Annotated in this window: 43 protein-coding genes; 21 read left to right on the forward strand and 22 right to left on the reverse strand. The window is 61.5% G+C overall.

Annotation, left to right across the window (positions count from 1 at the left end; all coding sequences use genetic code 11):
- Positions 1-87: 87 nt before the first annotated feature.
- Positions 88-1287: a tyrosine--tRNA ligase gene (gene tyrS / locus CWE01_RS10645; RefSeq protein WP_100940493.1), complete on the reverse strand. Its 1200-nt coding sequence runs from the start codon at positions 1285-1287 to the stop codon at positions 88-90.
- 209 nt (positions 1288-1496) lie between these two features.
- Here tyrS and CWE01_RS10655 point away from each other — a divergent pair, with 209 nt between their 5' ends.
- Together CWE01_RS10655 and CWE01_RS10660 are read left to right on the forward strand one after the other, a co-directional pair.
- Complete coding sequence (locus CWE01_RS10655; RefSeq protein ID WP_100940494.1) at positions 1497-2909, forward strand: peptidoglycan DD-metalloendopeptidase family protein; 1413 nt, start codon at positions 1497-1499, stop codon at positions 2907-2909.
- Between the two features lie 6 nt (positions 2910-2915).
- On the forward strand, positions 2916-4004 hold the full coding sequence (locus CWE01_RS10660; RefSeq protein WP_100940495.1) for an anhydro-N-acetylmuramic acid kinase: 1089 nt from the start codon (positions 2916-2918) through the stop codon (positions 4002-4004).
- 55 nt (positions 4005-4059) lie between these two features.
- On the opposite strand, the gene erpA is transcribed toward CWE01_RS10660, so the two are convergent.
- Together erpA and argC are read right to left on the reverse strand one after the other, a co-directional pair.
- Entirely contained in the window at positions 4060-4410 is a 351-nt protein-coding gene (gene erpA / locus CWE01_RS10665; protein WP_007906865.1) for an iron-sulfur cluster insertion protein ErpA, read from the reverse strand.
- Between the two features lie 169 nt (positions 4411-4579).
- Positions 4580-5614: an N-acetyl-gamma-glutamyl-phosphate reductase gene (argC, locus tag CWE01_RS10670; RefSeq protein WP_100940496.1), complete on the reverse strand. Its 1035-nt coding sequence runs from the start codon at positions 5612-5614 to the stop codon at positions 4580-4582.
- A gap of 134 nt (positions 5615-5748) precedes the next feature.
- Here argC and hemJ point away from each other — a divergent pair, with 134 nt between their 5' ends.
- From hemJ to coq7, 6 genes are all read left to right on the forward strand, one after another.
- A complete protein-coding gene (hemJ, locus tag CWE01_RS10675; RefSeq protein ID WP_100940497.1) occupies positions 5749-6177 on the forward strand; it encodes a protoporphyrinogen oxidase HemJ in 429 nt (142 codons plus the stop codon).
- Between the two features lie 35 nt (positions 6178-6212).
- Positions 6213-7184 carry a nitronate monooxygenase family protein gene (locus CWE01_RS10680; protein ID WP_100940498.1) on the forward strand — a complete coding sequence of 324 codons (972 nt, stop codon included), beginning with the start codon at positions 6213-6215 and terminating at the stop codon, positions 7182-7184.
- A 57-nt stretch (positions 7185-7241) separates the two neighbouring features.
- Positions 7242-8192: a DUF805 domain-containing protein gene (locus tag CWE01_RS10685; RefSeq protein WP_100940499.1), complete on the forward strand. Its 951-nt coding sequence runs from the start codon at positions 7242-7244 to the stop codon at positions 8190-8192.
- Positions 8193-8252: 60 nt separating this feature from the next.
- Positions 8253-9041, forward strand: a complete 789-nt coding sequence (locus CWE01_RS10690; RefSeq protein ID WP_100940500.1) for an SDR family oxidoreductase — start codon at positions 8253-8255, stop codon at positions 9039-9041.
- A gap of 63 nt (positions 9042-9104) precedes the next feature.
- The gene (locus CWE01_RS10695; protein ID WP_100940501.1) at positions 9105-9443 is read left to right on the forward strand and encodes a histidine triad nucleotide-binding protein; all 339 of its coding nucleotides are present in this window, start codon (positions 9105-9107) and stop codon (positions 9441-9443) included.
- 220 nt (positions 9444-9663) lie between these two features.
- Positions 9664-10311 carry a 2-polyprenyl-3-methyl-6-methoxy-1,4-benzoquinone monooxygenase gene (gene coq7, locus CWE01_RS10700; protein WP_100940502.1) on the forward strand — a complete coding sequence of 216 codons (648 nt, stop codon included), beginning with the start codon at positions 9664-9666 and terminating at the stop codon, positions 10309-10311.
- 75 nt (positions 10312-10386) lie between these two features.
- On the opposite strand, the gene speD is transcribed toward coq7, so the two are convergent.
- Both speD and CWE01_RS10710 read right to left on the reverse strand, forming a co-directional pair.
- Complete coding sequence (gene speD, locus CWE01_RS10705; RefSeq protein ID WP_100940503.1) at positions 10387-11181, reverse strand: adenosylmethionine decarboxylase; 795 nt, start codon at positions 11179-11181, stop codon at positions 10387-10389.
- A 242-nt stretch (positions 11182-11423) separates the two neighbouring features.
- Positions 11424-11846 carry an OsmC family protein gene (locus tag CWE01_RS10710; protein WP_100940504.1) on the reverse strand — a complete coding sequence of 141 codons (423 nt, stop codon included), beginning with the start codon at positions 11844-11846 and terminating at the stop codon, positions 11424-11426.
- 221 nt (positions 11847-12067) lie between these two features.
- Between CWE01_RS10710 and crp the strand changes: the two genes are divergently transcribed.
- The gene (gene crp / locus CWE01_RS10715) at positions 12068-12718 is read left to right on the forward strand and encodes a cAMP-activated global transcriptional regulator CRP (RefSeq protein ID WP_100940505.1); all 651 of its coding nucleotides are present in this window, start codon (positions 12068-12070) and stop codon (positions 12716-12718) included.
- Here the strand turns inward: crp and CWE01_RS10720 are convergent.
- From CWE01_RS10720 to CWE01_RS10785, 14 genes are all read right to left on the reverse strand, one after another.
- Positions 12715-13416 (reverse strand): lipoate--protein ligase family protein, encoded by a 702-nt coding sequence (locus tag CWE01_RS10720; protein ID WP_100940506.1) that lies wholly within the window; start codon positions 13414-13416, stop codon positions 12715-12717. The genes crp and CWE01_RS10720 overlap by 4 nt on opposite strands.
- Positions 13417-13443: 27 nt before the next feature.
- Positions 13444-14283 (reverse strand): indole-3-glycerol phosphate synthase TrpC, encoded by an 840-nt coding sequence (gene trpC / locus CWE01_RS10725; RefSeq protein WP_100940507.1) that lies wholly within the window; start codon positions 14281-14283, stop codon positions 13444-13446.
- On the reverse strand, positions 14280-15329 hold the full coding sequence (gene trpD, locus CWE01_RS10730; RefSeq protein WP_100940508.1) for an anthranilate phosphoribosyltransferase: 1050 nt from the start codon (positions 15327-15329) through the stop codon (positions 14280-14282). The genes trpC and trpD overlap by 4 nt, the downstream gene beginning before the upstream one ends.
- A 9-nt stretch (positions 15330-15338) precedes the next feature.
- A complete protein-coding gene (locus CWE01_RS10735; RefSeq protein WP_100940509.1) occupies positions 15339-15932 on the reverse strand; it encodes an aminodeoxychorismate/anthranilate synthase component II in 594 nt (197 codons plus the stop codon).
- A 13-nt stretch (positions 15933-15945) separates the two neighbouring features.
- Positions 15946-17433: an anthranilate synthase component I gene (trpE, locus tag CWE01_RS10740; RefSeq protein ID WP_100940510.1), complete on the reverse strand. Its 1488-nt coding sequence runs from the start codon at positions 17431-17433 to the stop codon at positions 15946-15948.
- A 72-nt stretch (positions 17434-17505) separates the two neighbouring features.
- Positions 17506-18324 (reverse strand): phosphoglycolate phosphatase, encoded by an 819-nt coding sequence (locus CWE01_RS10745; protein WP_100940511.1) that lies wholly within the window; start codon positions 18322-18324, stop codon positions 17506-17508.
- On the reverse strand, positions 18321-18995 hold the full coding sequence (rpe, locus tag CWE01_RS10750; protein WP_100940512.1) for a ribulose-phosphate 3-epimerase: 675 nt from the start codon (positions 18993-18995) through the stop codon (positions 18321-18323). The genes CWE01_RS10745 and rpe overlap by 4 nt, the downstream gene beginning before the upstream one ends.
- A 117-nt stretch (positions 18996-19112) precedes the next feature.
- Positions 19113-20261 (reverse strand): iron-containing alcohol dehydrogenase, encoded by a 1149-nt coding sequence (locus tag CWE01_RS10755; RefSeq protein ID WP_100940513.1) that lies wholly within the window; start codon positions 20259-20261, stop codon positions 19113-19115.
- Between the two features lie 246 nt (positions 20262-20507).
- A complete protein-coding gene (locus CWE01_RS10760; RefSeq protein ID WP_100940514.1) occupies positions 20508-21332 on the reverse strand; it encodes an ABC transporter permease in 825 nt (274 codons plus the stop codon).
- A 12-nt stretch (positions 21333-21344) separates the two neighbouring features.
- Complete coding sequence (locus CWE01_RS10765; protein WP_100940515.1) at positions 21345-22592, reverse strand: ABC transporter permease; 1248 nt, start codon at positions 22590-22592, stop codon at positions 21345-21347.
- Between the two features lie 83 nt (positions 22593-22675).
- Positions 22676-23716: an ABC transporter substrate-binding protein gene (locus CWE01_RS10770; protein WP_100940516.1), complete on the reverse strand. Its 1041-nt coding sequence runs from the start codon at positions 23714-23716 to the stop codon at positions 22676-22678.
- Between the two features lie 69 nt (positions 23717-23785).
- A complete protein-coding gene (locus CWE01_RS10775) occupies positions 23786-24910 on the reverse strand; it encodes an ABC transporter ATP-binding protein (RefSeq protein ID WP_100940517.1) in 1125 nt (374 codons plus the stop codon).
- A 251-nt stretch (positions 24911-25161) separates the two neighbouring features.
- Positions 25162-25791, reverse strand: a complete 630-nt coding sequence (locus CWE01_RS10780; protein WP_100940518.1) for a response regulator transcription factor — start codon at positions 25789-25791, stop codon at positions 25162-25164.
- Between the two features lie 40 nt (positions 25792-25831).
- Positions 25832-28225, reverse strand: a complete 2394-nt coding sequence (locus CWE01_RS10785) for a PAS domain S-box protein (RefSeq protein ID WP_100940519.1) — start codon at positions 28223-28225, stop codon at positions 25832-25834.
- A 230-nt stretch (positions 28226-28455) separates the two neighbouring features.
- Between CWE01_RS10785 and CWE01_RS10790 the strand changes: the two genes are divergently transcribed.
- Positions 28456-29445, forward strand: coding sequence for an alpha/beta hydrolase family protein (locus CWE01_RS10790; RefSeq protein ID WP_100940520.1), 990 nt, complete (start codon positions 28456-28458; stop codon positions 29443-29445).
- Between the two features lie 10 nt (positions 29446-29455).
- On the opposite strand, the gene CWE01_RS10795 is transcribed toward CWE01_RS10790, so the two are convergent.
- Genes CWE01_RS10795 through CWE01_RS10805 form a run of 3 tightly spaced genes read right to left on the reverse strand, consistent with a single transcriptional unit; the run spans position 29456 to position 31922 of the window.
- Positions 29456-30223 (reverse strand): TerB family tellurite resistance protein, encoded by a 768-nt coding sequence (locus CWE01_RS10795; protein WP_100940521.1) that lies wholly within the window; start codon positions 30221-30223, stop codon positions 29456-29458.
- 2 nt (positions 30224-30225) lie between these two features.
- Positions 30226-30900, reverse strand: a complete 675-nt coding sequence (murU, locus tag CWE01_RS10800; protein ID WP_100940522.1) for an N-acetylmuramate alpha-1-phosphate uridylyltransferase MurU — start codon at positions 30898-30900, stop codon at positions 30226-30228.
- The gene (locus tag CWE01_RS10805) at positions 30897-31922 is read right to left on the reverse strand and encodes an aminoglycoside phosphotransferase family protein (protein ID WP_100940523.1); all 1026 of its coding nucleotides are present in this window, start codon (positions 31920-31922) and stop codon (positions 30897-30899) included. The genes murU and CWE01_RS10805 overlap by 4 nt, the downstream gene beginning before the upstream one ends.
- A 130-nt stretch (positions 31923-32052) precedes the next feature.
- Here CWE01_RS10805 and CWE01_RS10810 point away from each other — a divergent pair, with 130 nt between their 5' ends.
- From CWE01_RS10810 to CWE01_RS10860, 11 genes are all read left to right on the forward strand, one after another.
- The gene (locus tag CWE01_RS10810; protein ID WP_100940524.1) at positions 32053-34863 is read left to right on the forward strand and encodes an LPS-assembly protein LptD; all 2811 of its coding nucleotides are present in this window, start codon (positions 32053-32055) and stop codon (positions 34861-34863) included.
- Entirely contained in the window at positions 34844-36160 is a 1317-nt protein-coding gene (locus CWE01_RS10815) for a peptidylprolyl isomerase (RefSeq protein ID WP_100940525.1), read from the forward strand. Before CWE01_RS10810 ends, CWE01_RS10815 begins: the two co-directional genes overlap by 20 nt.
- Positions 36157-37146, forward strand: a complete 990-nt coding sequence (gene pdxA, locus CWE01_RS10820) for a 4-hydroxythreonine-4-phosphate dehydrogenase PdxA (protein WP_100940526.1) — start codon at positions 36157-36159, stop codon at positions 37144-37146. The genes CWE01_RS10815 and pdxA overlap by 4 nt, the downstream gene beginning before the upstream one ends.
- Positions 37143-37961 (forward strand): 16S rRNA (adenine(1518)-N(6)/adenine(1519)-N(6))-dimethyltransferase RsmA, encoded by an 819-nt coding sequence (rsmA, locus tag CWE01_RS10825; protein WP_100940527.1) that lies wholly within the window; start codon positions 37143-37145, stop codon positions 37959-37961. The genes pdxA and rsmA overlap by 4 nt, the downstream gene beginning before the upstream one ends.
- A 107-nt stretch (positions 37962-38068) precedes the next feature.
- Complete coding sequence (gene apaG, locus CWE01_RS10830) at positions 38069-38449, forward strand: Co2+/Mg2+ efflux protein ApaG (protein WP_100940528.1); 381 nt, start codon at positions 38069-38071, stop codon at positions 38447-38449.
- On the forward strand, positions 38449-39324 hold the full coding sequence (locus CWE01_RS10835; protein ID WP_100940529.1) for a symmetrical bis(5'-nucleosyl)-tetraphosphatase: 876 nt from the start codon (positions 38449-38451) through the stop codon (positions 39322-39324). The genes apaG and CWE01_RS10835 overlap by 1 nt, the downstream gene beginning before the upstream one ends.
- Before the next feature lie 35 nt (positions 39325-39359).
- A complete protein-coding gene (glpE, locus tag CWE01_RS10840) occupies positions 39360-39689 on the forward strand; it encodes a thiosulfate sulfurtransferase GlpE (RefSeq protein ID WP_100940530.1) in 330 nt (109 codons plus the stop codon).
- A 301-nt stretch (positions 39690-39990) separates the two neighbouring features.
- Positions 39991-41913 carry a PrkA family serine protein kinase gene (locus CWE01_RS10845; protein WP_017128689.1) on the forward strand — a complete coding sequence of 641 codons (1923 nt, stop codon included), beginning with the start codon at positions 39991-39993 and terminating at the stop codon, positions 41911-41913.
- Between the two features lie 140 nt (positions 41914-42053).
- Positions 42054-43325, forward strand: coding sequence for a YeaH/YhbH family protein (locus CWE01_RS10850; protein ID WP_100940531.1), 1272 nt, complete (start codon positions 42054-42056; stop codon positions 43323-43325).
- A complete protein-coding gene (locus CWE01_RS10855) occupies positions 43322-44893 on the forward strand; it encodes a SpoVR family protein (protein ID WP_100940532.1) in 1572 nt (523 codons plus the stop codon). Before CWE01_RS10850 ends, CWE01_RS10855 begins: the two co-directional genes overlap by 4 nt.
- A 64-nt stretch (positions 44894-44957) precedes the next feature.
- Positions 44958-46202, forward strand: coding sequence for a multifunctional CCA addition/repair protein (locus tag CWE01_RS10860; RefSeq protein WP_100940533.1), 1245 nt, complete (start codon positions 44958-44960; stop codon positions 46200-46202).
- The last annotated feature ends 12 nt before the right edge of the window (positions 46203-46214 follow it).

A 46214-nucleotide genomic window follows, 5' to 3' on the forward strand; every position in this document is an offset into this window, starting at 1 on the left:
TTTCTGTCACAAAGGTCAAAAGCAGGGCAAAAACGACTATGGGAGCCTGCGGCTCCCATAGTGTTGGCTTCTATCTATAAAGCAGCGTTACTCGGCCTTGAGGGTGATCCGGGCGAACGCCTTCTTGCCTGCCTGGCAAACATGGGTCGCACCCAGCTTGTATATAAAGGCGCGATCAACGACCTCGCCATCTATACGCACACCACCGGAGCTCAGCAGATCGCGAGCGACCGCCGAGTTCTTCACCAGGCCAGCCTTATTAAGGACAGCGGCAATCGGCATGTCCTCAGCAGCACTGATTTCAACCTCAGGCAGATCATCCGGCAACTCGCCATCCTTCATGCGATTGCCCGCCGCACGATGAGCATTGGCCGCAGCCTCCTCGCCATGGAAACGCGCGACGATCTCTTCAGCCAACTGGATCTTGACGTCACGCGGGTTCGCACCCGCCTCGACATCCTTGCGCAGCTGATTGATCTCATCCATCGAACGGAAGCTCAGCAGCTCGAAGTAACGCCACATCAGCGCATCCGGGATCGACACCAGCTTGCCGTACATGACACCCGGCGCTTCCTGGATCCCTACATAGTTCCCCAGGGACTTGGACATCTTCTTCACACCATCCAGCCCTTCGAGCAATGGCATGGTGAGAATGCACTGAGCCTCCTGCCCATAGGCGCGCTGCAACTCACGCCCCATCAGCAGGTTGAACTTCTGGTCGGTACCACCCAGCTCCACATCCGCGCGCAGCGCAACGGAGTCATACCCCTGCACCAGAGGGTAGAGGAACTCATGGATGGCGATGGGCTGGTTACTGGTATAGCGCTTGTCGAAGTCGTCGCGCTCGAGCATGCGCGCCACGGTGTACTGCGACGTCAGGCGAATGAAGTCCGCCGGCCCCATCTGATCCATCCAGGTGGAGTTGAACGCCACCTCGGTCTTCGCCGGATCAAGGATCTTGAACACCTGGGCCTTGTAGGTCTCGGCATTCTCGAGGACCTGCTCACGGGTCAACGGTGGACGCGTGGCGCTCTTGCCGCTCGGGTCACCGATCAAGCCAGTGAAGTCGCCGATCAGAAAGATCACCTGATGCCCCAGCTCCTGGAACTGGCGCAGCTTGTTAATAAGGACTGTGTGCCCCAGGTGCAGATCCGGTGCCGTAGGGTCGAAGCCGGCCTTGATACGCAGCGGCTGGCCACGCTTGAGCTTCTCGACCAATTCGGACTCGACCAACACCTCTTCCGCACCACGCTTGATCAGCGCGAGCTGCTCTTCAACCGACTTCATAACCAACCTGCAAGGCTCAGATTCAAAGGGGACCAACCATACAAGAACGCCGCCCAAATACAAGTTTTGCCCGGCATACGGGCACGAAACAGCCGCCCACACATGACAGACTTGCTTCAGCGATGTTTTGGTTATATTTTATACAGTTATTTCATCTTCATCATGTCATTCATCTTTTCCAATTCATCTTCTTCAAAGTCAAATTACCTATGACCACAGAGCCGACTAAAGCGCCCCCGCTTTATCCGAAGACCCACCTGCTGGCCGCAAGTGGGATCGCCGCCCTTCTCAGCCTGGCGCTACTGGTATTTCCTTCCAGTGACGTAGAAGCCAAGAAGACAACGCTGAACCTGGAGCTGGAAACCCCAGCGGATCAACTGACACAAGACAAAGACGCCGTAGAACTCGATCAAGCCACAAATGAAGGCAATCCATCGCCTTTCGCCCAGATCGACAACAGCGCCGAAGAGCCCCAGGAAACCGCCAAGACCGCCCCTGCACCCGAGGAAAAGAAGGCCCCCGGCCACCGGGAAGTCACCGTAGCCCGGGGCGATACGCTTTCCACACTGTTCGAGAAGGTCGGCTTGCCGGCTGCTTCAGTACATGAGGTCCTGGCCAGCGATAAACAAGCCAAGCAGTTCTCCCAACTCAAGCATGGCCAGGTCCTGGAGTTCGAGCTGACGCCCGACGGCCAGCTGAACAACCTGCACAGCCAGGTCAGCGACCTTGAGACCATCACCCTGACCAAGGGCCCGAAAGGTTTCACCTTCCATCGAGTGGTCACCCAGCCGGTGGTCCGTTCGGCCTATGTGCACGGCGTGATCAACAGCTCGCTGTCACTCTCCGCCCAACGTGCCGGCATGCCCCACAGCCTGACCCGCGAAATGGCCCATGTATTCGGCTACGACATCGACTTCGCCCAGGACATCCGCCCCGGCGACGAATTCGAAGTGATCTACGAGCAGAAAGTGCTCAACGGCAAGACCATCGGCACCGGCAGCATCCTCTCCGCGCGCTTTACCAGCCGCGGCAAGACCTTCACCGCCGTGCGCTATACCAACAAACAAGGCATCAGCAACTACTACACCGCTGACGGCAACAGCATGCGCAAGGCCTTTATCCGCACCCCCGTGGACTTCGCCCGCATCAGCTCGCGCTTCTCCATGGGCCGCAAGCACCCGATCCTGAACAAGATCCGCGCCCACAAAGGCGTCGACTATGCCGCCCCACGCGGTACGCCGATCAAAGCCACCGGCGACGGCAAGGTGATACTGGCCGGCCGTCGCGGCGGTTACGGCAACACCGTGGTCATCCAGCACGGCAATACCTACCGGACCCTGTACGGTCATATGCAAGGTTTTGCCAAGGGCATCCAGACCGGCAGCACCGTGAAGCAGGGCCAGGTGATTGGTTATATCGGCACCACCGGCCTGTCGACCGGCCCGCATCTGCACTACGAGTTCCAGGTCAATGGCGTACACGTCGACCCACTGGGCCAGAAACTGCCCATGGCCGATCCGATCGCCAAGTCCGAACGCGCCCGCTTCCTGCAACAGAGCCAGCCGTTGATGGCGCGCATGAACCAGGAAAAATCCAGCAAAGTCGCCTCGGCCAAACGGTAAACCACGATGCTCTACATAGGCGTGATGTCCGGAACCAGTCTCGATGGGCTGGACATTGCCCTGGTAGCGCTCAACGGTTCCATCCGGCTGCTGGCCAGCCACTACATTCCCATGCCCGACGCCTTGCGCGCCGAGCTCCTTGGCCTGTGCGCCAGCGGCCCCGACGAAATTGCCCGCTCCGCCATCGCCGAGCAGAACTGGGTGACCCTGGCCGCCCAGGGCATCCATACCCTGCTGAAGCAACAAGGGCTCGCGCCGGACGCCATTCGCGCCATCGGCAGTCACGGCCAGACCATCCGCCACGAACCGGCACGCGGCTTTACCGTGCAGATCGGCAACCCAGCCTTGTTGGCGGAACTGACCGGTATCACCGTCGTCGGCGACTTCCGCCGTCGTGACGTGGCCGCCGGCGGTCAGGGCGCGCCACTGGTCCCCGCCTTCCATGAAGCACTTTTCGAAGAACGCGCAGGCCATCGCGCCGTGCTGAATGTCGGCGGTTTCAGCAATCTGAGCCTGATCGAGCCCGACAAGGCGGTCGCAGGCTTCGACTGTGGCCCCGGTAACGTGCTGCTCGACGCCTGGATTCAGGATCAACGCAACGAATCCTATGACCGTAACGGCCAATGGGCGGCCAGCGGCCAGGTCGAACCCGCGCTGCTGCAGGCACTGCTCAGCGATCCGTTCTTCCAGACCAAGGGCCCGAAAAGCACTGGGCGCGAGGTGTTCAACCTGCCCTGGCTGAAGCAGCACCTGGGTCGCCTGCCGCCCCTCGCAGCCGAAGACATCCAGGCTACCTTGCTCGAACTCAGCGCACGGACCATCGTCGAGTCGCTGACGGGCGCCCAGGAGAACACGGAAGAATTACTGGTCTGCGGCGGCGGCGCCCATAACGCGGCGCTGATGACCCGACTGGGCCAACTGCTGCCCCGCGCCCGGGTTGCCAGCACCGCCACCCACGGCGTGGACCCCGACTGGGTCGAAGCCATGGCCTTCGCCTGGCTGGCCCAATGCTGCCTCGACGGCGTCGCCGCCAATCGCCCCAGCGTCACAGGTGCCCGGGGCCTGCGGGTACTGGGCGCGATCTACCCGGCCTGACACACAGCAAAACGCCGCGAAGTTCGCGGCGTTGAGGGTAAAGCGAAAGCACTGATCAGATCGAGAACGACGACCCGCAACCACAGGTGGTGGTGGCATTCGGGTTCTTGATAACAAACCGCGAGCCTTCCAGGCCTTCCTGATAATCCACCTCTGCGCCTGCCAGGTACTGGAAGCTCATTGGATCGACCACCAGGCTGACGCCTTCGCGCTCGACGATGGTGTCGTCATCGGCCACTTCTTCATCGAAGGTGAAGCCGTACTGAAACCCTGAACAACCGCCGCCCGTAACGAATACGCGCAGCTTCAAGCGATCATTGCCCTCTTCATCGACCAGGCTCTTCACCTTGTGCGCGGCACCGTGGGTGAATTGCAAAGCCGTGGGGGTGAAGGATTCGACGCTCATGCTGACTATCTCCCGGCGTTACGCCGCCATAATGCGTGATGACGGGCATTATCCGCTTCTCCTAGAAAAGCGGTCAACTATTGTTATGGTATATCAATCAACCCGAGCGACCTCACAGAATGCAAGAAGGCCCGCTTGACGGGCCTTCCTGGCGAACGCGAGTGCGGCCTTAAGGCAGCATGCCCGCGTGGGACAGGCCCAGACGCTCGTCCAGCCCGAACAGGATGTTCAGGTTCTGCACCGCCTGGCCGGAAGCGCCCTTGACCAGGTTGTCGATCACCGACAACACCACCACCAGGTCGCCATCCTGCGGACGGTGCACGGCAATCCGGCAGACGTTGGCGCCACGCACGCTACGGGTTTCCGGATGGCTGCCGGCCGGCATGACATCGACGAACGGTTCGTTGGCATAACGCTGCTCGAACAGCGCCTGCAGATCCACCGAACGGTCGACCACGGTCGCGTACAGCGTGGAATGGATACCCCGGATCATCGGCGTGAGGTGCGGCACGAAGGTCAGGCCCACGTCATGGCCGGCCGCGCGGCGCAGCCCCTGGCGAATTTCCGGCAGGTGGCGGTGCCCCTTGACCGCATAAGCCTTCATGCTTTCGGAGGTTTCCGAGTACAGCGAACCAACACTGGCGCCGCGACCGGCACCGCTGACGCCCGACTTGCAGTCGGCGATCAGCCGCGTGGTATCCGCCAGGCCCGCCTCAAGCAGCGGCAGGAAACCCAGCTGGGTCGCGGTCGGATAGCAACCCGGCACGGCAATCAGACGGGCTTGCTTGATCTTCTCGCGGTTCACTTCCGGCAGCCCATAGACCGCCTCTTCCAGCAACGCCGGCGCACCGTGCGGCTGGCCGTACCACTTGGCCCACTCTTCGGCATCCTGCAAACGGAAGTCGGCGGACAGGTCGATGACCTTGGTGCCGGCGGACAACAGCTCACCGGCCAGGGCATGGGCCACACCATGGGGCGTGGCGAAGAACACCACGTCGCAATCGCCGAGGGTCTTGATGTCCGGCACGCTGAACGCCAGGCCGTCGTAGTGACCGCGCAGGTTCGGATACATGTCGGCCACGGCGAGGCCCGCCTCGGATCGCGAAGTGATGACTGCCACTTCTGCCTGCGGATGCTGTGCCAACAGACGCAGCAATTCGACACCGGTGTAACCCGTGCCGCCGACGATACCGACCTTGACCATGACCTGCCCTCAACGAAACCACTGGAAAGCCCACGATAATAGGGGCCGCGCGCGCCTGCGACAACCGTCAAGGTGACGTGCGGACGCTCAAGCCTCTACTATTCGGCCTACCGTGAACCTGGGAATAACCAAAAATGCTCTATCTGTGGGTCAAAGCCTTTCATATCGTCAGTGTCGTCTGCTGGTTTGCCGGCCTGTTCTATCTACCGCGCCTGTTCGTCTACCACGCCCAGAGCGAGGACAACGTCAGCAAGGAGCGCTTCAGCGTCATGGAGCGCAAGCTGTATCGCGGGATCATGGGCCCGGCGATGATCGCCACGCTGATCTTCGGCGGCTGGTTGATCGCTCTCAACCCGAGCATCTTCAGCCAGGGCGGCTGGATACACGCCAAACTGACCCTCGTGGTGCTGCTGATCGGCTACCACCACATGTGCGGCGCCCAGGTGAAACGTTTTGCCCGTGGCGAAAACACCCGCAGTCATGTCTTTTATCGCTGGTTCAATGAAGTGCCGGTTCTGCTATTGCTGGCTATTGTCATTCTGGTCGTTGTCCGACCGTTCTAGCTACAAGTCACTCATCCCTGATCGGAGCACTCTCCATGTCGCTGCCCGCCCTGCTCGAACAACGCCTGCGCTTGCCCGTGGTGGCCGCGCCGATGTTCCTGATTTCCAACCCGCAACTGGTGCTCGCCTGCTGCCGCAACGGGGTGGTGGGCAGCTTTCCAGCCCTGAACCAGCGCGAAAGCAGCGGCTTCAAGGCCTGGCTGGAGGAAATCGAAGCGGGCCTGGCGACCCTGGATAATCCGGCGCCTTATGCCGTCAACCTGATCGTGCACAACAGCAACCCACGACTACAGGCGGACCTGCAGATCTGTATCGAGCACAAGGTGCCGATCGTCATCACCAGCCTGGGCGCGGTCAAGGAACTGGTGGACGCCGTACACAGCTACGGTGGCCTGGTGTTCCACGACGTGACCACCCGCCGCCATGCCGAAAAAGCCGCCGAGGCCGGTGTCGACGGGCTGATTGCCGTGGCCGCAGGCGCCGGTGGCCATGCCGGCACCTGGAGTCCGTTTGCCCTGATCGCCGAAATCCGCCAGTTCTTCGACAAGACCCTGCTGCTGGCCGGTTGCCTGAACCATGGTCACGAGATTCTCGCCGCGCAGTTGCTCGGCGCGGATCTGGCCTACTTCGGTACGCGATTTATCGGTACTACGGAAAGCCATGCATCCGACGCCTATAAAGAGATGCTGCTCACATCCCAGGCGGTCGATATCGTGCACACTGCGGCGGTATCCGGGGTGCCCGCGAGCTTTATGCGCCAGAGCCTGGAAAACGCCGGTTTCGATCTCCCTGCGCTGCAAGGCAAGGGTGAAGTGAACTTCGGCTCCAAGCTCAAGCCGATCAGCGACGAGGCCAAGGCCTGGAAAACCGTCTGGTCGGCAGGCCAGGGGGTCGGTGGTATCGATGACTTGCCCAGTGTCGACCAACTGGTCGCCCGGCTTGATGCCGAGTACCGCAAGGCCCAGTCACTGGCAGCAGAGTTGCCTCGGCACTGGCCACGCCCGTAACATCCGTGTTGCAGGCTTACCCTGTAACGCCAATGACTTGTGACAAGGACGCCCTTCATGAGCGACAACCGCTTCAAAATCGTGTTCGACGGCGCCTTGCAGGCCGGCGTTGACAAAACCACTGCCCAGTTCAACCTGGCCGCGCTGTTCAAGACCGACGTCGCTTCGGTGGAACGTTTGTTCAGTGGCCAGCCTGTCGCCCTGAAGCGCGACCTTTCGGCCGCCGAGGCCGAGTCTTATCTGCAGGCCTTGCGCAAGACCGGCATCGAAGCCCGCCTGGAAGACGAACCGGCTACCGTCGAACTGAGCCTGGCGGATATCGATGACCTGCCGGCCAGCACGCCGCCACCGGACACCACGGCTTACCAATCACCCTACACCCCGCCACAAGCCCGGGTCGGCGACGACCTCCCGGCCTTCGGCCAACTCAAGGCCTTCACCACAAACGGGCGTATCGGCCGGCTGCGCTACCTGGCCTGGAGCATGGTCCTGATGTTCGTCACCCTCCCGGTGGCAGGCGCAATCTTCGCCTTCGCCATGGGCGCTGCGGCAGCCTCCCTGAACACGGCGATCGTCATCGGTGTCGTGCTCGGTGGTGCGGCCCTGATCGCCTTCGTGATCTTTTCCGTACAGATCGCCGTGCAGCGCCTGCACGATATCGGCTGGTCCGGCTGGCTCTGGCTACTGACCCTGGTCCCCTTCGTCGGCAGCCTGTTCCCCTTCGTGCTGATGTTCTGCCCGGGCAATAGCGGCGCCAACCAGTACGGCGCACCACCACCGCCGAACAGCACCGCGGTCAAGGTCCTGGCCGTGCTCTCGGTCGTCAGCGGGATCATCTTTGGCGTTGTTGCCCTGACCGGCGGCCTGGCCAACCTCGAGAGAGACTACAACAAGGAATCGGCCAGCTACTCCGAAAGCAGCGACGCCACCAGCACCGATGAGACCGATGATGCAGCAGCCGAATCCGCTCCGCCCGCTGTAGACTATGGCAAAGATGAAAAAGAATAACGGTTTCTGAGCCTGCGACCCTCTGTCCCAAGGCTCACAGCCGTTGTGATGGAGAACTGCATGACCCGTTACGCCCTGATCACCGGCGCTTCCAGCGGCATCGGCCTGGCACTGGCCGAAGCCCTCGCGCGCCGCGGCCGCAGCCTGATTCTGGTGGCCCGCCAGCGTGATCAGCTGGAAACCATCGCGCTCGAACTGACCCAGCGCTTTGGCGTCGAGGTGCTGTTTCGCGCCTGCGACCTGAGCGAGCCGCTGCGCCTGTCAGGCTTTCTGCTGGAACTGGAAGAAGGTGAACGGCAGATCGACCTGCTGGTCAACTGCGCCGGCCTCGGCACCTGCGGCCCGTTCCTGGCCCAGGATTGGGGGACCGAGCAGGACCTGATCGAAGTCAATATCCTCGCCCTCACCCGACTTTGTCATACCCTGGGTAATCTCATGGCAATACAGGGTGGCGGGCAGATCCTCAACGTCGCCTCCGTCGCGGCGTTTCACCCCGCGCCCTGGATGAGCAGCTATTACGCAAGCAAGGCCTACGTGCTGCATTTCTCCGAAGGCCTGCGCGAAGAGCTTAAGAAAACCGGTATCAAGGTCTCGGTGCTCTGCCCCGGCCTGACCCGGACCGCGTTCTTTCGCACAGCGCAATTGGCCGTCGAAAAGCTTTTGGACAGCAAGCTGATGATGAGCCCCGAAGAAGTGGCGCTGTATGCCGTGCGCGCGCTGGACAAGAACCGTGCGGTGATCATTCCCGGCTGGCGCAACCGCTGGCTGGCCCGAGCCCCGCGCCTGATGCCGCGCTGGATGATGCGCAAGCTCGCCGGTGTCGCGACCAAGGCCTATTGTCCGCGCTGAAACTTGAACTCACGGCCTTGTCCGTACAGACTCTGGCCCGACCCACTCAATGGAGAAACAGCTGTGGATACTCTGTTCACCAAGATCATCAACAGAGAAATACCCGCCAAGATCATTTACGAGGATGACCAGGTCCTGGCCTTCCACGATATCGCCCCACAGGCACCGGTGCATTTCCTGGTCATTCCGAAAAAACCGGTACGCACGCTCAATGACCTGACCGAAGAGGACAAGTCCCTGGCCGGGCATATTCTCTTCACCGCCCAGCGCCTGGCCCTGGAACTGGGCTGCGAGAAAGGCTTTCGTGTGGTGATGAACTGCAATGAAGAAGGTGGGCAGACCGTCTATCACATACATATGCATGTGCTGGGTCAGCGCCAGATGCACTGGCCGCCGGGCTGATACCCCCAAAACAAACGGTAGGAACCGGCTTGCTGGCGACAAAGTCCCAGAGCCTGGCGTCGACCTTTCGGCCGCTATCGCCAGCAAGCCGGCTCCTACAGGTTTCGCGGTGTCTGCAAGATTACGCGAGGCAGCACATCCGCCGGTCTGGTGACCCAACGCAAACCTTCCGCTCTCGATTGCGGTAAACTGCAGGCCGAGATTTTTCCCGGAGGTCAGCATGACTACCCAACGTCACTACTCGCCGATTGACCGTCTTCTGCTGCAAGCCGATACCGCGATGCGCACCTTGCTGCCGTTCAGCGGCCAGCCTTACCGTCCTTCGCCGGCCATCGTGCAGCCCGACGCGCCGATGAGCGAGGACGACAGCCGTCACGTCGCCGGGCTGATGCGCATCAACCATACCGGTGAAGTCTGTGCCCAGGCGCTTTATCAAGGCCAGGCCCTGACCGCCAAGCTGCCCCACGTCCGGGCCGCCATGGAAAAAGCAGCCGAAGAAGAAATCGATCACCTGGCCTGGTGCGAACAGCGCATCCGCCAGTTGGGCAGCCACCCCAGCGTACTCAACCCGCTGTTCTATGGCCTGTCCTTCGGCATCGGCGCCGCCGCCGGGCTGATCAGCGACAAAGTCAGCCTGGGGTTTGTCGCCGCCACCGAAGACCAGGTGTGCAAACACCTGAACGAACACCTGGACCAGTTGCCGGCCGAAGACGAAAAGTCCCGGGCGATCCTCGAGCAGATGCGCATCGACGAAGAACATCACGCCGAGTCCGCGCTGGACGCCGGCGGTTTCCGCTTCCCGGCACCGGTGAAGTTCGGCATGAGCCTGCTGGCCAAGGTCATGACCAAGAGCACCTACCGCATCTGACCCACCACGATTCCGCCAAGGAACCGACAAAAAGAAGGGTGCCCCAGTGGCGCCCTTCTTTTTTGGCCAAAAAACTTACGTCGGCATATTCCGCGCGTAGAAGATTTCCAGCATTTCGTGTTTCACCCGCTCGGTCACCTGGTTGCGCTGCGCCGACGAGAGGTTGCTGGTGGCGTCGCCGAACAGGTAGTTGTCCAGTTCAAAGTCCTTGAGCAGCATCTTGGTGTGGAACAGGTTCTCCTGGTACACGTTCACATCCGTCATCTGATAGCTCTTGCGGCTGTCTTCCGAAAGATAGTTCTGGATCGAGTTGATCTCGTGATCTATGAAGTGCTTCTTGCCTTCGACATCACGGGTGAAACCGCGCACGCGATAATCGACGGTGACGATGTCCGAGTCGAACTGGTGAATCAGATAGTTGAGGGCTTTGAGCGGTGAGATGACGCCGCACGTCGACACATCGATGTCCACACGGAACGTCGCGATACCGTCGACCGGATGGATCTCCGGGTAGGTATGCACCGTGATATGGCTCTTGTCGAGGTGAGCCAGAATGGTCTCGGGTAGAGGGCCCGGGGATTCTTCGATCTGACTGTCGGTTGGGGTCACCGGCTGTTCGGAGATCAGGATCGTGACACTGGCACCTTGAGGGTCGTAGTCCTGACGCGCGATGTTCAGGATATTGGCACCAATGATATCCACCACTTCCGTGAGGATCTGCGTCAGGCGTTCCGCGTCGTACTCCTGGTTGATGTACTCGACGTAGGCCTGCTGGTCCTGCGGGGTTTCCGCATAGCAGATGTCATAGATGTTGAAGCTCAAGGTCTTGGTCAGGTTATTGAACCCGTGGAGCTTGAGTTTGCTTTTCACCGTTGGAAACTCTCTATGTCGATGCGGCACCGCCGCGTGATCAAGCATGCCCGTCAGTTGTGAACGACACAGCTGCGTAGGACGGTTAACACCTCTTCGCGATGGCGATTCTGGTTATCTGTTCGGGTCCGCGGCCACAGCTCTGCTGCTGGCCTGGCGCCCTGGAAAAAGGGGCGCACTGTGCAGACCTGAACGATTGCTCGCCAGAGTCTGCATGGACTTTATGATAGTTGAATGTCGACTCAACCGAGTTCGATGATCTCGTAGTCGTGAGTGATGGCAACGCCAGCGGCACCGAGCATGATCGAAGCCGAGCAGTATTTCTCCGCCGACAGCTCGATCGCCCGCTTGACCTGGGCTTCTTTCAGGCCACGGCCCTTGACCACGAAATGCAGGTGGATCTTGGTGAACACCTTGGGATCTTCAGTCGCGCGCTCGGCCTCGAGAAAGGCTTCACAGCTTTCAACCGGCTGACGGGATTTCTTCAGGATGCTGACCACATCGAAGTTGCTGCAACCGCCCAGCCCCAACAGCAGCATTTCCATGGGACGAACGCCCAGGTTGCGACCACCGCTTTCCGGCGGACCGTCCATGACCACCACATGTCCGCTACCGGACTCTCCGAGGAACATGGCTTCGCCAGCCCATTGGATGCGTGCCTTCATCACCTAGACTCCACTGCAGAAAAAAGGGAGCCAGCTTAGCACAGCCCCCCGCTCCGACAGGAAACCGGCAAGGGGCGACGACCGGTCAGTCGACAAAGTAAATTCCTAAATTTGTACATAATGTGTCTGCTATGCTGGCGCCAAATCACTGGCGTTCTGCCAGCCTTGCAGCTATGCCTAAAAAAACAAACCACACCGCGCAGTCTTTTCGGGATACAACCATGGTTGCTCTGGCTTCCGCTTCCGCCCCCAAGATCAAGAACCTCGACAAACTGCTGATGCATTGTCAGCGCCGCCGCTACCAGGCCAAGAGCAATATCATTTGTGCCGGTGATCGTTCGCAAACCCTGTCGTTCATCATCAAGGGTTCGGTCACGATCCTGATCGAAGATGACGACGGGCGGGAAATGATCATCGCCTACCTCAATGCCGGCGATTTTTTCGGCGAACTGGGTTTGTTCGAGCAGGCCGGCCATGAACAGGAGCGCAGTGCCTGGGTACGGGCCAAGGTCGAGTGCGAAGTGGCGGAGATCAGCTACTGCAAATTCCGCGAACTGGCCCAGCAGGACCCGGATATTCTCTACGCCCTCAGCGGCCAGATTGCCCAGCGCCTGCGCAACACCACGCGCAAGGTCGGCGACCTGGCGTTCTTCGACGTCACCGGTCGTGTTGCCCGCTGCCTGCTCGAACTGTGCAAGCAACCCGATGCCATGACCCACCCCGATGGCATGCAAATCAAGATCACCCGTCAGGAAATCGGCCGGATCGTCGGTTGCTCGCGGGAAATGGTCGGACGAGTGCTCAAGGATCTGGAAGAGCAGAACCTGGTGCACGTCAAAGGCAAGACCATGGTGGTGTTCGGCACCCGTTAAGGCTGGAAGATATCCTGCAACATTTGTTGGTACAGCTCGCTGAGCCGCTCAAGGAATAGCGGCGCGGCATACACCTCATGCAAGGCAACATGGCTTTGCGCCCTGACCCGGGCATCCAGCTGACAAGCCTGATTGAAGCGATTGACCGCCTCCACCATCGAGTCGCGCTCGTTATCCATCAACATCGCCCCGTGTACCAACCCCACCGGCCGAGTGCCACCCTGGCTCTGGCGCCAGCGCTGGGCGGTGCCGACCATCTTGCGGCCATTGAGGTTGACGTTGAAGCGGCCGTCGCAAAACGCACCGTCGATTTCGCCCAGGGAGGAAACGCCACCCAACTCATCGAGTGCATCGCAGATCGGCTGGCACAGACGCCGATAACCGGTCTCGATACGATTCTGGTCACCTTCGTGACGGGGCGGGGCATACACCAGGGCAATATTGACCGTGGCGCCGGACTGCGGCACCGGCTCGCCGCCGGTTTCACGCAGCAATACCGGCCAACCAGTGGCCGCCAGGGCATCGCAGGCCGCGTCGAAACCCGGCAAGCGATTCAAACGCCGTGGCATCACCAGGGCACGGTCGCTGGGTTGCCAGAACAACAGCCCCCAATCCTGCTCACCGGCACAGACCGAGGCCAGCAGATCCTGCTCGGCGCGCAGTCCGGCTTCGACGGTGAGAGCAACAGGCAGGGGCATCGTGGTCATCCTGATAACGAGCCTCGGTCAGTCGAGGGTCGAGCCACTGATTGCCGGTGCAGCACGCTCCGGGAAAAACAGCCGCTGCAATTCATCACCCGGGCTGTCCGCGCGCATGAATGCCTCGCCCACCAGGAACGAATACACCTCGCTGATTTCCATCAGCTCGACATCCGCCCGGTTGAGAATCCCGCTCTCGGTAATCACCAGACGATCGCGTGGGATGATCGGCAGCAGGTCGAGGGTGGTTTCCAGGCTGACTTCAAAGGTATGCAGGTTACGGTTGTTGATCCCGATCAGCGGTGTATCGAGAACCTTCAACGCCCGCTCCAGTTCGGCGGCGTCATGGGACTCCACCAGCACATCGAGACCGACGCCCTTGGCCACCGCGGCCAGTTCGGCCATCAGCCCATCGTCCAGCGCCGCGACGATCAGCAGGATGCAATCGGCACCGAGGGCACGGGCTTCAACGATCTGGTACGGGTCGACCATGAAGTCCTTGCGGATCACCGGCAACTTGCACGCCCCGCGCGCCTGTTGCAGGTAAAGGTCGGAACCCTGGAAATAGTCGACGTCGGTCAACACCGACAGGCAGGTCGCCCCGCCCTTTTCGTAGCTACGGGCAATGTCGGCCGGGATGAAGTTCTCGCGGATCACACCCTTGCTCGGCGAAGCCTTCTTGATTTCGGCAATCACCGCCGGCTGCTTCTGCTTCGCCCGCTCGATCAGCGCCTGGGCGAAACCGCGTGGCGCATCGGCGGCTCGAGCCAGTGTCTCAAGCTCGGCCAGACTGACACGGGCGCGGCGCTCAGCCACTTCCTCGGCCTTGCGGGCGAGGATTTTCTCCAGAACGGTTGGCACACTCATCCTTCATTCTCCTGCTTGAATACGGCGGTGAACGCGCCCAGTTCTTCGAGTTTTTCCCGGGCGAGACCGGTGTGCAGTGCATCGTGGGCCAGCGCGACACCTTCTTTGAGGCTGCTGGCATGATCAGCGGCATACAGCGCGGCGCCGGCATTGAGCACGATCATTTCCGCGGCTTTCTGGCCGTTCTCGGTCTTGCGACGACCCAGGGCATCGCGGATCAGTTCCAGGGATGCCGCCGGGCTCTCGACCACCAAGCCAAACAGACTCTGGCTTTTTATACCCAAGTCTTCAGGCTGAACCCAGTATTCAGTTATTGCACCATCTTTCAGTTCCGCCACAAAGGTAGGGGCGGCAAGGCTGAACTCGTCCAGGCCATCCTGGGAATGCACCACCAGTACGTGCTTGCTGCCCAAACGGTGCAACACTTCGGCCAAGGGCCGGCACAGGGCCTGGGTGAACACACCGACCACCTGATGTTTCACGCCGGCCGGATTCGTAAGCGGGCCGAGCATGTTGAACAGCGTGCGCAGGCCCAGGTCGCGGCGTGGCGCGGCGGCATACTTCATCGCACTGTGATGGGTCTGGGCGAACATGAAGCCGATCCCGACATTGTCGATGCAACGCGCCACCTGGACCGGGGTCAGGTTCAGGTAGATGCCGGCAGCTTCGAGCAGGTCGGCACTGCCGCTTTTACCCGACACCGCGCGGTTGCCGTGCTTGGCCACGGTGCAACCGGCCGCCGCAACGACAAAAGCAGAGGCTGTGGATACGTTGAAAATATTCGCCCCGTCACCGCCGGTGCCGACCACGTCGACTACACCGTCAAGGGTCTTGAGCTCGACCTTGTCGGCCAACTCGCGCATCACCGAGACCGCGCCGACGATCTCGTCGATGCTTTCGCTCTTCATGCGCATGGCCATCATGAAGGCGCCGATCTGCGCCTCGGTGCATTGCCCGGTCATGATTTCGCGCATGACATCGCGCATTTCTTCGGTGCTCAGGTCCAGATGACCGACGATACGGCCCAGCGCTGTCTTGATATCCATGAAAACTCCTTAGCGCGTGCCGCCGGTCTGTTTGAGAAAGTTGGCGAACAGCTCGTGGCCCTGCTCGGAGAGAATCGACTCGGGGTGGAATTGCACCCCTTCAATGTTCAGTGTCTTGTGACGCAGGCCCATGATCTCGTCGACCGAGCCATCTTCCAGCTGGGTCCAGGCGGTCAGTTCCAGGCAGTCCGGCAAGGTTTCACGCTTGACGATCAGCGAGTGATAACGGGTAACGGTCAACGGCAGGTTCAGGCCGGCGAACACGCCTTTGCCTTCATGGAACAGCGGGCTGGTCTTGCCGTGCATCACCTGGCGGGCACGCACCACATCGCCGCCAAAGGCCTGGCCGATGGACTGATGGCCAAGGCAGACACCGAGGATCGGCAGTTTGCCGGCGAAGTGCTTGATGGCTTCGAGGGAGATGCCCGCCTCGGTCGGCGTGCACGGGCCCGGTGAGACCACGATGCGTTCCGGCTTGAGGGCTTCGATTTCGGCCACGGTCAGTTCGTCGTTACGCACGACCTTGACGTCCGCGCCCAACTCACCGAGGTATTGCACGACGTTGTAGGTAAACGAGTCGTAGTTATCGATCATCAGCAACATGACAAAAAGCTCCTCAGGCGTCGGACGCGGGGGTTTGTTCAGCGAGGGCGACAGCACGGAACATCGCGCGACGCTTGTTCAGCGTTTCTTCCCACTCCAGCGCCGGCACCGAGTCGGCGACGATGCCGCCACCGGCCTGCACATGCAGCTCGCCGTCCTTGATCACCGCGGTGCGAATGGCAATGGCGGTGTCCATGTTGCCGTTCCAGGCGTAGTAGCCGACCGCGCCGCCATACACGCCGCGCTTGACCGGCTCCAGTTCGTCGATGATTTCCATGGCGCGGATCTTCGGCGCCCCGGACAAGGTGCCCGCCGGCAGGATCGCCCGCAACGCGTCCATGGAAGTCAGGCCGCTCTTCAGTTGCCCGGTGACGTTGGACACGATGTGCATCACATTCGAGTAACGCTCGATCACCATCTTCTCGGTCAGTTTCACCGAACCGATCTCGGACACCCGACCGGTGTCGTTGCGGCCCAGGTCGATCAGCATCAGGTGCTCGGCGATCTCCTTGGCGTCGGACAGCAGATCGTCTTCCAGCGCCCGGTCGGCTTCTTCGGTAGCACCGCGTGGACGGGTACCGGCGATGGGACGGACGGTGATCAGGTTGTCTTCGACCCGCACCAGCACTTCCGGCGAACTGCCGACCACATGGAAGTCGCCGAAGTTGAAGAAGTACATGTACGGCGTCGGGTTGAAACAGCGCAACGCCCGGTACAGGTCGATGGGCGCCGCCTTGAAATCGATGGACATGCGCTGCGACGGCACGACCTGCATGCAGTCACCGGCGAGGATGTATTCCTTGATGGTATCGACGGCCCGCTCGTAGTCGCCCTGGGTGAAACTCGAACGGAACACCGGGTCGGCAGCCGGTGGCCGGTCAAGCTCCAGGCCGCGACGCGGAGTGATCGGCTGGCGCAATTGTTCCAGCAGTTCCTGCAGGCGTGCCTGGCCTTGCTCGTAGGCGTTGTCCTGGGACGGATCGGCCAGGACGATGGCGTGCATCTTGCCCGCCAGGTTGTCGAAGACCACCACGGCATCGGAGACCATCAACAGGATATCCGGCACGCCCAGCGGATCCGGGTTCGGGCACTTGCCCAGACGCTTTTCCACATAACGCACGCAGTCATAACCGAAGTAACCCACCAGCCCGCCGTTGAAACGCGGTAGCCCGGCGATGGTCGGCACGTTGTAACGCGCCTTGAAGGTCTCGACGAAATCCAGCGGATCCTCGGCTTCGCAGCGCTCGATCTCGACGCCGTCGTGGGTCACGCTGACCTGGTGGTCATGCACCCGCAGCACGGTGCGGCACGGCAGGCCGATGATCGAATAGCGGCCCCATTTCTCGCCGCCCTGCACCGACTCCAGCAGGTAGGAGTTGGGCTGGTCGGCCAGTTTCAGGTAGATCGACAACGGGGTATCGAAGTCGGCCAGGGTTTCGCAGGCAAGCGGGATGCGGTTGTAGCCGGCAGCGGCCAAACGCAGGAATTCTTCGCGGGTCATGATATGCCTCGTGGCTTGAGGGTCGAACAGTCAGGTATGCAAACGCGCCGCATGAGAGCGGCCAGGATCAAGTCAGGCGCGCCAACGCCAGCGGGCCAGGGCCTTGATGACTTTCATCCAGAGTTTGCGAGTGACCACCACGATGGCGTTTCCAGGAGGGGATTGAACAGAATCCGTCGACATTATCTCAGCGCCAGCTTCCAGGCAACCGGGAATCAGCGCGCGCAGATCGTCGATGACCAGGGCCGGCTCTTCTTCGGCGATCGGCCGACCATGGTTATAGCCATAACTGAGGGCCACGCAGGTAACCCCGGCGGCCTTGGCGGCCTGCACATCACTGCGCGAGTCGCCGATAAACAGGCACTGCGAGGCCGGGATGCCGGTCATTTTCATCACATGGAACAGCGCCGCCGGGTCGGGCTTGCGCTGCGGCAAGGTGTCGCCGCCGATGATCAAGCGGAAGAACCGCCCCAGTTTCATTTCATCCAGCAAAGGCGCGACGAACTGTTCCGGCTTGTTGGTGATCAGGGCCATCTCCATGCCCTGCTTGTGCATCCAGGACAAGGTTTCCTGTACGCCGGGATAGACCTGGGTCAGCTCATGACCACCGGAATAGGCCTCCATGAAGATCGCCAGCGCCTGCTCGGCTTCAGCGTCGTCGACACCCGAGTGATCGATATGACCGGCCAGCGCCCGACGCACCAGGACCGGCACACCATTGCCAACCCACTCGCGCACCGCGTGCAGCCCGGCCACCGGACGCCCGAGGGCGAGCAGCATTTTATCCACCGCCAAGGCCAGGTCGGGCACCGAGTCCACCAGTGTCCCGTCCAGATCGAACATCACCAGTTTGGGTAAACGGCCCGGAAAAAGCTGCTCGAATACGGTCATGATCGAGCCAGCGCCAGCTCGGCGCGCATTTTCTCGATGACTTCACGGTAGTCCGGGGCATTGAAGATCGCCGAGCCGGCGACAAAGGTGTCGGCACCGGCCGCGGCGATTTCGCGGATATTGTTGACGTTCACGCCGCCGTCGATTTCCAGGCGGATATCGCGGCCCGAGGCATCGATCAGGGCCCGCGCTTCACGCAGCTTGTCGAGGGTGCCGGGAATGAACTTCTGCCCGCCAAAACCCGGGTTGACGCTCATCAGCAGGACCATGTCGACCTTGTCCATCACGTACTTGAGCACGTCCAGGGGCGTGGCCGGGTTGAACACCAGGCCGGCCTTGCAACCGCCTTCGCGGATCAGTTGCAGGGAACGATCGACGTGCAGCGTGGCTTCCGGGTGGAAGGTGATGTAGGTCGCACCGGCTTCGATGAAGTCGCCGACGATGCGGTCCACCGGGCTGACCATCAGGTGTGCATCGATGGGCGCGGTGATGCCGTACTTGCGCAGTGCCGCGCAGACCATCGGGCCGATGGTCAGGTTGGGCACATAGTGGTTGTCCATGACATCGAAGTGCACGAAGTCGGCTCCGGCAGCGAGCACGTTGTCCACTTCCTCGCCCAGGCGGGCGAAATCGGCGGAGAGAATCGACGGAGCAATGACGAAGGGCTGCATGACGCACCTTTTTTGAGCAGAATCACGATGGCGGGCATTGTATACCGCCCGCTTTGCCCCGCCCACCGTGACCGCGACGATTGGCTATGCAAGCCCGTAATGCTTGAGCCAAAGCCCTCAGTAAGCCGCGCGATAGATCTTTTCGATGTCCCCGGCACTCAGTCGGCGGGGGTTGTTGCGCATCAAGCGCTCGGTAGCGGCCGCCTCCTCGGCCATGGCCGGGATCGCGTCCAGGGGCACGCCGAAGCTTGCGAGGCCGGCGGGAATTTCCACTGCAGCGCATAAGTCGGTCATGGCGGCGACGGCCTTGTCGGCCGCCTCGATCAGGCTCAGACCATTGACATTGACGCCCATGGCGATGGCAATGTCCTGCATGCGCTCGACACAGGCAATCTTGTTCCAGCTCATGACATAGGGCAGCAACAGGGCATTGCTGACCCCGTGGGCGATATTGAAGCGTCCGCCCAACGGATAGGCCAGGGCATGCACCGCACCGACGCCGGCGTTGCCGAAAGCCATCCCGGCCATCAGGCTCGCGGTGGCCATTTCTTCGCGGGCCTGGAGGTTGGACGGGTTGGCGTAGGCCTTGGGCAACGCCGTGGCAATCAGCTTGATCGCACCAATGGCCAGGGAGTCGGTAATCGGCGAGGCATTGAGTGAAAGGTAGGCTTCAATCGCGTGGACCATGGCATCCACGCCACTGGCGGCGGTGACGCTGCGCGGGCAGGTCAGGGTCATCTGCGGGCTGACCAGCGCCACATCCGGGAGCAGGTAATCGCTGACAATGCCCTTTTTCAGCTGGGCCTGCTTGTCGGAGAGAATGGCGACATTGGTCACTTCGGAGCCGGTGCCGGCAGTGGTGGGAATGGCGATCAGTGGTGGTCCCTTGCGTGGCACCTGGTCGCTGCCGAACAAATCCTCCAGGGCCCCGTGATAACCGGCGTAGGCACCGACGCTTTTGGCGATGTCGATGGCGCTGCCGCCACCCAGGCCGATCAGGCCGTCGTGGCCACCTTCGCGGTAGGCCCGCATGCAGTCCTCGACAATGGCGATTTCCGGGTCGGGCAGTACACGGTCGAAGATTTCATAGGTGCGCCCGCCCAGGTGAGCCAGCGCCAGCTCGACCGTCCCTGACTTGACCAGTGCCGCATCGGTCACGATCAACGGATGGTCGACATTCAGCCGGGTCAGCTCATCGGCCAATTGCTCGATGGCGCCACGGCCGGTGATCAGTTTATGGGCGATCTTGAATGAGGAAATGCTCATGCTCGCAGCCTTCTTGTCGTGATGATCAGGGCACGGGCAAGCATAACCGGGATTGGCTTTCCGCTGTCATGCAGAAGATGAATTCAGGTTGTGAATGGGAAATGCGCTCCCATGAGCGCCACGAAACCTGTAGGAGCAGGGCTTGTCGGATCGCCGCACCGCCGTGAAGGGGCCCTCAAGGGCGCCAAAAGCTTCGCGGGCAAGCCCCGCGCCTACAGGTCCCGTGGTGTTTTCAAGAGATCATTCTCAGACCTGGGTCGTGCGCAACTTCTCGCTGCGCCCACGCAGCCATTCCAGGGTCAGCAGCAGGATCACCGAGAAGACAATCAGCAAGGTCGCCGCCGCGGCGATGGTCGGGCTGAGGTTCTCGCGAATGCCACTGAACATCTGCCGGGGCAGGGTCGCCTGTTCGGGGCCGGCGAGGAACAGGGTCACCACCACTTCATCGAACGAAGTCGCAAAGGCAAACAGCGCCCCGGAAATCACCCCCGGCGCGATCAGCGGCAGAGTCACCCGGCGGAACGCCGTCAGTGGCGAGGCCCCCAGGCTGGCGGCAGCGCGCACCAGGTTGTGATTGAAACCCTGCAAGGTCGCCGACACGGTGATGATCACAAAGGGCACGCCCAATACCGCATGCACCACGATCAACGAGAAGAAACTGTTGCCCAATCCCAGAGGGGCGAAGAACAGGTAACTGGCCACACCAATGATCACCACCGGCACCACCATGGGCGAGATCACCAGAGCCATCACCAACGGCTTGCCGGGGAAGTCGCCACGGGTCAGGCCAATCGCTGCCAGGGTCCCGAAGACCATCGCCAGCGCCGTGGCCGCCGGGGCGACGATGATGCTGTTGCGCAAGGCGCGCATCCACTCCGCCGAGGCGAAGAAGTCCTGGTACCAGTGCAGCGAGAAACCTTGCAGCGGATAGACCAGGAAACTGCCCGAGTTGAACGACAACGGGATGATCACCAGCACCGGCAGGATCAGGAACAACAGGATCAGCCCGCACAGGATGCGCAAACTGTAGAACCAGACCCGCTCGACGGGCGACATGTAGGGACTCAGCATTTCTTATTCTCCTTAGCTCAGGCGCAGGCGGCTGGCGCCCACCAACCGGCTGTAAATCAGGTACAGGACCACGGTCGCCAGCAGCAGCAGGCCACCCAGGGCGGTCGCCATGCCCCAGTTGATACTGGTGTTGGTGTAGAAGGCGACGAAGTAGCTGACCATCTGGTCGTTCGGGCTACCGAGCAAGGCCGGGGTGATGTAGTAACCAATCGCCAGGATGAACACCAGCAGGCAACCCGCGCCGACGCCGGCATAGGTCTGCGGGAAGTACACCCGCCAGAAGCTGGCGAACGGATGACAGCCCAGGGAGATCGCCGCACGCATGTAGGTCGGCGAGATGCCCTTCATCACGCTGTAGATCGGCAGGATCATGAACGGTAGCAGGATGTGCACCATGGAGATGTAGACACCGGTGCGGTTGAACACCAGTTCGAGGGGTTTGTCGATCACACCCATGGCCATCAGAGCGCTGTTGATCAAACCTCCGGATTGCAACAACACGATCCAGGCCGCGACCCGCACCAGGATCGAAGTCCAGAACGGCAGCAGCACGAGGATCATCAACAGGTTGCTTTGCCGTGACGGCAGGTTCGCCAGCAGGTAGGCCAACGGGTAGGCCAGCACCAGGCAGATGGCGGTGATCACCAGGCCCATCCAGAAGGTCCGGGCAAAGATGTCGAGGTAGATCGCCTGGTCCGGCGTGGCCGGGGCCAGTTCGCCGAGGTCGTCGATCCGATGGTCGACGGCCGCCAGCAGGTAATAAGGCGTGATGCTGCTGGTGTTGCGCCGGATCGCCTGCCAGTACGCCGGATCACCCCAGCGTTCATCGAGGGCTTCCAGTGCTTCTTTATAGGAGGCCGGTTCAGTCTTGAACGGCAGGGCGCGCGCGGTCTTGGTCAGCAGGCTGCGATAGCCGGCCAGTTCCATGTTCAGGCGCTTGGACAGATCGCCCAGGGTCTGATTCTTGCGGGCCTCACCCAGGTCTTCGCTCAAGGCCTTGTAGACCGGTTCACCGGGCAGGCTCTTGCCGTCCCAGGCGGCGACGGCGACCACGGTACGCGGCATGGCGCCGACCACTTCGGGGTTACCGACACTTTTATAGAGCAGCGCCACGATGGGCACCAGGAACACCAGCAACAGAAACAGCACCAGCGGTGCAATCAAGGCCTGGGCCTTCCAGCGGTTGACCCGCTCGGCACGCGCCAGGCGCTGCTTCAAGGTGGGACTGGTGACCTCGTTCAGAGGAACGGTGAGGGCCATGGCGAACTCCGGAATTCTTTTATTGTTACAGCGGGCGGCACCCTGTTTCGGCGCACCGCCCGTTGTTCTTGGGACCTGCTGTGTTACTTCGCGGCCCAGGCGTTGAAGCGCTGTTCCAGCTGCTCGCCGTTATCCGCCCAGAAGCCGACGTCGATCTGCACCTGGTTGGCGATGTTTTCCGGGGTGGTCGGCATATCCTTCAGGATCGCCTTGTCGAGCAACGGGACCGCCTGGGTGTTGGCCGGACCGTAGGCGATGTTTTCCGAGTAGACCTTCTGCTGCTGCGGCATGACCGAGAACGCCATGAATTTCTTCGCCGCCTCAAGACGCTCGCCCTTCAGGCCTTTTGGAATAGCCCAGGAATCGAAGTCATAGACACCGCCGTTCCAGACCACTTTCAGATTGCTTTCTTTCTGTACCGCGGCGATCCGACCGTTGTAGGCCGAGCTCATCACCACGTCACCGGAAGCAAGGTACTGCGGCGGCTGCGCGCCGGCTTCCCACCACTGGATATTCGGCTTCAGCTCGTCGAGTTTCTTGAACGCACGGTCCTGGCCATCCTTGCCCGCCAGTACCTTGTAGACGTCTTTCGGCGCCACGCCGTCAGCCATCAAGGCGAATTCCAGGGTGTACTTGGCGCCCTTGCGCAGGCCACGCTTGCCCGGGAATTTCTTGGTGTCCCAGAAATCGGCCCAACTGGTCGGTGCGCTGCTCACCTTGTCAGCGTTGTAGGCCAGTACCGTCGACCAGACGAAGAAGCCCACGCCGCAAGGCTGGATGGCACCCTTGACGTAGTCTTCGCCCTTGCCGAACATCGCCGGATCGATTGGCTCGAACATGTCTTCGTCGCAACCGCGGGACAGCTCCGGCGACTCGACTTCCACCAGGTCCCAGGACACGCTCTTGGTGTCGACCATGGCCTTGACCTTGGCCATCTCACCGTTGTACTCACCAGCAACGATCTTGCCCTTGCCCGCCGCTTCCCACGGCGCATAGAACGCCTTGACCTGTGCAGCCTTGTTCGCGCCACCAAAGGACACCACGGTCAGGTCGGGCGCCGCCATGACATTTGCCGCGCACATCAGCCCAAGGGTCAGGGCGCTGAATTTCAGGGATTTAAGCATTTATTCTTTTCTCCACAGTGCAGGTTGGTGAAGCACGGGGCGATGGATTCGCCTCTTGGGTTACCGCGTTCAGCTGGCATCCAGTAACGGATCGAGCGCGCGAACGTGCTCCACCTGCCAGCCGAGAGGTACGACGTCGCCGACGGCCAGGGCTGGGTCCAGCTCGGCAATGGGCTGTTTCACGAAAAAGTCGGTCTTGCCGCAGACTTCCAGGCGCACGCGCACGTGGTCGCCCAGGTAGATGAACTCGGCCACACGGCCCGAGAAGCGGTTGACGCAGGACTCGCTGGAGCCATTGAGGCTGATGCGTTCCGGGCGGATCGACAGGGTCACCGGCTCGCCGGTCTTGCCGACGTTCACCGCCAGCGCCTCGACCTTCTCACCACGGCCGAGCTCGACCACGCAGCGATCACCGGTGTGGCTGTGCAGGCGACCGTTGAGGCGGTTGTTCTCACCGATGAAGTTGGCGACGAAGGTGTTCTTCGGTTCTTCGTAGAGTGTCCGCGGTGGCGCGATCTGCTGGATCTCGCCCTGGTGGAACACCGCCACGCGGTCGGACATGGTCAGGGCCTCGCCCTGGTCATGGGTCACGTAGACCACGGTCACGCCGAGGCGCTGGTGCAGGTGCTTGATTTCCATCTGCATGTGTTCGCGCAACTGTTTGTCCAGGGCACCGAGGGGTTCGTCCATCAGCACCAACTGGGGCTCGAACACCAGGGCCCGGGCCAATGCCACCCGCTGCTGCTGGCCACCGGACAACTGCGCCGGGTAGCGCTGGGCGAACTTGTCGAGTTGGACCATGCCCAGCACACGCTTGACCCGCTCGCTGACGTCGGTCTTGCTCAAGCCGCGCACGGTCAACGGAAACGCCAGGTTCTCGGCGACGGTCATGTGCGGGAACAGGGCGTAGTTCTGGAACACCATGCCGATGTCGCGTTTGTGCGGCGGAACATTGTTGATGGAGCGTCCGGCCAACAGGATCTCGCCGGCGGTCGGGGTTTCGAACCCGGCCAGCATCATCAGGCTGGTGGTCTTGCCGGAGCCGGAAGGCCCGAGCAGGGTCAGGAATTCGCCCTTGCGAATGTCCAGGTTGAGGTCTTTGACGATCAGGTTCTCACCGTCGTAGCTTTTTTGTACGCCACGAAAGCTGACCAGTACATCGTTCGCCCCAGCGCTTGAATCAACCTCGCTCATACCCTCACCTTTTTGTTTTGGACTGCCGTGGGGCTTAGCCTAGTGAAGGCTCGCGGCAGCGCAAATCGGGGGGCGGGAGAGATTGGCCTCAGCCGTCTGGAAGAATTGGGGTAGGGATTGCCCTACAAGGATGGCGGGATTGGATATGCCGGCAGGCGGTTCTCGACGGGGAGGCCCGGCACAGCGTCAAAGGGCCGCCGAGAGCTGTCGCTAATGGGTATGCGCGCGGGTTTTCTTTTGTAGGAGCCGGCTCAGAGCAACTTGTGCTCCATCGCGTATTTCACCAGTTCGGCCAGGGAAGTGATGTTGAGTTTCTGCATCAGCCGCGCCTTGTGGGTGCTGATGGTCTTGCTGCTCAAGGCCAGTTGCTGGGCGATGTCGTTGACATTGGCGCCCTGGGCCAGGCGCTCGAAAACCGAGAATTCGCGCTCCGAGAGCAGGGCGTGCAGTGGCCGCGAATCGGTCAGGCCGACTTCGAAGACCATCCGGTCGGCCAGGTCCGGATCAATGTAGCGACCGCCGGCCGCGACCTTGCGGATCGCCGTCAGCAACAGTGCCGGATCGCTGTCCTTGGTGGCGTAGCCGGCGGCACCGACCTTGAGCGCGCGCGCGGCCATCTGTGCCTCGTCGTGCATGGACAGCACCAGGATCGCCGGAGGATTGTTCAACGCGCGAATCCGAGGGATCGCCTCCAGGCCATTGACGCCGGGCATCGAGATATCCAGCAGGACCACTTCGCAGGGCGTATGGCGCAGGACTTCGAGCAGTTGCTCGCCATTGCTGGCCTCACCCACCACGGACAGGTCCTTGGCCAGACCGATCAACTGCTTGATGCCCTCGCGGACAATGGTGTGGTCTTCGGCTACCAGTACGCGGATCACGTTTATCTCCAGGTTGAATCAGTTGAACCGCTATCAAGGCCTACACATCCAGCGGCACCCGTGCGCAGAGGGTCGTCCCCTCACCCACCACGCTTTCCAGGCGCAACGTGCCACCAAGCATCAGCACCCGCTCACGCATGCCCACCACCCCAAAGGAGGTCGGCCTGCCGCTGACGGGGACGAATCCTACGCCATCATCACTGATGGTCAGGCATAAATCCTCGCCTTCAATGACCAGCGTCAGTTCAACAGTATGCGCCTGGGCATGGCGCATCACATTGGTCAGTGCTTCCTGGAGGATACGGAACAGGCCAATGGCCTTCGCGTCGCTGAGGGCCGGAAGATGTTCCGGTACTTGCACCAGGCAGGGAATCTGGGTCCGCGCCTCGAAGCGCCGGGCCTGCCACTCGATGGCCGAGGCGATGCCGGCGTCGAGAATCGGTGGGCGCAAGGCGGTCGCCACATCCCGGACCAGCTGGAACAACTGGGCAATCAGCTTTTTCATGCTGTTGAGCCGGTCATTCAAGCCGGGGTCGAGCTGGGCATAGGCCAGCTCGCACATGGAGGTTTCCAGCTTGAGCACGGTCAACATCTGGCCCAACTCGTCATGAACTTCCCGGGCGATTCGGGCCTTTTCCTCTTCACGGACGCTCTCCAGGTGGGCTGACAGCTCGCGTAACTGTTCACGGGACGCCGCCAGTTCCAGCTCGATGCGCTTGCTTTCGCTGATATCCCAGACGATGCCATCCCAGACCACGGTGCCATCCTCCAGCCGACGGCTGATAGCCTTGATCTCGGCCCAGCGCTGCCGGCCTTCGCGGGTCATGATCCGGCCTTGCCAGGACCAGTCGCTGTCCGCCTCCAGCGCCCGATCCTGGGTCTGGTGGTAGCCGGCCTTGTCGTCCGGATGCACCAGGCTGCGCAAGCCGATCTCCTGCCGGCGCAGGGTCGCCGGGGCATAGCCGACCAGGCTCTCGCTGCCTTCGCTGATATAGGGAAAATGCAGCTCGCCGGTCAGCGGCACACGCTCCAGGCGGAACACCAGGCCCGGCACATTGGCGGCTATCGCCTTCAGGCGCGCTTCGCTTTCCTGCGCCGCCGCGAGCGCACGGCGCCGCTCGGTGACGTCGTTGAGGTAGACCACCAGGTATTCGCCCTCGCGAAAGCGCAAAAAGCTCAATGACACATCGGCCGGCAGGATACTGCCATCGGCACGAACACACTGGGTTTCCAGGCTTTGCGGTCCGTCCTCACTGGCCCGGGCGCGCCTCCACAGGTTCAGCCAGCGGTCCATGTGCAGGTTGGGCTCGAAGTCGATCAAGGGCCGGTCGAACAACCCGCCCGGTGGATAACCGAGCATCTCTTCCGCCGCCCGGTTGGCATAACGGACATGGCTGTCCCAATTGACCCAGAGAATCCCCACCGTGCTCTGGTCGATGGAAAACTGGGTCAGGCGCAGGGCTTCTTCGCTCGCCTCACGCCGCGCGATGGCTTCCCGGGCCGCGAGCAGCTCATGCTCCAGGCTGTGCTGCTGACGACGTAGCCAGAAGATGATGGCCAGGCCCGCCAGCAGCAGCACCGCCAGCAGCAGACAGAGGTTTTGCCAGAAGCCAGGCGACTCGGTCAGGCGCGGGTACTTCGGTTGCAGCCAGCGGGCATGCAGTTGCTCCAGATCCCGCGCCGGGATCGCATGCAAAGCCTTCTCCACGATACCCGCCAGTTCCGGCCAGTCGCGCCGTGTCGCGACCCGCAGGAGCTGCGGCAAGCCGATATCGCCGACCACCGCCAGCCCGGCGAACTCTTCTTCATTGGACAGGCGACTGAGCTGCGCCTCATCGATCACCGCGTAGCGCGCCTGCTGGCTCGTCAGCAATTGCAGGGCCTGGCGCTCCAGCGGCACGCCCTGCAGATTGAGATTGGGATAGGTATTGCGCAGGTAATCGGCGACCGTACTGGGCATGCGCACGGCTACGCGGGTCTGGCTGTCGAGCTTTTCCAGTTCCACGGCGCCAGCACCGTTGCGTTCGCCCACCACCAGTTGCGGCACCCGCATATAAGGATCGGAGAACAGCCACAGACGCAGCCCCGCCGGGGTCTGGGTCAGCCCCGGCGCCAGGTCGATCTCGCCCTCGCGCAAGGCTTTTTCCAGTTGCGCCTGATCGGGAAAGTTACGCCAGGTCAGCTCGATATCGAGGCTCTTGGCAACCCAGGCCATCAGCTCCACATTGGCCCCGGACAAGCGCTGCAACCGACGGTCGTATTGCGCATAGGGCGCCTGCAGGACCAGGCCGACCCGCAACTCGCGGTGCTGGTCGAGCCACTCGCGCTGTTCGCCGGACAAGACAACCCCTTGCCCATGGGAAGCAGGCGCCGCCCAGGCAATCAAGGGAAAACACAAACAGCCGATAACCCACAGGCAGAAAAACCGTATCATTCGACGCTCACACACTGACAAATGCTGACCAACCCATTAGGCTCTGTACGATAACGGCCTGCGCGACGATCATGCTGCGTTAAAAGCAGGCTCGGGCGAGCGAAGTGAGTAATGCTCATTTAGTGGACTAAACTGCGCTTCCTCGCCTGTTTTTGCCTTGCCTGATCGCCGCTCGGCGAGTTCTCGTACAGACCCTAGGCTGCCAGGATGACTCTGGCCTGGAAAATCCGATGCCCCTTCTCTACCGCCTGGCACTGCCTGCGCTGTGCCTGTCGCTGATACTACCTTGTGCCGCGCCCGTCATGGCCGCCGACCCGACGCCAGCCCCGGCGCAGAAACCCGCCGACAAGCCGGTGGAACGCCAGCCCCTGCCCGAGCGCAGCCAGGAAGACGCGACCGCGCTGGAGCGCCAAGTGCCCCAGCAGGAGCAACAGCAACTGCAAGCCGGCGGCGACAGCTTCCTGGCCTTGTGGAAACCGGCCAACACCTCTTCGCCCCTGGGCGCGGTGATCCTGATTCCCGGTGCCGGCGAAACCGCTGACTGGCCCCAGGCAATCGGCCCGTTGCGACGCAAGTTCCCGGATGCCCAGTGGAGCAGCCTGAGCCTGACCCTGCCGGACCTGCAAAGCGATGCAATCCAGCCACGGGTAGCCGAAGCGCCCAAGGCACCGGCGGCGACCGCGAGCAACAGCAAGGACGCCAGCACCACGGCCAAACCCATCGAACAGGCGGCCAGCGCCGAAGCCGAGGTGGTCGACCAGGCTGCCGCGCAAACCGCTGAAGATCAGCTGAAGGCCGATGCCGAACGGATCTTCGCACGAATCGATGCAGCGATTGCCTACGCCAAACAGCAAAATGCCCGCAGCGTGGTCCTCCTGGGCCATGGCACCGGCGCTTACTGGGCCGCCCGCTACATGAGCGAAAAGCCCTCGCCACAGATCCAGAAACTGCTGCTGGTGGCCGCGCAGACGCCAACCAGTGCCCCACAGAACCTGGCCCAGATCACCCCCGGACTGAAACTGGCGACCGCGGATTTCTTCTACCAGGACCAGCCGCTGGATCGCAAAGCCGCGCTGGAGCGGTTGCAGGCCAGCAAACGGCAAAAAACCTCGAGCTACAACCAGATTGCGCTGAAGGCCCTGCCTGGCAACGCCGGGCAGGAGCAGTTGTTCCGGCGCATCCGTGGCTGGTTGAACCCACAGGATGTGGGCAGTCTCTGAAACGTAGCGCCTAACGGAAATCCCTTCGCTCGCGAATCAGCACATAGGCATTGTGCAGATCGCGGGTTTTCTCCGTGGCCTCGCGCACTTGTAAAGGCGTCGCGCCACTGCCCGCGATCTTGTCCGGGTGGTGGCGGCTGAGCAGGCGCCGATATGCCCGCTTGATTTGCGCGGGCTCACTGTTGGCCGCCACGCCCAATAACACCAGCGCCTCCTCATAAGTCCCGGTCGTGTTCGACAGCACCTTGCGCCCGGGCTCGTAGTCATGGGCCAGGGCCTGGACCTGGTGGCGGGTCCAACCCAGCCATCTGCCCCAGAGCATGATCAGCTCGCGCTCCTTCGACCCGATCCGACCGTCGGCCCAGACCATTCGCCAGCACGCCCGCAACACACCTTCGGCGGCATGGGGCTGGTCCTTCAGATGGTTCAGGTAGCCGCGCAGTCGATCACGCCCCGACTTGCCGCGGTTGAACGCGGCAATCGCCCGGCGCCGCGCCGCATCGTGCATATCCAGTTGACGCATTTCCTCGCGCGCCTGCTGGATGTGTCCGTCGACCACCGTCCCATCGCTCTTGGCCAGTCGGCCCAACAAGACAAACAGTAATTCATCGTTGCGCAACGCCGGCCTGCCTCCCAGACGCTCGCGCAAATGGGCAAGGCTGTGCAATTGCAGGCGCCGATCCAGCGCCTGCCCGAGTAACGCGCCCAACATGGCCCCCGGAATACTGGCGATAGCAAAACCCGCCCCGGCTCCAATCAGAGTCCCTGGCCACAACATAATCAGTGTCTCTCTTTCAACAATTGCTCGACTTGCGCCAGGCGCTCCACGGTGCCGACATCCACCCAGTGTCCGTGCATATGCTCTCCACTCACCAGCCCCCGCGCCATGGCCTCGCGCCACAGCGGCGCGATCTTGAAGGCGCCGTCCGTGCAGGCGGCAAACAGCTGCGGGTGCAGGACTGAAATACCGCTGTAGGTCAGCTTCTCGCCCAGAGCCCCACCGTCATGCAGTTGGCCGTCGAGCAGGTTGAAGTCGCCCCCGGCCGGGTGGTGTGGCGGATTGTCGACCATGACCAGATGCGCCAGGCCGGTGATCGGCCGACGCAGCAAGGCAAAATCGTAGTCGGTCCAGATATCGCCATTGACCACCAGGAAGGGCTCATCGCCCAACAGCGGCAACGCGCGAAAAATGCCGCCACCGGTTTCCAGCGGCTCACCCTCGGGCGAATAGGCAATGCTCAAGCCGTAGCGGGAACCGTCGCCGAGGTAGTCCTCGATCTGCTGCCCCAACCAGGCGTGGTTGATCACCACCTCCGTGAAGCCGGCGGCCGCCAGCGCGCGCAGGTGATAGTCGATCAGCGGCGTGCCGTTGGCACGGATCAGCGGCTTGGGGGTGTGCAAGGTCAACGGACGCATCCGCTCGCCTTTGCCGGCGGCCAGGATCATCGCCTTCATACCGCGGCACCCGCCGGCTGACGCAGGCTGACCAGCAACTCACCCAGTTCGGCCAGCTCCGGACGGCGCGCCACCACGGCTTCTATATAAGCAAAGAAACGCGGCACGTCCGCCAGATAACGCGGCTTGCCATCGCGATGGCAGATGCGCGCAAAGATCCCGATCACTTTCAGATGACGTTGCACGCCCATCAGGTCGCTGGCCCGCAGGAATTCCTCGAAATCGGCTTGCACCGCAATACCGGCATCCGCCGCTCGCTGCCAATAATCCTGCAGCCAGCCACGCACCCGAGCCTCGGGCCAACTGAGGAAGGCGTCCTTGAACAGGCAGGTAATGTCGTAGGTCACCGGCCCATAGACCGCATCCTGGAAATCCAGCACGCCGGGGTTCGGCTCGCTGGCCATCAGGTTGCGCGGCATATAGTCACGGTGCACCAGCACTTTCGGCTGGGCCAGGGCGCTGTCGATCAGCAGGTCGCTGACCCGCTGCCAGATCGCCAACTGCGCGGGATCGAACGCGCGGCCCAGCTCATGCCCCACGTACCACTCGGGGAACAGTTCCAGCTCACGGCGCAGCAAGGCCACGTCATAACTCGGCAGTTCGCTGTCCATCGGCAGTTGCTGGAAGGCCAGCAAGGCGTCGATGGCATCGGCGAACAAGCCATCGGCGTTGTCGCTGTCGATCACGTCCAGATAGGTCTGGTTGCCCAGGTCATTGAGCAAAAGAAAACCGTTTTCCAGATCCTGCGCGTGAATTTTCGGCACGTTGATTCCGGATTTCGCCAGCAAATGGGCGATATCCACGAAGGGTTTGCAGTTTTCCCGGGGTGGCGGAGCGTCCATCACGATCAGACTACGGCCCTCGCCCTCCCAGCGGAAATAGCGCCGGAAACTCGCGTCACTACTGGCCGCGGTCAACGTGGCCGGGGGGATGGCGCCCCAGCCTTCGGCCAGAAAGAGCGTTTCCAACTGCCGATCCAGCCAAACTTTCAGGTGTTGCAAGCGTACATCTTGGTCAGGCATTACATGGGTCTCCGACGACGCTAGCCGTCAAGCGGGTGTTGCTTTATTATCCAGCATCTTTTTCTGACCATCGATAGGCGTGTGACCCCCACCGCGGGCAGATGGCACGCAGGAAGCCCGGACTAATAAGATGGCATTGAAATCCCCCGCGTTTCGTAAAAAATTTCCGTTGCTGGTTACCGGCGGTTTGCTGGCTCTGCAACCTCTTGCCACCCCGTTCGCGGTCGCCGCGGAACAGTATGACTGTTCCGTCTCTGCTTCCGGTGCCTGGGACTGTGCGCCCAAAACCACCACGGCCCAGTTGCCGCCGCGTCCCGTGCATGACGGCAACGCCGAAGCCTTGGGCACTGCTGCCCCGGCTGACAGCGGTTCCAGCAGCGAGAAGGCTGCGGGCCCGGTACTGGTCACCGAGGCCAAGGGCCGTGGGCTGAAGTCGCGCAGTGCCGACTACAGTCACCTCGACTGGGTCCCGCGTGACAAGCTCACGCCTGCCCAGTTGGCCGAAGCCGGTCCTTATTGCTCTGGTTCCTATATCGAACCAATTCGTCCTGGCATGAATGACACGACGAATAAAAGTGATGCACCGACCTTCATCGGGGCCAAGGCCTCGCGTTATGAACAGGACAAGCAGGTCGCGACACTGGCCGGCGACGTGGTCATGCGCCAGGGCAGCATGCAGGTCGAGGCCGACGAGGCCAGCCTGTACCAGGCTGAAAACCGTGGCGAGCTGAACGGCAACGTTCGCGTTCGCGACCAGGGTGCCCTGCTGGTCGGTGACCATGCCGAGGTGCAGCTGGACACGGGCGAATCGCGGGTCGACAACGCCGAATACGTGATGCACAAGTCGCGGGTGCGCGGTAACGCGCTGTACGCCAAGCGCGCCGAAAACGCGATCATTCGCCTCAAGGACGGTACGTACACCACGTGCGAACCGAACAGCAACGCCTGGCAGCTCAAGGGTAATAACATCACCCTGAACCCGGCGACCGGCTTCGGTACGGCGACCAACGCAACCTTGCGCGTCAAGGACTTCCCGGTCTTCTACACCCCGTACATCTATTTCCCGATCGACGACCGTCGCCAGTCCGGTTTCCTGCCGCCGAGTTTCTCCAGCGACAGCAAGTCAGGTTTCAACCTGACCACGCCTTACTACTTCAACCTGGCACCGAACTACGATGCCACGGTGTATCCACACTACATGAGCAAGCGCGGTCTGTTGACCGAGGGCGAGTTCCGTTACCTGACCAAGTCCAGCGAAGGACAGGTCGGCGGCGCGTACCTGAACGACGAGAGCAACGATCGCTCCCTGCAGTCGGACGCCGCGACCGATCGCTACCTGGTCAACTGGCAGCACAAGGGCGGCCTGGATTCGCGGGTACTGACCACGGTCGACTACACCAAGATCAGTGATCCGTACTACCTCCAGGATCTGCAGACCAACCTGGTCGGTGTCAAAGGCGTCGACTATGTGAATCAGCAGGCGACGACCAGCTATCGCGGCGATAACTTCACCGCCCAGCTGAATGTGCAGGCCTATGAGCTGGCGAGCGTGGCGGTTATCACACCGTACAACCGCCTGCCACAGATCACCTTCAACGGCAGCCTGCCCTATCATCCGGCAGACCTCAATTTCACCTATGAAACTGAAGCCGTTCGCTTCGAGCGAAGCCTGGAAACCGGCACCTTCTCCGACAAGGATGGCAACGTCTCGCCGCGCCTGGACACCAACGTGACCGGCCTGTCCCGCGCCAACGGCGACCGCCTGAACCTCAAGCCCGGAGTCAACCTGCCACTCAACTGGACCTATGGTTTTGTCACGCCATCCCTGAAGTACCAGTACACCCAATACGATCTGGACCTTGGATCGCAGGGCAAGGCCGATATCGTGAACGCTCAGTTCGCAGCGGCCCAAGCCGGCACGACTTACGTCGGCGGAACCTACAACAGCTCAGAGAGCCGTGGCGTCCCCATCGCCAGCATCGACAGCGGCCTGTACTTCGACCGCAACACTGATCTGTTCGGCACCAACTATCGCCAGACCCTGGAACCACGTCTGTTCTATCTCTATGTACCGGAGAGAAACCAGCAAGATATTCCCGTGTTTGACACCGGCGAAACCAGCTTCAACTATGCCTCGCTGTTCCGTGACAACCGTTTCGTCGGCAACGACCGCGTTGGCGACGAGAACAAGCTGTCCCTGGGCGTCACCAGCCGCTGGATCGAAGACAACGGTTTCGAACGTCAGCGTGTAAGCATCGGCCAGGCGCTGTACTTCAAGGATCGTACCGTGCAGTTGCCGGGCGTTGACTTCAACACCCGCCCTGACGCCAAGACCAATGTCTCGCCGTACGCCCTGGAGTATGCCTACAACTTCAACCGTGACTGGCGCGCAACCGCCGATTACAACTGGGACCCGGTCAGCCACAGTCCGCGCTCCGGCAGTGCAATGTTCCACTACCAGCCTGAAGACAACCCGAACAAGGTCATCAACGCCGGCTATCGCTATCGCAACGACCAGGTGATCTACAACCAGAACACCGGCCAATGGCAGTTCGGCGGCGACTACGGCGTACCTGGCCAACCCGGTTACGTGAAGGACTACTACAAGATCGAGCAGCACGACTTCTCGGTCATCTGGCCGGTCGCGCCGCAGTGGAACGTCATCAGCCGCTGGCAGTACGACTACAACCGCAACCGTACACTGGAAGCCTTCGGTGGTTTCGAATATGACAACTGCTGCTGGAAACTGCGCCTGATCAGCCGTTACTGGGTCCAGAACGACGAATACAGTCAACTGGCTCCACAAAACGAACAAGGCGACCACGGCATCTTCCTTCAGTTTGTCCTGAAGGGCCTGGGTGGCGTCATGGGCAACAAGGTAGAGAGCTTCCTCGACAAAGGTATCCAAGGTTATCGTGAACGTGAAGATCAAGCTTTCTGATTGTCTGCGCCCGCTGATGCTGGGCGCGCTGGTCCTGAGTGCAGCGGTTCACGCCGCTGTGCAGCCCCTCGACAACGTCGTGGCCATCGTCGACAACGATGTGATCATGCAGAGCCAACTGGACCAGCGCGTCCACGAGGTTCAGCAGACCATCGCCAAACGCGGTGGCGGCGTGCCGCCTACCAGCGTCCTCGACCAACAGGTCCTGGACCGCTTGATCGTCGAAAACCTGCAATTGCAGATCGGCGAGCGCTCGGGTATTCGCATCAGCGATGATGAGTTGAACCAGGCCATCGGCACCATTGCCCAGCGCAACAACATGAGCATTGATCAATTCCGTGCAGCCCTGACACACGACGGCCTCTCCTATGAGGACGCCCGTGACCAGGTTCGTCGGGAAATGATCATCAGCCGTGTGCGTCAGCGCCGTGTCGCCGAACGGATCCAGGTGTCGGAACAGGAAGTGAAGAACTTCCTCGCCTCGGACCTGGGCAAGATGCAGCTCTCCGAAGAAATGCACCTGGCCAACATCCTCGTGTCGACCCCGGACAGCGCCAGTTCGCAAGCCATCCAGGCCGCCGCGGCCCAGGCCCAGGACCTCTATCGGCAACTCAAGCAAGGCGCTGACTTCAGTCAGTTGGCCATTGCCCACTCCGGTAGCGATAACGCCCTGGAAGGCGGCGACATGGGCTGGCGCAAGCCGGCTCAGTTGCCACCCCCGTTCGACCGCATGCTCAGCAGCATGGCGATTGGCGACATCAGCGAACCGACACGCACCCCAGGGGGCTTCATTATCCTGAAGGTCCTGGAGAAGCGCGGTGGCGAGACGCAGATGCGTGACGAAGTGCATGTTCGTCACATCCTGATCAAGCCCAACGCCATTCGCAGCGAAGCTGAAACCCAAGCCCTGGCGGAGAAGCTCTACGAGCGGATCTCCAACGGCGAAGATTTCGCCACCCTGGCCAAGAGCTTCTCGGAAGACCCGGGCTCGGCGCTTAACGGCGGCGACCTGAACTGGGTAGACCCGAACGCACTGGTACCGGAATTCCGCGAAGTGATGGCCAAGACCCCGCAAGGCGTACTGTCCAAGCCGTTCAAGACCCAATACGGCTGGCACGTCCTGGAAGTCCTTGGCCGTCGCGCCACCGACAGCACCACCCAGGCGCGCGAACAGCAAGCCATGACCGTGCTGCGTAACCGCAAATACGATGAAGAGCTGCAAACCTGGCTGCGTCAGATCCGCGACGAAGCCTACGTTGAAATCAAGCTCCCCGGCGCGGAACAGGCGCCAAAGTGAAACCCCGGCGTTTCGCGTTGACACCCGGCGAGCCGGCGGGCATTGGTCCAGACCTTTGCCTGCTACTCGCCTCGCAACCCCAGCCTTACCCCCTGATTGCCATTACCAGCCGCGACCTGCTCTCCGAGCGGGCCGCGCAACTGGGCGTGGCTGTCAATCTGTTGCCTGTGGCGCCGGGCCAGTGGCCCGACCAACCGGCGGCGGCGGGTAGCCTGTATGTCTGGGACACCCCGCTGGCGAACCCGGTCGTCGCCGGGCAACTGGACCAGGCCAATGCCGCCTTTGTCCTGGAAACCCTGACCCGTGCCGGTCAAGGCTGCCTGGACGGCGACTTCGCCGGCATGATCACCGCCCCCGTGCACAAAGGCGTGATCAACGACTCCGGGATCGCCTTTTCCGGCCACACCGAATTCCTCGCCGACCTGACCCATACCCCCCAGGTGGTGATGCTGCTGGCGACCCGAGGACTGCGCGTGGCCCTGGTGACCACCCACCTGCCCCTGCGGCAAGTCGCCGATGCGATTACCCCAGAGCGCCTGGAGCGGGTCACCCGCATCCTGCACGGCGACCTGCGGGAAAAGTTCGGCATTGCCAACCCTCGTATCCTGGTCTGCGGGCTCAACCCCCATGCCGGCGAAGGCGGGCACCTGGGTCACGAAGAAATCGACATCATCGAACCGACATTGGAGCGCTTGCGCGGCGAGGGCATGGACCTGCGTGGCCCGCTGCCTGCCGACACTCTGTTTAACCCCAAATATCTGGAGCACTGCGACGCGGTGCTGGCGATGTACCACGACCAGGGCCTGCCCGTGCTGAAATACAAAGGTTTCGGCGCCGCAGTCAATGTGACCCTGGGCTTGCCGATCATCCGCACGTCGGTGGACCACGGCACTGCCCTGGACCTGGCCGGCAGCGGCAACATCGATACCGGCAGCCTGCAAGTCGCCCTGGAAACCGCCTACCAGATGGCCGAGACCCGTTTATGACCGAGCAATACCAACACCGGGCGCGCAAGCGTTTCGGGCAAAACTTCCTGCACGACGCCGGCGTGATCGACCGTATCCTGCGCGCCATCCATGCCAAGGCCGAAGACCGCCTGCTGGAAATCGGCCCGGGCCAGGGCGCCTTGACCGAAGGCCTGCTCAATAGCGGCGCACAGCTGGATGTCGTCGAGCTGGACAAGGATCTGGTACCGATCCTCAACCAGCAATTCGGCAACCACGCCAACTTCAACCTGCACCAGGGCGACGCGCTGAAGTTCGACTTCACCAGCCTGAACCCGGCTCCCAACAGCCTGCGGGTGGTCGGCAACCTGCCCTACAACATCTCCACGCCGCTGATCTTCCACCTGCTGCACAACGCCAGCCTGATTCGCGACATGCACTTCATGTTGCAAAAGGAAGTGGTCGAGCGCCTGGCCGCCGGCCCGGGCGGCGGCGATTGGGGACGCCTGTCGATCATGGTCCAGTACCATTGCCGCGTGGAACACCTGTTCAACGTCGGCCCGGGCGCCTTCAACCCGCCGCCCAAGGTCGACTCGGCCATCGTGCGCCTGGTGCCCCACGCCGTCCTGCCCCATCCGGCCAAGGATCACCGACTGCTGGAGCGCGTCGTGCGCGAAGCCTTCAACCAGCGCCGTAAAACCTTGCGCAACACCCTCAAGGCCCTGCTCAGCAATGCCGAGATCGAAGCCGCCGGGGTCGACGGCAGCCTGCGCCCGGAGCAGCTCGACCTGGCCGCGTTCGTGCGCCTGGCCGACAAACTCAGCGAGCAGGTCGTCACGGCCCCCGACGTCAACTGATTTCACGGGTAGCGGGCCAGCGTCCATGTCTGGCCTACTACCCGGGACTTGACCTAGACTGGGCTTCGTCCAGCGTCTCTTGCGCTTCAGCTTCCAAGGCCTCTTGCATGTCCGATCCTCGTTACCAGGTCGACGTCAGCGTCGTCACCCGCTTCCTTGCAGAACAATCGCAACCCGAGCAGAACCGCTTTGCCTTCGCCTACACCATCACGGTGCAGAACAACGGTGAGCTGCCAGCCAGGTTGATGTCACGGCACTGGGTGATCACCGATGGCGACGGTCATGTGGAAGAAGTCCGTGGCGCCGGCGTGGTCGGCCAGCAACCGCTGATCGAAGTCGGCCAGAGCCACACCTACAGCAGCGGCACGGTGATGACGACGAAAGTCGGCAACATGCAGGGCACCTACCAGATGCTGGCCGAGGACGGTAAGCGCTTCGACGCCGTGATCGCGCCCTTCCGCCTTGCCGTCCCCGGGTCCCTGCACTGATGGCGGCGTATGCCGTCGGCGACCTGCAAGGCTGCCTGGAACCGCTCAAGTGCCTGCTCGAGCGCATCAAGTTCGATCCGGCCCAGGATAAGCTGTGGCTGGTGGGCGACCTGGTCAACCGGGGCCCGCAATCCCTGGAAACCCTGCGTTTTCTCTACCGCATGCGCGAGTCGCTGGTCTGTGTGCTGGGCAACCATGACCTGCACCTGCTCGCCGCCAGCCGCATGATCGAGCGCCTGAAGAAAAGCGACACGCTGCGCGAGATCCTCGAGGCCCCGGATCGCGCCGAACTGCTGGACTGGCTGCGCCAGCAGAAGCTGCTGCACCACGACGCCGAGCGCAACGTGGCCCTGGTCCACGCCGGCATTCCTCCCCAGTGGACGCTGAAGAAAGCCCTCAAATACGCCGCCGAAGTGGAAACCGCCTTGCGCGACGACAACCTGCTGGCGCCCTTCCTCGACGGCATGTACGGCAACGAGCCGAACAAGTGGGACGGCGACCTGCAAGGCGTGGCCCGCCTGCGGGTGATCACCAACTATTTCACGCGGATGCGCTTCTGCACCGCCGATGGCAAGCTCGACCTCAAGGGCAAGGAAGGCGCCGACACCGCCCCTCGCGGCTACGCCCCCTGGTTCAGCTACAAGGAGCGCAAGACCCAGGGCCTGAAGATCATCTTCGGTCACTGGGCCGCCCTTGAAGGCCGATGCGACGAGCCCGGCATCTTCGCCCTCGACACCGGCTGCGTCTGGGGCGGCGCCATGACCCTGATGAACGTCGACACCGGCGAGCTGCTGACCTGCAAGTGCGATGCCCAGGGTGGCGTTGCTCCGCCACCGACCCTGGCCGAACGCTTCCGAGCCTGGTTATATCGCTAGACTGTAAGACCTACCCGCACCCGACGGAGCCCAGCATGACCGAATTCAAACGTATCCCGCCCGAACAAGCCCAGGCCCTGCGCGAGCAAGGCGCCGTGGTCGTCGACGTCCGCGACCCGCAGACCTTCGCCCTGAATCACATCAGCGGCGCCCGGCACCTGGACAACCACAACATCGCCGATTTCATTCGCGCCGCCGACCTCGACGCGCCAACGGTGGTGTGCTGCTACCACGGCAATTCGAGCCAGAGCGCCGCCGCCTACCTGATCAGCCAGGGCTTCAGCGACGTCTACAGCCTGGACGGTGGCTTTGAGCTGTGGCGTACGACCTATCCGTCAGAAATTGCTCAAGATATTTCCGAATAATTTTTTTCTGTTGCTGGAGCCCGCGGGATTCGCGGGCTAGAGGCTTTCCTGACGAACGGTCAGGCGCAACTAATTGCTCATCTTGACTTGACCCCGCCGATTCCGAACTATCCTTAAGCGCAGGCCATCCAAATCAGGGGAGAGCCGGTACACCGGCGTACGGGTCATCGGTAGTAATTTTCAAAGTGATCATCGCTTTGAAGGTGTTCTGGGGGGTAAACGGCAACGGCTTTCGCAGTTGCATGCCAGCACTGGACTGATTGATCCGGCACCGGCTCCACGTATCGAGCGAGGTGACGTCATGAGCATTTTCAGCCATTTCCAACAACGCTTCGAATCCACACGGCAAGAAGAACTCACGCTGCAGGAGTACCTTGAGCTGTGCAAAAAGGATCGCAGCGCTTACGCGTCGGCAGCTGAGCGGCTGCTACTGGCAATCGGCGAACCCGAACTGCTGGATACGTCCACCAACTCGCGGTTGTCGCGCATCTTCTCCAACAAGGTGATTCGTCGCTATCCGGCCTTTGAAGACTTCCACGGGATGGAAGAATGCATCGACCAGATCGTTTCGTATTTCCGCCACGCCGCCCAAGGCCTGGAAGAGAAGAAACAGATCCTCTACCTCCTCGGTCCCGTCGGCGGCGGTAAATCGTCCCTGGCCGAAAAGCTGAAACAGCTGATCGAGAAAGTCCCCTTCTACGCCATCAAGGGCTCACCAGTCTTCGAATCGCCCCTGGGGCTGTTCAACGCCACCGAAGACGGTGCAATCCTCGAGGAAGACTTCGGGATTCCCCGACGCTACCTGAACACCATCATGTCGCCCTGGGCGACCAAGCGCCTGGCCGAATTCGGCGGCGACATCAGCCAGTTCCGGGTGGTCAAGCTCTACCCCTCGATCCTCAACCAGATCGGCGTGGCCAAGACCGAACCGGGCGACGAAAACAACCAGGACATCTCCGCCCTCGTGGGCAAGGTCGATATCCGCAAGCTGGAAGAGTTTCCACAGAACGACGCCGACGCCTACAGCTACTCGGGCGCCCTGTGCCGGGCCAACCAGGGCCTGATGGAATTCGTGGAGATGTTCAAGGCACCGATCAAGGTGCTCCACCCATTGCTCACCGCGACCCAGGAAGGTAACTACAACAGTACCGAAGGCCTGGGGGCGATTCCGTTCACCGGGATCCTGCTGGCCCACTCCAACGAATCGGAGTGGCATACCTTCCGCAACAACAAGAACAACGAAGCCTTCATCGACCGGATCTACATCGTCAAGGTCCCGTATTGCCTGCGGGTCAGCGACGAAGTGAAGATCTACGACAAACTCCTGTTCAACAGCTCCCTGGCCAAGGCCCACTGCGCGCCCGACACCCTGAAGATGCTCGCCCAGTTCACCGTGCTCTCGCGCCTCAAGGAGCCGGAGAACTCGAACATCTACTCGAAAATGCGCGTCTACGACGGCGAAAACCTCAAGGACACCGACCCGAAAGCCAAGTCGATCCAGGAGTACCGCGACAGCGCGGGCGTGGACGAAGGCATGAACGGCCTGTCGACCCGCTTCGCCTTCAAGATCCTCTCGAAAGTCTTCAACTTCGATCCCCACGAGATCGCCGCCAACCCGGTGCACCTGCTCTATGTGCTGGAACAGCAGATCGAACAGGAACAGTTCCAGGCCGAAACCCGTGAGCGCTACCTGCGCTTCCTCAAGGAATACCTGGCTCCGCGCTATATCGAGTTCATCGGCAAGGAAATCCAGACCGCGTACCTGGAGTCCTACAGCGAGTACGGCCAGAACATCTTCGACCGCTACGTGCTGTACGCGGACTTCTGGATTCAGGATCAGGAATACCGCGATCCGGAAACCGGCGAAATCCTCAACCGCGTCGCCCTGAACGAAGAACTGGAGAAAATCGAAAAACCGGCCGGCATCAGCAATCCGAAGGATTTCCGCAACGAGATCGTCAACTTCGTCCTGCGCGCCCGGGCCAACAACAACGGTAAGAATCCGACCTGGCTCAGCTACGAGAAGCTGCGGGTGGTGATCGAGAAGAAAATGTTCTCCAACACCGAGGATCTGCTGCCGGTCATCAGTTTCAACGCCAAAGCCAGCAAAGAGGATCAACAGAAGCACAACGACTTCGTCACCCGCATGGTCGAACGTGGCTACACCGACAAACAGGTACGACTGCTCTCCGAGTGGTACCTGCGGGTCAGAAAATCGCAGTAGTAACGGCAGCTGCAAGCGGCACGCGACAAGCCGCAGGCACGTTTATCGACGTGCTTGCGGTGCAGGAGCTGACCGCTTGTCTTTAAGCTTCCAGCTTGGCGCTTGAAGCTTGTAACTTGAAGCTGTCCGGAGGGCTCCTCATGAGCTATGTGATCGACCGACGTCTCAATGGCAAGAACAAGAGCACGGTGAACCGTCAGCGCTTCCTGCGGCGCTACCGTGACCATATCAAAAAGGCTGTCGAGGAAGCCGTGAGCCGGCGCTCCATTACCGATATGGAGCATGGCGAACAAATCAGCATCCCCGGCCGCGATATCGATGAACCCGTGCTGCACCATGGGCGTGGCGGCAAGCAGACCGTGGTGCATCCCGGCAACAAGGAATTCACCAGCGGCGAGCATATCGCCCGGCCACCCGGTGGCGGTGGCGGCCGTGGTCCGGGCAAGGCCGGCAACTCGGGTGAAGGAATGGACGAGTTCTCCTTCCAGATCACCCAGGAAGAGTTTCTCGAGTTCATGTTCGAGGACCTCGAACTGCCGAACCTGGTCAAACGCAACCTCACCGGCACCGATACCTTCAAGACCGTCCGCGCCGGGATCAGCAACGAGGGCAACCCCTCGCGCATCAACATCATCCGCACCCTGCGCTCGGCCCACGCACGTCGGATCGCCCTGTCCGGCAGCAGCCGGGCCAAACTCAAGGAAGCCAAGGCCGAGTTGGAGCGCCTGAGACGCGAAGAGCCGGACAACTTCGGCGATATCCAGGAAATCGAGGCGGAAATCGAGAAACTCAGTGCGCGTATCCATCGCATTCCGTTCCTCGACACCTTCGACCTCAAGTACAACCTGCTGGTCAAGCAACCCAACCCCAGCTCCAAGGCGGTGATGTTCTGCCTGATGGACGTGTCCGGCTCCATGACCCAGGCGACCAAGGACATCGCCAAGCGTTTCTTCATCCTGCTGTACCTGTTTCTCAAACGGAACTACGACAAGATCGAGGTGGTGTTCATCCGCCATCACACCAGCGCCCGGGAAGTCGACGAAGAGGAGTTCTTCTACTCGCGGGAAACCGGCGGCACCATCGTCTCCAGCGCACTGAAGCTGATGCAGGAGATCATGGCCGAACGCTATCCAACCAACGAATGGAACATCTACGCCGCCCAGGCTTCAGACGGCGACAACTGGAACGATGACTCGCCCATCTGCCGCGACATCCTGATCAACCAGATCATGCCGTTCGTGCAGTACTACACTTACGTAGAGATCACCCCCCGCGAACACCAGGCCCTGTGGTACGAATACGAACGCATCAGCGAGGCGTTCAGCGATACGTTTGCCCAGCAGCAGCTGGTGTCGGCCGGCGATATCTACCCGGTCTTCCGTGAACTCTTCCAGCGCAGGTTAGTGACATGACCGCCAGAGAGCCGAAACAACAGAAACGCCAACCCCTCTCCACCGGTTCGGAGTGGACCTTTGAGCTGATCCAGGCCTACGACCGCGAAATCAGCCGTATCGCCAATCGTTATGCCCTGGATACCTACCCCAACCAGATCGAAGTGATTACCGCCGAGCAGATGATGGACGCCTATGCCTCCGTCGGCATGCCCCTGGGTTATCACCACTGGTCCTACGGCAAGCACTTCCTCAGCACTGAAAAGTCCTACAGCCGCGGCCAGATGGGCCTGGCCTACGAGATCGTGATCAACTCGGACCCGTGCATTGCCTACCTGATGGAAGAGAACACCATCTGCATGCAGGCGCTGGTGGTGGCCCATGCCTGCTATGGCCACAACAGCTTCTTCAAGGGCAACTACCTGTTCCGCACCTGGACCGACGCCAGCTCGATCATCGACTACCTGGTCTTCGCCAAGCAGTACATCATGCAATGCGAGGAGCGCCATGGCATCGACGCGGTCGAAGACCTGCTCGACTCCTGCCACGCCCTGATGAACTACGGCGTCGACCGCTATAAACGCCCCTACCCGATTTCCGCCGAAGAGGAACGCCGGCGGCAGAAGGACCGCGAAGAGCACCTGCAAAAGCAGATCAACGACCTGTGGCGCACCATTCCCAAGGGCGCGGATAAATTCAGCGACAAGGACAACGCGCGCTTCCCCTCCGAACCCCAGGAAAACATCCTCTACTTCATCGAAAAACATGCGCCGTTGCTGGAGCCCTGGCAGCGGGAAATCGTCCGGATCGTGCGCAAGATCGCCCAGTACTTCTACCCGCAACGCCAGACCCAGGTGATGAACGAAGGCTGGGCAACCTTCTGGCACTACACCCTGATGAACGATCTCTACGACGAAGGGCTGGTCACCGACGGCTTCATGATGGAGTTCCTCACCTCCCACACCAGCGTGGTCTTCCAACCGGGCTTCGACAGCCCTTACTACAGCGGCATCAACCCCTATGCCCTGGGGTTTGCCATGTACCGCGACATTCGGCGCATGTGCGAGGAGCCGACGGAAGAAGACCGTCACTGGTTCCCGGAACTGGCCGGCAGCGACTGGCTCTCGAGCATCAAGTTCGCCATGAGCAGTTTCAAGGACGAGAGTTTTATCCTGCAGTACCTGTCACCGAAAGTGATTCGCGACCTCAAGCTGTTCAGCATCCTCGATGACGACCAGCGCGACGACCTGCTGGTGCCGGCCATCCACGACGAAGGCGGCTACCAGACCATCCGTGAAACCCTGGCCGCCCAGTACAACCTGGGTAACCGCGAACCCAACGTGCAGATCTGGAGCATCGACCGCCGCGGCGACCGTTCACTGACCCTGCGTCACCAGCAACATGACCGCAAACCCCTGGGCGACTCCACCGAGGAAGTGCTCAAGCACCTGCACCGCCTCTGGGGCTTCGATATCCACCTGGAAACCCTGCAAGGCGACCAGGTCATGAAAACCCACCACGTCCCGCCCAAGGGCGAGCACAGCGAAGGGGAATACGGTCGACTGGACCTGGCCGTGATTCATCTCTGAATGACACCCTCGCCTCCGTTGGTGCGATCCACAGGTTATCCTGTCGTGCCAACGGAGGTTTTTCATGCAGATTTATAAAGTCGGCGGCGCGGTTCGCGATCGCCTGCTGGGTCAGCCGGTTACCGATATCGACTGGGTGGTGGTGGGTGCCAGCGCCGAAGAGATGCAGGCCAAGGGCTTTCGCCCGGTCGGCGCGGATTTTCCGGTTTTTCTTCACCCCTCGAGTGGCGAGGAATACGCCCTGGCCCGGACCGAACGCAAGAGCGGGCGTGGTTATGGCGGGTTCATTTTCCACGCCAGCCCCGATGTCACCCTGGAAGAAGACCTGATCCGCCGGGATCTGACCATCAATGCCATGGCTGAAGACGAGCACGGCAACCTGACCGATCCCTACCACGGCCAGGCCGATCTCGACGCCCGCCTTCTGCGTCATGTTTCTCCCGCTTTTGCCGAAGATCCCCTCCGGGTACTGCGTGTTGCCCGCTTTGCCGCGCGCTATGCCGCCATGGGTTTCAAGGTAGTCCCCGAGACCCTCGCGCTGATGCGCCAGCTGGCCGAATCGGGCGAGCTGCAGGCCCTGACACCGGAGCGCAGTTGGAAGGAAATCTCCCGCGCGCTGATGGAAGAGCAACCCCAGGTGTTTATCCAGGTACTGCGCGATTGCGGCGCGCTGGCCGTGCTGTTTCCGGAAGTCGACGCGCTGTTCGGGGTGCCGCAACCTGAAGCCCACCACCCGGAAATCGACAGCGGCGTGCATACCCTGAGCGTCCTGGAGCAAGCCGCACGCCATCAGCAGCCACTGACGGTGCGCTGGGCCTGCCTGCTGCACGACCTCGGCAAGGGGCTGACACCCGAAAGCGAGTGGCCGAAGCATATTGCCCACGAGTTCAAGGGACTGAAGCTGATCAAGGCGGTGAACGAGCGCTACAAGGTGCCGCGCGACTGCCAGGAACTGGCGTTGCTGGTGGGCGAATACCACACCCATGGCCATCGCGCCCTGGAGCTCAAGGCCTCGACCTTGCTGGAGTTGCTGCAGAGTTTCGATGTCTACCGGCGCCCGCAGCGTTTCGAGGAGTTTATCGCCGCCTGCGAGATGGATGCGCGAGGGCGCCTGGGGCTGGAGGAGCGAACTTATCCACAGGCGGATTATTTGCGCGGGGCGGCGGCGGTCGCCAAGGCGGTCGCGGTTCAGCCGCTGCTGGAGAAGGGCTTCAAAGGGCCGGAGCTGGGTGAAGCGCTCAAGCGTGAGCGCCTGAAAGCCCTAAAGGCCTACAAAGAAAAAGCCACCGACCGAACACAACCCTTGTAGGAGCAACTGTCT

Source organism: Pseudomonas sp. QS1027 (assembly GCF_002814235.1).
In the GTDB taxonomy this organism is placed as follows: domain Bacteria; phylum Pseudomonadota; class Gammaproteobacteria; order Pseudomonadales; family Pseudomonadaceae; genus Aquipseudomonas.

Excerpts from the sequence above, each read along its gene's own strand:
- crp (WP_100940505.1), top strand. The coding sequence starts at position 12,068 with ATGGTTGCTCTGGCTTCCGCTTCCGCCCCCAAGATCAAGAACCTCGAC.
- CWE01_RS10755 (WP_100940513.1), bottom strand. The coding sequence starts at position 20,261 with ATGAGCATTTCCTCATTCAAGATCGCCCATAAACTGATCACCGGCCGT.
- CWE01_RS10795 (WP_100940521.1), bottom strand. The coding sequence starts at position 30,223 with ATGTTGTGGCCAGGGACTCTGATTGGAGCCGGGGCGGGTTTTGCTATC.
- trpE (WP_100940510.1), bottom strand. The coding sequence starts at position 17,433 with ATGACCCGCGAAGAATTCCTGCGTTTGGCCGCTGCCGGCTACAACCGC.
- CWE01_RS10690 (WP_100940500.1), top strand. The coding sequence starts at position 8,253 with ATGACCCGTTACGCCCTGATCACCGGCGCTTCCAGCGGCATCGGCCTG.
- CWE01_RS10850 (WP_100940531.1), top strand. The coding sequence starts at position 42,054 with ATGAGCTATGTGATCGACCGACGTCTCAATGGCAAGAACAAGAGCACG.
- CWE01_RS10735 (WP_100940509.1), bottom strand. The coding sequence starts at position 15,932 with ATGTTGCTGATGATCGATAACTACGACTCGTTTACCTACAACGTCGTG.
- CWE01_RS10745 (WP_100940511.1), bottom strand. The coding sequence starts at position 18,324 with ATGACCGTATTCGAGCAGCTTTTTCCGGGCCGTTTACCCAAACTGGTG.
- coq7 (WP_100940502.1), top strand. The coding sequence starts at position 9,664 with ATGACTACCCAACGTCACTACTCGCCGATTGACCGTCTTCTGCTGCAA.
- CWE01_RS10845 (WP_017128689.1), top strand. The coding sequence starts at position 39,991 with ATGAGCATTTTCAGCCATTTCCAACAACGCTTCGAATCCACACGGCAA.
- murU (WP_100940522.1), bottom strand. The coding sequence starts at position 30,900 with ATGAAGGCGATGATCCTGGCCGCCGGCAAAGGCGAGCGGATGCGTCCG.
- CWE01_RS10765 (WP_100940515.1), bottom strand. The coding sequence starts at position 22,592 with ATGGCCCTCACCGTTCCTCTGAACGAGGTCACCAGTCCCACCTTGAAG.
- CWE01_RS10720 (WP_100940506.1), bottom strand. The coding sequence starts at position 13,416 with ATGCCCCTGCCTGTTGCTCTCACCGTCGAAGCCGGACTGCGCGCCGAG.
- rpe (WP_100940512.1), bottom strand. The coding sequence starts at position 18,995 with ATGCAGCCCTTCGTCATTGCTCCGTCGATTCTCTCCGCCGATTTCGCC.
- erpA (WP_007906865.1), bottom strand. The coding sequence starts at position 4,410 with ATGAGCGTCGAATCCTTCACCCCCACGGCTTTGCAATTCACCCACGGT.
- rsmA (WP_100940527.1), top strand. The coding sequence starts at position 37,143 with ATGACCGAGCAATACCAACACCGGGCGCGCAAGCGTTTCGGGCAAAAC.
- CWE01_RS10790 (WP_100940520.1), top strand. The coding sequence starts at position 28,456 with ATGCCCCTTCTCTACCGCCTGGCACTGCCTGCGCTGTGCCTGTCGCTG.
- CWE01_RS10835 (WP_100940529.1), top strand. The coding sequence starts at position 38,449 with ATGGCGGCGTATGCCGTCGGCGACCTGCAAGGCTGCCTGGAACCGCTC.
- hemJ (WP_100940497.1), top strand. The coding sequence starts at position 5,749 with ATGCTCTATCTGTGGGTCAAAGCCTTTCATATCGTCAGTGTCGTCTGC.
- apaG (WP_100940528.1), top strand. The coding sequence starts at position 38,069 with ATGTCCGATCCTCGTTACCAGGTCGACGTCAGCGTCGTCACCCGCTTC.
- CWE01_RS10785 (WP_100940519.1), bottom strand. The coding sequence starts at position 28,225 with ATGATACGGTTTTTCTGCCTGTGGGTTATCGGCTGTTTGTGTTTTCCC.
- CWE01_RS10710 (WP_100940504.1), bottom strand. The coding sequence starts at position 11,846 with ATGAAGGCACGCATCCAATGGGCTGGCGAAGCCATGTTCCTCGGAGAG.
- CWE01_RS10760 (WP_100940514.1), bottom strand. The coding sequence starts at position 21,332 with ATGCTGAGTCCCTACATGTCGCCCGTCGAGCGGGTCTGGTTCTACAGT.
- CWE01_RS10805 (WP_100940523.1), bottom strand. The coding sequence starts at position 31,922 with ATGCCTGACCAAGATGTACGCTTGCAACACCTGAAAGTTTGGCTGGAT.
- CWE01_RS10775 (WP_100940517.1), bottom strand. The coding sequence starts at position 24,910 with ATGAGCGAGGTTGATTCAAGCGCTGGGGCGAACGATGTACTGGTCAGC.
- CWE01_RS10770 (WP_100940516.1), bottom strand. The coding sequence starts at position 23,716 with ATGCTTAAATCCCTGAAATTCAGCGCCCTGACCCTTGGGCTGATGTGC.
- glpE (WP_100940530.1), top strand. The coding sequence starts at position 39,360 with ATGACCGAATTCAAACGTATCCCGCCCGAACAAGCCCAGGCCCTGCGC.
- CWE01_RS10860 (WP_100940533.1), top strand. The coding sequence starts at position 44,958 with ATGCAGATTTATAAAGTCGGCGGCGCGGTTCGCGATCGCCTGCTGGGT.
- CWE01_RS10855 (WP_100940532.1), top strand. The coding sequence starts at position 43,322 with ATGACCGCCAGAGAGCCGAAACAACAGAAACGCCAACCCCTCTCCACC.
- CWE01_RS10810 (WP_100940524.1), top strand. The coding sequence starts at position 32,053 with ATGGCATTGAAATCCCCCGCGTTTCGTAAAAAATTTCCGTTGCTGGTT.
- tyrS (WP_100940493.1), bottom strand. The coding sequence starts at position 1,287 with ATGAAGTCGGTTGAAGAGCAGCTCGCGCTGATCAAGCGTGGTGCGGAA.
- CWE01_RS10685 (WP_100940499.1), top strand. The coding sequence starts at position 7,242 with ATGAGCGACAACCGCTTCAAAATCGTGTTCGACGGCGCCTTGCAGGCC.
- argC (WP_100940496.1), bottom strand. The coding sequence starts at position 5,614 with ATGGTCAAGGTCGGTATCGTCGGCGGCACGGGTTACACCGGTGTCGAA.
- CWE01_RS10680 (WP_100940498.1), top strand. The coding sequence starts at position 6,213 with ATGTCGCTGCCCGCCCTGCTCGAACAACGCCTGCGCTTGCCCGTGGTG.
- CWE01_RS10660 (WP_100940495.1), top strand. The coding sequence starts at position 2,916 with ATGCTCTACATAGGCGTGATGTCCGGAACCAGTCTCGATGGGCTGGAC.
- CWE01_RS10655 (WP_100940494.1), top strand. The coding sequence starts at position 1,497 with ATGACCACAGAGCCGACTAAAGCGCCCCCGCTTTATCCGAAGACCCAC.
- trpC (WP_100940507.1), bottom strand. The coding sequence starts at position 14,283 with ATGAGTGTGCCAACCGTTCTGGAGAAAATCCTCGCCCGCAAGGCCGAG.
- trpD (WP_100940508.1), bottom strand. The coding sequence starts at position 15,329 with ATGGATATCAAGACAGCGCTGGGCCGTATCGTCGGTCATCTGGACCTG.